Origin of the sequence: Bradyrhizobium sp. NAS80.1, assembly GCF_001908205.1 — a bacterium.
In the GTDB taxonomy this organism is placed as follows: Bacteria; Pseudomonadota; Alphaproteobacteria; order Rhizobiales; family Xanthobacteraceae; genus Bradyrhizobium.
The window spans coordinates 1-40,652 of sequence record NZ_LGHL01000136.1; the positions used below are offsets into that span (position 1 = coordinate 1).

Sequence of the window (40,652 nt, forward strand, 5' to 3'; positions counted from 1 at the left end):
GGGTGGTCGACGCGAACCCGAGCCTCCAAGTCTACATAACTGAAAAGCGAGCCGGACCGTTCGTCACTCCCACGCATCGCGCCCCCTAGTTAAATCCTGATCCTAGAGAATCACGACACGAAACGCTTCGCTACCGACTTCTTCAACAGCCTGCTAGAGCATGATCCGGAAAAGTGTGCAGCGGTTTTCCGAAAAGATCATGCTCAAACTTTCTTGCTGCCGGGCAGCGTGCCCATCATCTTGCACAGCACCGTCAGCATGACCTCGTCGGCGCCACCGCCGATCGAGGTCAGGCGGCTGTCGCGATAGGCGCGGCTGACCGGCGTCTCGTTGGTAAAGCCCATTCCGCCCCAATATTGCAAGCAGGCGTCGGTCAGCTCGCGGCCGAGCCGGCCGGCCTTCAGCTTGGCCATGGTCGCGAGCCTCGTCACGTCCTCGCCCGCCACCAGCGCCTCTGCGGCGCGATAGATCAGCGCGCGCAGCAGCTCGACCTCGGTCTGCATCTCCGCGAGCTTGAAGTGCACGACCTGGTTGTCGAGGATGCTCTGGCCGAAGGCCTTTCGGTTGCGCGTGTATTCGATGGTCTCGTTGATGATGTATTCATGCGCCTTGAGGCAGGCGGCCGCGCCCCAGAGCCGCTCCTCCTGGAACTGGATCATCTGGTAGGTGAAGCCCTTGCCCTCATCCCCGATCCGGTTGCGCTTGGGCACGCGAACATTGTCAAAGAAGATCTGCGCGGTGTCCGAGGAACGCATACCCAGCTTGTCGAGCTTGCGGGCGACGGTGACGCCCTTGCTTTTCATGGGCACGCAGATCAGCGATTTGTTGCGATGAACCTGCCCCTCGCCGGTGTTGGCGAGCAGGCAGATCCAGTCGGCCTGGGTACCGTTGGTGATCCACATCTTGCCGCCATTGATGACGTAATCGTCGCCGTCCGAGCACGCACTGGTCTTGATCGAAGCGACGTCCGATCCGGCGCCGGGTTCCGAGACGCCGATGCAGGCGACGTAATCGCCCGCGATCGAGGGGGCCAGAAACTCGCGCCGCACGTCGTCCGAGCCGAATCGCGCCAGCGCCGGCGTCGCCATGTCGGTCTGCACCCCGATCGCCATCGGCACGCCGCCGCAGGTGATGGCCCCGAGCTCTTCCGCCATCATCAACGCGTACGAGTAGTCGAGGCCCGAGCCGCCGAACTCGACCGGCTTGTTCAGGCCGAGAAAGCCGAGACTGCCCATCTTCTTGAACAGCTCATGTGCCGGGAAGATGTCGGCCTTCTCCCATTCATCGACATGAGGATTAATCTCGTTGGCGATGAATTTCTGTAAGGAGCGTCGGATCTCGTCGTGGTCGGCCGTAAACAGCATGTATCTCTCAGCCTCGTAATTCCGGGACGCGCCTCTTGGCGCGGGCCCGGAATCCATAACCACGATCGTGAGTATGGATTCCGGGCTCGCTCCGCTTCGCTCGCGCCCCGGAATGACGCAAGGAGAGAGCCGTCACAACCCCATCTGCCGGCTGGCCAGATCCTTCATGATCTCCTCGGTGCCTCCGCCGATGGCGTTGACCTTGACCTCGCGGTAGATGCGTTCGGCCTTGATGCCGCGCATGAAGCCGGCGCCGCCGAAGATCTGCACGGCTTCGGAGGCGCAGAATGCCATGGTCTGCGTCGCCTGGTTCTTCATCATGCAGATTTCGGCGACCGGGCTCTCGCCCTGCTCCAGCCGCCAGGCCAGCATCTCCAGCATCGCTTGCGACGCGGCGACTTTCTGCGCCATGTCGACGATCTTGTGGCGGATGACCTGGTGCTGGGCCAGCGGCTTGCCGAACGTCTTGCGCTCCTTGGCATAGGCGACCGCCTCGTCGAGACAGACCCGGGCGAAGGCCGTGCAGCCTGCGGCCATGCCCATGCGCTCGCTGTTGAAGTTTTGCATGATGATCTTGAAGCCCTGACCCTCCTCACCGATCAGGTTCTCGACCGGCACGCGGCAATCGTCGAAATGCAGCGTCGCGGTGTCGGAAGCCCACCAGCCCATCTTTTTGAGCTTCGTCCGGGACAGGCCGGGCGTATCCCCCTCGATCAAGAGCAGGCTGACGCCGCCGGCGCCCTCGCCGCCGGTGCGCACCGCAACGGTCAGATAATCGGCGCGCACGCCCGAGGTGATGAAGGTCTTCTCGCCGCTCACGACGTAGTGATCCCCGTCACGCCGCGCCCTGGTTCGGAGGCTCGCGACGTCCGACCCTCCGCCCGGCTCGGTGATCGCCAGTGCGGAGATCTTCTCCCCTGACAGCACTTGCGGCAGCACCCGAGCCTTGACCTCGGGGCGTGCCGCCCGCGCGATCGGCGGCGAGCCGATGGTGTGGCTCATCAGGCTTGCGCTGACGCCGCCGGCGCCGGCCCGCGCCAGCTCCTGGCTCGCCACGATCTTCATGAACTGGTCGGCGGCGATCCCACCATATTCCTCGGGGAATCCCAGGCCCAACAGACCGATCTCGGCCGCCTTGCGATAGAGCGCGCGGGGGAATTCGCCGGCCTCATCCCATTCATGGGCGAAAGGGGCGATCTCCTTCTCGACGAAGCGGCGCATCACGTCGCGGAAGGCATCGTGCTCGGCGGTATAGAACGGGCTCTTCATCGCACTCTCGCCTCACAGACGGATTCGTCTCGTCCACCATGGCCGGAACATGAGCGGCTCACTTGCGCGGAGTGGCTGGCTGGGGGAACGGCTCCGCCGTAGGCCACGGCCTAGCAACTCAACGCAAGACGATTTTCGCCCCTCGCGGGCCAACTCCGAAACAAAAAAAAACGTCGATGCACAAAACTCCGGCTGGCCTCACGGGGCCACGCCGGGCATGGTGCACGGCAATAAACTGCAGGCGGCACAAGACCGCCGAGGGAGGGATTTTTGGCCGTTCGTTACTACGACTGGATCGCTCATCATGCCCGACGCACGCCCGGCAAGGTCGCGGTCATCGACCTCGCGAGCGAGCGCCGCTTCACGTATTTGCAGCTCGACGCCCGCGTCTCGCGCCTTGCCTCCTTCCTGCGCCACTCGCTGAAAGTCTCGCGCGGCGACCGCGTCGCGGTGCTGGCTCTGAACACGACCGATACGCTGGAGGTGCAGTTCGCCTGCGGGCGGCTCGGTGCCATTTTCGTGCCGCTGAACACCCGCCTCACCGTCCCCGAGCTCCAGTTCATCACCGGCGACTGCGCGCCGAAGGTGATGATCCACGACGCCGATCTCGCCGAGACGGCGCTTAGCGTCGCAAAGCTCTGCGGCGTCGCAACCAGCTTGCTGCTCGGCTCCGGCGGCGCCTATGAGGCCGGCATCGCCGCTGCCAAGCCGCTCGAGGCCATCGAGGAAGTCACGCTCGATGACGTCTCGACCATCATGTACACCTCTGGCACCACGGGCCATCCAAAGGGCGCGACCATCACGCACGGAATGACCTTCTGGAATTGCGTCAATCTCGGCGGCCCGGCCTGCATCGGGCCGTCCTCGGTGCTGCTCACGGTGCTGCCGCTTTTCCACACCGGCGGGCTGAATTGCTACACCAATCCGGTGCTGCATGCCGGCGGCACCGTGATGATCATGCGCGCCTTCGATCCCGGCACGGCACTCGGCCTGATCAACGATCCCGCACAGGGCATCAACGTGTTCTTCGGCGTGCCCGCGATCTATCAGTTCATGGCGCAACATCCGGCCTTCTCGACCACCGATTTGGCCCGGCTGATCGTCGGCGGCGTCGGCGGCGCACCGATGCCGGTGCCGCTGCTCAAGGTGTGGGAAGCGCGCGGCGTCGCGCTCCAGCAGGGCTACGGCATGACCGAGACTTCGCCGGCCGTGCTGGTGCTCGACCGCGAAGACGCAGCGCGCAAAGCGGGCTCCGCCGGCAAGCCGGTGCTCCACACCGATGTCCGCATCGTGCGGCCCGACGGCAGCGATGCCGATGTCGGCGAGCTTGGTGAGCTCTGGGTGAAGGGACCGAATATCACGCCCGGCTATTGGAACAGGCCGGAGGCGAACAAATCCTCCTTCACCGACGGCTGGCTGCACACGGGCGACGCAACGCGCGTCGACGAGGAAGGCTTCTACTACATCGTCGACCGCTGGAAGGACATGTACATCTCCGGCGGTGAGAACGTCTATCCGGCCGAGGTCGAGAATGTCCTGCACCAGCTCACGGCGATCGCAGAGGCCGCGGTGATCGGCATTCCCGACGCGCAATGGGGCGAGGTGGGCCTCGCCATCGTCGCGGTGAAGCCGGGTCAAAGGCTGACCGAGGCCGATGTCTTCGCACATTGCGCGGCCAACCTCGCGCGCTTCAAATGCCCGCGCCAGGTCCGCTTCGTCGATGCGCTGCCGCGCAATGCCACCGGCAAGATCCACAAGCCGACCCTGCGCAAGGACTTCTCGGTGGCTTCCGAAGTCGACACGAAAGTCGCCAACGCCTGATCAAAGCGCCCCTCTCGCGGGCGCTTTTCTTTTTCGACGTGCCTGCTCCAACCCAGAAGAACCCCAAGGAATTTTCATGAACAGGAAACTCTCCCTGCTTGCCGCAGCAACAGCATTGACATTGTTCACGGCCCAGGGCGCCTATGCGCAGAAGAAATACGACACCGGCGCCAGCGACACCGAGATCAAGATCGGCAATGTCGAGGCCTATTCCGGTCCGGCCTCCGCCTACGGCATCATCGGCAAGACCGAGGACGCCTATTTCAAGATGATCAACGAGCAGGGCGGCATCAACGGCCGCAAGATCAACTTCATTTCCTATGACGACGGGTATTCCCCGCCGAAGACCGTCGAGCAGGTCCGCAAGCTGATCGAGAGCGACGAGGTGTTCCTGGTGTTCAACGCGCTGGGCACGCCGACCCAGACCGCCGTGCAGAAATATCACAACGCGAAGAAGGTGCCGCAGCTCTTCCTCGCCACCGGTGCCAGCAAGTGGAACGATCCGAAAGGTTTTCCCTGGACCATGGGCTTCCAGCCCAGCTACCGGGTCGAGGCGCGGATTTTCGCGAAATACATCATGAAGGCGAAGCCCGACGCCAAGGTCGCGATCTTCTATGCCAATGATGATTTCGGCAAGGACTACGTTGCCGGCATCAAGGAGATCTTCGGCGACAAGGCGTCTTCGCTCATCGTCGCTGAAGAGAGCTACGAGACCACCGAGCCTTCGATCGATTCCCACATCGTCAAGCTGAAAGGCACCGGCGCCAATGTCTTCGTCAACATCGCGACGCCCAAGTTCGCGGCGCAGGCGATCAAGAAGATCGCCGAGCTCGAATGGAAACCGATGCAGGTGATGACCGACGTGTCGATCTCGATCGGCGCGGTGATGCAGCCGGCCGGCCTGCAGGCGTCCGAAGGCGTGCTCTCCGCGGGCTATCTGAAGGACGCTGCCGACCCGCAGTGGAAGGACGACGAGGGGATGAAGAAGTTCATGGCCTTCGTGAACAAATACATGCCCGGCGCCGATGTGACCGATACCAATCTCGTCTATGGCTATGCCGCGGCCCAGACCCTGGTTCAGACTCTCAAGCAGTGCGGCGACGAACTGACCCGGGAAAACGTGATAAAACAGGCCGCAAACCTGAAGGGCTTCGCGCCCGACACGCTGATTCCCGGAATTACGATCAATACCGGGCCCAATGACTTCGCCCCGATCGAGCAGCTCAAGATGATGCAGTTCAAGGGCGGCAAATGGGACCTGTTCGGCGACATCATTAGCGCCGAAGCGGGCGGCTAGCCCGCGACGACTGCGCTAACCTCGACGAAATAGCGGCCGACTGGCCGCTATTTTTTTTTGCACGCTTGCCGCCGAGACAAACTATCCCGGCAGGAACAACGCGAACGACTCGTCGACCGTGCGGCGCAGATGACTGCGATAGAGTGCATGGTTGGCATCGCCGGGCGCGATCCGCCCCAAAGACGGTTGCGGAATGTTGCTCAGCGGCACATAGGCGATCGGCGCGGCGATCGGCGTCAACTGCGAACCTGCGCCGGCGCGGAGCGTCGAGATGATGCCGTACATCTCACCGGCGACCGTCGGCCGCGACACCGTGATCACGCGATGCTGGCCGTGCTTGATGATGACGAGGTAGATGAAGCCGGACTGATGCGGGACCGCGACTTCGCCGGTGTGCTCATAGGCGGCATCGGTCCGCTCGCCCTCACGGAAAACCAGTGAAGAGACCTTCGGCTCCCAGACGATCTCGGTGCGATAGGCGAAGATCGCGTCCTTATCGCCGAAAGACGGCCGCAGCGTGATGTAGACGTCTTCCAGCCAGGTCACCGCCCGATGCGAGTAGGAACCGAGGCTGTCGGGCGCGACATCGCTTGCTGCCGGAGGCGCCACTGCAACGGAGTTCTTGCGCAGCGACACGCCCAGCGCCTGCTCCAGCCGCACGGTTGTCGCGAGTGTGAACGGCCGGCGGCCACCGAGCACCTTCTCCAGCGTGGACAGACTGAGCTTGGCCTGCTCGGCCAGCGCCTGCCGCGAGATCCGGCGCCTGGCCAGCTCCTCGCGAATGGTCTCTGCGATTTCTCGGCTCTGCTCGTCCGAAAGCTGCTTGTCGGTGAGTTTATCCTGCGTCTGCATCGTCAACCCTGCTCCAGAGCGGTCATTCTAGCAGGGCGGACAAGTCAGCACAAAACCGCACATGGCAGCCTCGGCGACGGCCACCCCGGACGGCCACGGCGGAACATTGCTGATCATTCTGCTCGCGAAATCAGCCTCGCCCGGCCGATGCTCCAGGCCGTGAAACATCCTTCGGGAGCAGGCCAAATGGACACCTACGACGCAGCCGACAGTGACGAACACCCCATGCTGGGCCGACTGATCAAGCTCGGACTGTTTCTTCTCGTTCAAGGCATCGCAGTGATGCTCGTCGCCTTCGTGACCTTGCTGGTGAGCTTCACGCCGGGCTGGTCGGCGACATCAGAGCAGACCAGCCTGCTCCAGCCCGGCGATGCCCGGTCCGGCACACTCCTTCTGAAAGAGGACGGAGCCTACACGGAGGCGATCCGCCTCGGCATCGATGTCGACGTCACGGTATCAGGCCCGACGCTGCGCGCCAGGGTCACGCAGGTCTTCCGCAACCCGACCAAGGACTGGGTCGAGGCGACCTATGTGTATCCGCTCCCCACTGGCGGCGCCGTCGATACGCTGAAGATGGTGGTCGGCGGCCGAGTCATCGTCGGCGACATCAAGGAGCGGCAGCAGGCGCGTGTGATCTACGAAGAGGCGCGCCGCGCCGGCCAGAAGGCCGCGCTCACCGAGCAGGAGCGGCCGAACATCTTCACCAACTCGGTCGCCAATATCGGCCCCGGCGAAACCGTGCTGGTGCAGATCGAGTACCAAGAGCCGGTGCACCAATCCGGAAATGAATATTCGCTGCGCCTGCCGCTGGTGGTCGGCCCGCGCTACAATCCGGCGCCGATCGTCCAGAGCGTCGACTTCCGCAAGGACGGCTCCGGTTGGGGTGCGACGACGTCGGACCCGGTACCGGACCGCGACCGCATCTCGCCGCCGGTAGCGGAACCCGCCAAGAACGCGCCGGTCAACCCAACCAGCATCACGGTGCGCCTGAAGGCTGGCTTTGCGCTCGGCGAGGTCAAGAGCCATCACCATAACGTCAGGATCGAGAGCCCGGACAACGCGACGCGCGTGGTCACGCTCGCCGATGGCGCCGTGCCCGCCGACCGCGATTTCGAGCTGACCTGGAAGCCGATAGCGGAGAAGGCACCGTCAGTCGGCCTGTTCCGCGAGCATGTCGGCGATGCCGATTATCTGCTCGCCTTCGTCACACCGCCCACCGCCGAGCAGGCGACGCAGAAGCCGCTGCCGCGCGAGGTCGTGTTCGTGATCGACAATTCCGGTTCGATGGGCGGCACCTCGATCGTCCAGGCCAAAGCCAGCCTGACCTACGCGCTCGGCCGCCTCCAGCCCAGTGACCGCTTCAACGTCATCCGTTTCGACGACACCATGGACGTGCTTTTTCCGACCTCCGTCCCGGCGGACGCAGCGCATGTCGGTGAAGCCACCCCGTTCGTCAGCGCCTTGCAGGCGCGCGGCGGCACCGAGATGGTGCCGGCGATGCGCGCCGCGCTGACCGACAAGCTCGGCGATACGAACATGGTTCGCCAGGTCGTGTTCCTGACCGACGGCGCGATCGGCAACGAGCAGCAATTGTTCGAGACGATCACGGCAATGCGCGGGCGTTCGCGCGTGTTCATGGTCGGCATCGGATCCGCGCCCAACACCTATCTGATGACGCGCGCTGCCGAGCTGGGCCGCGGCGCCTTCACCCATATCGGCTCCGTCGAGCAGGTCGAGGAGCGCATGCGCGGCCTGTTCGCCAAGCTGGAGAACCCGGCGGTGACCGGCCTCAGCGCGAAGTTCTCCGCAGCGAAGGCCGACGTCACCCCGGCGATCATTCCCGATGTCTATCGCGACGAGCCGCTGGTGCTGGCGGCGAGGCTCGACAAGCTCGCGGGCTCGCTCGAGATCAAGGGACGCGTCGGCGACCGCCCGTGGTCGGTGACGCTGCCGCTGCAAAACGCGGCCGAAGGCAAGGGCCTGTCGAAACTCTGGGCCCAGCGCAAGATCGGCGATGCAGAGGTGGCGCGCACCATGCGCGAGCTGACGCCGGAAGAGGCCGACAAGGCGATCCTGGCGCTGGCGCTCGACCATCAGATCGTCACGCGCTTGACCAGCCTTGTCGCCGTCGACAAGACGCCGAGCCGCCCCGAAGGCGAGCCGCTCAAGCTCAGCGAATTGCCGATCAACCTGCCGGCCGGCTGGGATTTCGAGAAGGTGTTCGGCGAACGGCCGCAGCTGCCTGCGCAATTGCGCGAACGCCATGCCGATGCGCGCGACCCGCGGGCCGCGAGGAGGCCGACGCCCGCGGCACCCGATGCGATCCGTCTGCCCAAGACCGCAACCTCGGCTGAGCTGAAAATGATCGCGGGGCTGATCCTGATCGTGCTCGCCCTGATCCTGTTCGTGTTCAACCGACGTCAACCCTTGCTCACTGATGTCGCTTGAGAGAGGAGCCCCCCGAGCTCCTCTACTTCAGCGCGCGCGGCTGCCCGTCCCACACCAACAGCCGCGCGCGCCTTTTTCTTGCCGTCATTGCGAGCGCAGCGAAGCAATCCAGACTGCCTCCGCGGAAAGACTCTGGATTGCTTCGCTTCGCTCGCAATGACGATGGTGGAACCAATGCCCCGCTTCATCTCCCCCCTGGTTCTGGCGCTCGTCGGCGTCATCCTGCTCGGCGATGGCGCCTACATCCACGCCAAGGCGTGGCTGGCGCAGGTATTGCTGGAGCGCGCGTTCGACAGAAGCGTTGCGACGGGCGAGCTGGTGAAGCCATGGTCATGGGCCGACACCTGGCCGGTCGCACGGATCGAGGTGAAGCGGATCGGCGCCAGTGCCATCGTGCTGGCCGGCTCAAGCGGCCAGGCGCTCGCCTTCGGCCCCGGCCATGTCGAACGAACAGCCGATGCCGGCGAACGCGGCGTTGCCGTCTATGCCGCGCATCGCGACACGCATTTCCGCTTCCTGCCGAATGTTGCGATCGGCGACGTGATCGAGATCACGCGCAGCGACGGAAAACACTTTCGCTATCGCGCGGACTCGTCGGCCGTGGTCCGTTTCGACGCCTCGGGCATCGATCCGGCAACACAGGATTTCGAACTGGTGCTCACCACCTGCTGGCCGTTCGACGCTGTCTCGTCCGGTCCGGAGCGCTACATCCTGCATGCCACATTGATCGGGGCCGACGGATAGGTTTGTCATCCCTTCCGTCCCGTGGGATGCTGCCCGTCGAAATCGTCTGCGATCGGATCCAACCATGAATGGCGACGTTCAGTACCTTCCGATCACGCCGGGATTGTTCTCCGTCCTGGTGCTATTGTTCGCCGGGCTGATCATCCTGATCCAGCTCCGTATCCTGCGCTACGCCTATATGCGGCTAGGCGTCGGTCCAGGCATGGCGCTGCTCCTGCTGTTCGGCTCGCTGGTCGGCAGCTATTTCAACATTCCGATCACGGTTCTTCCGGCCAAGGTGGTACGCTCGGGCGAGATCGTCGATTTCTTCGGCATGCGCTATGTGGTGCCACTGGTGACGCAATGGCCGGGCACGGTGCTCGCGGTCAATGTCGGCGGCGCGGTCATCCCGGCGATCATGTCGACCTATCTGGTGCTGAGGTATCAGCTCTGGGTGAAGGCAGCGATCGCAGTGATTGCAATCGCATTCATCATTCACGTGATGGCAACGCCCGTGCAGGGGGTTGGCATCGCGGTGCCCGTATTTGTGCCTGTCGTCGCCACCGCGATCCTGGCATTCCTGCTGTCGCGCGAGTATGCCGCGCCGCTCGCCTATATCGGCGGCTCCATAGGGACTTTGATCGGGGCCGATCTCCTCAACCTCGACAAGATCGGCGGTCTCGGCGCGCCCGTCGCTTCGATCGGCGGCGCTGGGACCTTCGACGGCATTTTCCTCACGGGAATTCTCGCCGTGCTGCTCGCCGGCATCGCCTCGCCGCCACGGCCGCGTGAGGTGTGGTAGCGGACCGAACAATTCGACACCGCGTGAGAACAGCGATTGCTGGAGCACGACGATCGTTGCCACGCTGCCGGATCGTTCGCACTTTCGCCAAAAGTCCGGTGATGCTAGCCTTCTCGCATGAAGTCCCGCCCATTCCGTCTGGCGGCATTGCGCTTGTCGCGATGGCCTCGCCGGAACTCTCCAAAGAACAGAACAACGCGCTGCAACAAAAACAATAGGTGAGGTCACGCCATGGAAGCCCACGTGTCTGCTGCGTCCGTTTCTCCGCGCCCATGGTCTCCACCGCCTGACGCCAGCGACATCGTTAAAGGCATCCACGCCATGCTGCACCCGCACAACATCGTGCTGGTGGGCGCGACCGACAAGCCCGGCAACTATGCCGAGCGGATCTGGAACAATCTGGTCAAGTACGGCTACGAGGGGGGGCTCTATCCTGTCAACGCCAAGCGCGAGACCATCTGGGGTGTCCCCTGCTACAAAGACTTTGCGAGCCTCCCCGAAAAGCCTGACCACGTGCTGGTGCTTGTGCCTGCACGCTTTGCCGTGCAGGTGATCCGCGACGCTGCCGCAGCCGGCGCGCGTTCGGCCACCATCGTCACCTCGGGCTTCAGCGAGTTGCAGGATGACGAGAGCCAGAAGCTCGCTGCTGAATTGCAGGCGGCCGTGCGCGAGACCGGCCTTGCCGTCACCGGTCCGAACTGTCTCGGCAATTTGAGCGCCGGCGAAAGGCTCTTCACCAACATCGACGACCGCATCGTCACCATGGACCAGGGCGCGGTGGCGATCGCCGGGCAATCCGGCGCCATCGTCATGGCGATCCGCCAGGCGCTGGAGGATCGCGGTGTCGGGGTCGGCTACATGGTGACGACCGGCAACGAGGCCGGACTCGAGACGCCGGACCTGATGCGCTATTTCGCCGAGGATCCGAGCATCAAAGTGATCGTCGTCTATCTCGAAGGCGTGCGTAACACCAAGGCCTTTCGCGACGCCTGCAAGGCGGCGCGCGCCGCGAGCAAGCCCGTGATCGCGCTCAAGCTCGGGGCATCCGAGGGTGGCCGCGCGGCGGCGATGGCGCATACCGGCGCGCTCGCAGGCTCGATCGAGACCTTCGACGCCATTGCAACGCGCGAAGGCGTCATCCGGGTCGGCGGACTCGACGAACTGATCGAGACCACGGAATGTTTTGTTCACTCTGAGGTACCGAAAGGCGACCGGCTCGCCGCGGTCACGCTGTCCGGCGGCAAGCGCGGCATGCTGATCGACGCCTTCTATGCGGAGGGCCTGAACTTCGCGCCGCTCAGCCCGCATGTCAGCGGCGAGCTGGCAAAGATGCTCGGGCCGGGATCGATCGTCGGCAATCCGCTCGACGCGGGCTTTGCTGCGGTGGTCGACCCATCCGTCTACATGAAGTCGATCAAGCTGATGATCGACGATCCCGATATCGACATCGTCATCGTCGATTCCGAGCTGCCCAAGGCCCCGCACGAGCAGCGCGAGCGGAACTTGCGCATCGTCAACGAGATGGCAAGCCGGGCCTCGAAGCCCGTGATCTACATCAGCGCGATGTCGATCGGCTTTACCGAGTTCACCAAGACCTTGCGCAAATCGCTGCCGCATCTTGCGGTCATGCAGGGCATGGACCGCGCTGTGACCGCGATCAAGTCGCTGCTCGACTACGCGAAGCTGCGCAAGGAAGTGCCCGACATCGTGTCGAGCTCGAAGCCGGCCGCGCGCGCCGTGCTGGAAAAAACGCTGAAATCGGCAAGCGGCGCCGCACTCGACGAGGTCGCCTCGAAAAAACTTCTGAAAGCCTATGGCATTCCGATCTCGAAGGAGGCGATTGCACAGACGGCGCCGGAAGCAGTGAAGATCGCCAAGCAAATCGGCTTTCCGGTCGTGGCTAAGGTCGTCAGCGCCGAGATCCTGCACAAGTCAGACATCGGCGGCGTGGTGCTGAACCTCAACAATGCCACTGACGTGAAAAAGGCATTCGCCGACATCACCGCGCGGGTGAAGAAGCTGAAGGGCAAGCCGAAGCTCGACGGCATCCTGATCGCGCAACAGGTCAAGGCCGATCTCGAGCTCGTGGTCGGCGCGTCCCTCGACGCCGAGATGGGCCCCGTCGTGCTGTTCGGCACCGGCGGCATCGACATCGAGCTGATGAAGGACGTCGCGCTCGCCGGCGCGCCGCTGGACGAGGCCGAGGCGCGGATTTTGGTCGGCCGCACCAAGGCGGGCATCAAGATGTGCGGCTATCGCGGCAAGCCGGCCTTGCATGAGGCCTCCGCGGTGAAGGCGCTGGTCGGTCTGTCCAACCTGATCGCGGATGCCGGCGACCGGATCGCCTCGATCGACATCAACCCGTTCCTGATCAACACCAAAACGGGCGTGGCCGTCGATGCCCTGATCGTTCTGAATAATGCTGCGGCAAAACGCGCGGCCGGACATTGATGTCGCGTAGGGCGGATTAGCATCGCGCAATCCGCCAATTCGCCGTCACACACAGGAGAGACAGCGGTGGGTTACGCTTCGCTAACCCGCCCTGCTTAAACATCGCGACCGAAGCATCATCCTTCCAACTTCCCCGCTTTGGCCGTAGAATCGCCCCGCATGGCACGCGCGAGCAATCTGGTGATCGGAACGGCGACGCTGGCGGTGATCGCCTTGGCGTTCGGCGGCCTGCTCGGCGTGCAGAAATGGCGGGCCATTCAGAGCCGCAGCCAGTTGCGCGTGGTGTTCGAAGGCGGTTCCGCCAGCGGGCTGCGCCGCGGTGGCCCGGTCAATTTCGACGGCGTGCCGGCCGGCCAGATCCTGTCGATCAAGCTGGACAATCCGCGCAAGATCGTCGCGCTGGTGATGCTCGACAACACCGCGCCGATCCGCAAGGACACCGTGGCGGGAATCGAGTTCCAGGGCCTCACCGGCGTTGCCGCGATCTCGCTGGTCGGCGGCGCCCCCTCCGCGCCGCCGGTGCCCCTGGATTCCGACGGCATCCCGGTGCTGACCGCCGATCTCAGCGACGCCGAATCCATTGTCGAGACCCTGCACAGTGTTGACCGCGCGATCGTAAGCAACGCCCCCCGCGATCAAGGAGGGTCTGCGCACATTCGAGGGCTACACCGCCGATTTCAAGGCCAAGGGCGACGAGATCGATTCCGTCATGGCCAAGGTCGACAGCGCCTTTGCCGGCTTCGACAAGGCGGTCACCAAGATCGAGGGCGTAGTACCCGGCTTCGTCGACGGCAAAGCCGACGAACTGTTCGAGAATATCAAGGGGTTGCGCGAGCTCGCCAACACCATGAAGAAGAAATCGGCGAGCTACATCGAGGACATCCGTCGCTCACTGCTCGACGTCAGCGAAGCCGCCAACAAGATGGCCGGTACGCCCGCGGTCGCCCCCCCCGCCGCGCCCGCCTCGCAAGCCCACACAGCAAAGGCAGTGACCTCTTCCTTATCCTCCCCTCCAGGGGAGGATAGCAGTCCCACGCTGGTCCATAGGCTATGCCCTACCACGCGTAGCGCACGACGCCCTTGCCGGCGTAGGAGCGGGTAACGTTCGAGAACTCGCCTTCGAAGGTTGCCGACGCAGACCAGCCGTTCATCCAGTTCATCTGCACCGATGCCGTTGTCAGCGCGGAATCACGCGCCAGCGCGGCGCCGTTGACGACGAAGGCCGCGCCCGGCAACGTCTGGAATACCGCACCGACAGTGCGGTCCGGATTGTAGTCATGCGCCCAGGCGACGCGGCCGCGCAGGGTCATCAGGCCGCCGGCCGCTGCAAACGATCTGTCCGCGCGCAGGCCGAGCTCGGTGCGGGTGCTGGTCACGTCCTTGGCGGCATAGTTGAGCGCAAAGGCATTGCTGCCGACCACAGCGAACTCCGAATAGTTCGGCAGGCTGAACTTGGTGGCCTGAAGCGCCGCATACGGCGTCAGGCCGATCCACTGCGTGGCATGACGGTAGCCGCCTTCGACGCGGCCGGAGAACGCGTTGGCGTTGAACTGCGCGCGCAACTGATCGACGCCGGCAGCCGTGACGATGCGGTTGGTGGTGACATCCTGCCAGCCATAGGCGAGCGCCGCCGTGATGTAGGCAGGTCCCGCCGTGTGACGAACGAAGGCGCCGGCCTGGAACAGATCCGAACGGCCCCAGCCGAGCCCGTTGACGCTGAAGCCGGTGCCGCCGCCGGCAAGTGCAAAGCCGGCGATCGTCGACGGCGAAAAGCGATAGTCGAGACCGACGGCAGTGCCATAAACACTGCTGCTGGTGTTGTTGGAGCCGAGCGCAGCATTACCGTCAGTGGTCTGCGAGCCGCCGTAGCCGGCCGCCCACACATCCCAACGCTGTTCGAACGTCGCAGCGGGCGCCTTGCGGTAGATCGAAGCGAAGGCATCGCGCGCAGCCTTGTCACGCGCGCCTCTGCCGGTCGCAGCATAGGCGTTTGCATCGTCGGCGAATGGCGTCGCACCCGGCGTGCCGCTGCGCCCCGAGCCAAACACGTCGGTCAACAGGCCAAGGAACAGGTTCATCGCATCGAACGTCGTCTGCTGTGATCCCGTCGCCGGCTCGCCGGAGGCCTGCGTCAGGCCGGCCGGCGAGAGGTTCGCGAGCACGACGGGAAGGCTGCCGGTGCTGTTGAAAACATTCGTCAGCGCGTTGGCGACGTTCTGCTGGTTGACGTTAAGGCCCGAACCGTAGCTCAGCGCGAGATCCAGGAAGACGTTGTTCGGGTCGTAGCTCAGACTGGCCTTCAGGTTCGGCGAGAGCCCGCTAACGACCGGATTGAACGTATCGGGGAGCGTCGCCGCGTTCAGGATCGTGTAGTGCTTCGCGACCGAGCCGTTCGGAACGACTACGACCGTAGCGCCGCCGAGCGTTGCCGTTCCCGTGATGACCGTGAGGCCGCTGCTGGCGCCCGTGACCTGCACCATGTAGCTCGACGCGCTCGTGAACGAGAGGTCGCCGGACACGGTGAGCGTTCCAGTCGGATTGCCCGGCGCCAGCGTACCGCCGTTGACGGTGGTTGTGCCGACCGTGCCAACGCCGCCGAAGGTACCGCCGGCGGCGACGGTCACGGTGCCGTTGATGGTGCCTGCAAGCATGAGCGTGCCGCCGAGCACGTTCCAGTCCTGATTGCCGGTCCCGGTGACGGTCCAGGTCGAGTTGTCGACCTTGTTGAAGGTCGTGAAGCCATCATACTGGAGACCGGAACCGATCAGGCTGAGATCGAATGTGCCCTTGCCGGTGCCGCCGAGCTGGAAGGTGTCGGCGCCGGCGCCAAGCACGAAGCCGTTGATGACGCTGCCGGGGCCGAGCGTCAGTGTGTTCGGGCCGCAACTGCAGAACTCGATCGCAGCGAAGCCGGTCGCGGCGTTGATGGTTCCCGAGTTGAAGACGCTCGCCCCGCCACTCACGCTGATGCCGACACCATTGGCCCCGACGGTGATGGTACCGGTATTGACGACCTGATTGGTCGCGGTGAACGCGGTCACGTCCATGCCGATGCCAGCAGCGCCGACAGTGATCGTGCCGTTGTTGGTGACGATGTTTGAATCACCGAACACCACCATGCCTCCGGCAAAATCGGCACCCGTGATCCGTCCGCTGTTGGTGATCGTGCCGGACGAGCCGCCATAGGCAATCCCCGCCCCGCCCAAGCCGACGTTGATCGTGCCGCTTTGGCTGATCGTGGCCCGATCACCTTGCACCGAAATGCCTGCCGAGCCGCTATCACCGGCCGTGATCGTACCACCATTGGTGACCTTGGCATCGTCGCCGATCACGGCAATGCCGACGCCAAAGTCGCCGGCCGTGATCGCGCCGAAATTGCTGGCGGTCTCAAAGGCGCCTTGCATGAAGATACCGGCGGCGTTCTGGCCAACCGAAATCGTGCCGGTAGCTGTGTTGGTGACCGTATTGCCAGCGTTGATCGCCAGAATGCCGCCGGAGAACCCGGGGGAATCGCCAACCGTGATCGCGCCTGCATTGGTCACGGTCCCGCCGGCAAAGACGAAGATTCCGGTCGAACCGTTGCCCCCGGTGATCGTGCCCGTCGCGGCATTGGTAATCGTGTTGGTCTGGCCCGAGAAGATACCTGTCCCCGATGCCCCAACCGACAGACCGCCGCTGTTGGTGACGGTGTTGTTGTCGCCGACCGAGATCGCGGCACCGCCGTCACCCGATGTGATCGTTCCAGCATTGGTGATGACGTTGTGATCGATCGCCTGGATGCCGAGACCGTTATCAAGCACCGTGATGATGCCGTTGTTCGTCACGGTGTTGAAATTGCCGACGCCGATGCCTGTCAGGCCCGAACCTGCCGACAGCCTCCCGCTGTTGGTGACGGTGTTGGAATCGTTGACGCCGATCGAGACCGTGCCGTTGTCATTCACAGTCGCGGTGGACAGCACATTGACGTTGAGACTGTCGACCCCGGCTCCGGCCTGAAAGCCGTCCACGTCGGTACCGCTACAGGTCACGGTCTGGCCGCTCGAGGCCGGATCAGGCGCGCAGAGCGCGTTGGCCGGCGCCGTCCAAAGGCTGAAGCCGACGAAAAGCGCGGATGCGCTGACGAGCGATGCAGCGCTGTATCGGCGCAGTCGATCCTGCCGCCTCCTTGGGCCCTCGCCCCTCACGTCGTGCCCCCATTCCCGGCAATCCGCTGGTGAACTTAAGCCATCAGGAGGCTCCGCAGAACTACGGCGCCACCCGAATTCGTCCGTTTGGCGCACAACCGGGGCAGAATCCCGCTGCGATGTTGCAACCGCGCCACGGTTTGCTGCGCCCGGCTCCCATTCCGCGCACGCGCGTCAGAATGCCCGGCCATATGTACGATCATTCACATCAATGGCTGATCATCCAGGGCCGTGCGGTCGGGAAACCTTTGGCGCCCCTCACCCGTACACGAACGCCTTGTCGTCCAGATCCGTCTTCGGAATCTCGTCCTTTTCGGTCCAGTAGTCCTGGCTGTGCTGCCATTCCGGCTTGTCGCCGCGCTTGGGCAACAGGTCCATGTTGCGCATCATGTAGCCGGGGTTGAAGTTCTCCGGATCGATCCAGGGCAGGATCGGCATGTTGTGGTCCTCGGCGCGCAGCTTGACCTCGACCTTCTTCGTGCCCTTGGCCTTCATGTGTCCGAGCAGGCGGCAGACGAAATCGGCGACAAGATCGACGCGCAGCGTCCAGCTCGCGCGGAAATAGCCGAACACCCAGACCATGTTCGGCACACCCGTGAACATCATGCCGCGATAGGTGACGGTGTCGCCGAAGGCGAGCGGCCTGCCGTCGATCTCGAAGGCGATATCGCCGAGGGCGGCGAGGTTGAAACCAGTCGCGGTGACGATGACGTCGGCTTCGAGCAGCTTGCCCGACTTGAGCTGAATGCCGTTCTCGACGAAGCATTCAATCTCGTCGGTGACGACGGAGGCCTTGCCGCTGGCGATGCCCTTGAACAGATCGGCGTCCGGCACGAACGCAATACGCTGCCGCCACGGCCGGTACGTCGGCGTGAAGTGCGTCTCGACGTCGTAATCCGGCCCGAGGACCGCGCTGATCTGGCCGATCAGCTCCTTCTTGACTTGCTCGGGCTTGGACACGCAGAGCTTGGTGAAGGCGTCCTGCTCGAACAGGATCTTGCGCCGCACGATCTCGTGGATCCACTCCTCATCGACCTGGAGCCGGCGCAATTCCTCCGCGATCTCGATGGCGTTGCGGCCGAGACGGAAATAGGTCGGCGAGCGCTGCAGCATGGTGACATGCGCGCACTTGTCCGCGATGTTCGGCACCAGCGTTGCCGCTGTCGCGCCCGAGCCGATCACGACCACCTTCTTGCCCGTGAGGTCGATATCATCCGGCCAGGTCTGCGGATGGACGATCCGGCCCTTGAAGCGGTCCATGCCCTTCCATTCCGGCATGTAGCCTTCCGAATGGCGATAATAGCCCTGGCACATCCAGAGGAAATTGGCGGTGAAGGTTCTTGGCTCGCCCGTGTCGGTCGTCACCGCCTCGATGGTCCAGAGATTTTGCTCGCTCGACCAGCTCGCCGAGTTGATCCTGTGCTTGTAGCGGATGTGACGTGCGATATCGTTGTCCTCGATCACCTCGTTCATGTAGGCGAGGATCTCTTCGGCGGTCGCGATCGGGGGGCCGACCCAGGGCTTGAAGCGATAGCCGAAGGTGTGGAGATCGCTGTCGGAACGGATGCCGGGATAACGATGCGTGGTCCAGGTGCCGCCGAACGTCTCCTGCGTTTCCAGAATCACGTAGCTCGTGCCCGGAAGCTGATTGGTCAGGTGATAGGCGCTGCCGATGCCGGAGATGCCGGCGCCGACGATCAGCACGTCGAAATGTTCAGAAGCCTGTTTGGCCGTGGCGTGACTGCGAACAGCGACATTCATTGTTGCTTCTATGCCTTGCTTGTTTTTGTGGCCGCCCTTCACCGGACGGCGCGTTTCCTCCGCGACGGGCATGGTCGCCCATCGCGCTTCCACTGCAAAATGACATAGATCAACTCGCGGTCAAATCACAGCGCCGCACCCCAGCTCCGCGCGGTCTGCAAGATCCAGTCGCGATAGAGCGTGAGCGGTGTGACCCCGGTCAATCCGCCGCAGCCGGCGGCGCCGTTCGGCCCGGTGGACCAGCTGATGACGCCGACGAGCACCGGGCCATTGGGCTTGTCCTCGAACACGGGGCCGCCGGAATCGCCTGTACAAGCGCCGATTCCGTCGCGAACACCGTTGGTTACGGGATCGACCAGCCGGATCTGCAGCGTGCCGGGCTGACCGGTGGCAATGAGCGCCGCAACGCGCGTCGCGCCGCCGCTCTTGCCGTCACCGCGCGCGGTGACACCAATGCCGGCGATCACGAAGCGGCTGCCGACCTGGATCGGAATATTCGGCATGCCGACCGGCACCGTCGATTTTCCCTTGAGTGGAATTTCGAGTTGCAGCAATGCAACGTCTGCGGTGGCGCGATGCGCCTGCATCGCCTGCATGTTGAAGTTCGGATGGATCGCGACGGTGCGAACGTTCAGCAATTGCGCCTGACCGTCGGCGCCGCGATCGACGATCTTGTAGTCCGCGCCGGGCTGCACGCAGTGGGCAACCGTGAGCACGAGCTTCGGCGCGATCAGGCTGCCGGTGCAGAAATTGCCGCGCGAGCCGACAATGGTGACGACGGAGCGCGCGACGCCATCGGCCTGCGGCGTGCCACCGCCGACGATCGCATGGGCGGGGGGCACGAGCAGCAGCGCGGTAATAATGAAAGTAACAAGCTTCTTCATGGGAACACGCTTTGGCGTCGGCATCGGTGAGGTCGGGGGATTGCTTCGGACTGGTCCTTGCCGATATCGCATGCTAGCCCTCTTGGAAAGCAATTGACGAGGGCAGGCCATTGGCAATCGAGGCTGTGATCTTTGATTTTGGCGGCGTATTGACGAGCTCGCCGTTCGAGGCGTTTGCGCGGTTCGAGACGGAGCGAGGGCTGCCCGTCGACATCATCCGGCGCACCAATGCTGCCAACCATCTGGAAAATGCCTGGGCCAAGTTCGAGCGTGCCGAGGTCGACATCGAAACCTTCGACAGGCTGTTCGCCGAGGAATCACGCGCACTCGGCGCGGAGGTGCGCGGCCGCGACGTGCTGCCGCTGCTTCAGGGCGATCTTCGCCCTGAAATGGTCGAGGCGTTGAAACGCATCAAGGCGAGTTTCAAGACAGGCTGCATCACCAACAACCTCCCTGCCAACGCCATCGGCAGCATGACCGGGCGCTCACTCTACGTCGCCGAGGTGATGGTGCTGTTCGACCACGTCATCGAGTCCGCCAAGATCGGCCTGCGCAAGCCAGATCCGCGCATCTACAAAATGATGGTCGAGACGCTGAAGGTCGATCCGAACAATTGCGTCTATCTCGACGACCTCGGCGTCAATCTGAAACCCGCGCGCGAGATGGGCATGACCACGATCAAGGTCGCCAGCGGCGCCCAGGCAATCGCCGAGCTCGAGGCGGCGACCGGGCTGAAGCTCGGTTAGTTGCGCTGCCAATCCCTCATCCTGAGGAGCGCGCTTTAGCGCGCGTCTCGAAGGATGAAGGCCCCGCTTGTGCCCCTCGCCCTTCGAGACGCCGCTTCGCGGCTCCTCAGGGTGAGGGAGATAGAGGATCACGTGACGCATCAACGAATTCGTCATTGCGAGCGCAGCGAAGCAATCCAGAGTCTGTCCGCGGTGGAATTCTGGATTGCTTCGCTGAGCCTGTCATCGGGCCGCGCTTCGCGCGGACCCGTCGCCTCGCAATGACAACTGTGGCCAGATATCGCCTACAAAATTTACTTCGCCGCGGCGGCTATGCGCTCCGGAAAAGCGGCAGCGAGTGAATCTCGATCCGGCTTCAGCACGCCGCGCTCCGTGATGAGGCCGGTGACGAGGCGCGCCGGGGTCACGTCAAAAGCATAGTTCGCGACCGGCGATCCCTCCGGCACGATGCGCACCGTCTCGAGCCGTCCGTCTGCGGTACGGCCGGTCATGTCAGAAACTTCAATGCCGCTGCGCTGCTCGATCGGAATATCGCGAATGCCGTCATCGACCGCAAAATCGATCGTCGGCGATGGCAGCGCCACGTAGAACGGCACGTCGTTGTCGTGGGCGGCGAGTGCCTTCAGATAGGTGCCGATCTTGTTGCAGACGTCGCCATTGGCCGCGACGCGGTCGGTGCCGACGATGGCAAGATCGACCATGCCGTGCTGCATCAGGTGCCCGCCGGTGTTGTCGGCGATCACCGTGTGCGGCACGCCGTGATGACCGAGTTCCCAGGCGGTGAGCGAGGCGCCCTGATTGCGCGGGCGGGTCTCGTCGACCCAGACATGAACCTTGATGCCGCGCTCGTGTGCGAGATAGATCGGTGCCGTCGCCGTGCCCCAGTCAACGGTCGCAAGCCAGCCGGCATTGCAATGGGTCAGCACGTTGATCGTGTCGCCTTGCTTCTTCTTTGCCGCAATTGCCTCGATCAGCTTCAGGCCGTTGCCGGCGATGCCGCGGTTGATCTCGACGTCCTGCTCGACGATCTCGTCGGCGCGCGCATACGCAGCCTCCGCCCGCTCTAGCGGATCGATCGGCGCGAGCGTCGTACGCATCTCGTCCAGCGCCCATTTCAGATTGATCGCGGTCGGGCGCGCCACGACGAGCGTCTCGTAGGCGCGCTTCAGGCCGGCGTCGGAGGCGTCCTCGCGCATCGCAAGCGCCATGCCGTAGGCCGCGGTGGCGCCGATCAGCGGCGCACCGCGCACCAGCATGTCGCGGATGGCGACCGCGGCGTCCTCGCACGAGGTCAGCTTCGCAACGACGAACTCATGCGGCAGCCTGCGCTGGTCGATCGCGCCGACCGACCAGCCGTCACGCTCGCGCCAGATGCTGCGAAAATGTTTGCCGTCGACCTTCATGGCGTTCTGCCTTTCGTCTCAAGCCCGCAGGATGCGCCCCGCCACCGCATCGAGCTTCTTCAGAAGCTCGGGATCGCGCGCCTCGGGCGCCGTGATCAGCGCGGTATCGAGTGCGCGGTCCGAGCCGATTGGGCACGGCTCGTGCTCGCGCGGGAAATCCTTTGCCAGCCGCGCCACCAGCGCCTTGGCCTTGTCGGCGTTCGAGGTCAGCACGCGGATGATGTCCTGGACGGTGACGGCATCGTGATCGGGATGCCAGCAGTCGAAATCCGTCACCATCGCCACGGAGGCGTAACAGATCTCGGCCTCACGGGCGAGCTTCGCTTCGGGCATGTTGGTCATTCCGATCACGGAACAGCCCAGCGTCTTGTACGTCATGCTTTCCGCATAGGTGGAAAATTGCGGTCCCTCCATGCAGACATAGGTGCCGCCCCGCGCAATTGCGATCCCCTCGGCGTCAGCGGCGGCCGCGAGATGGATCCGCAACCGCGGCGAGACCGGATGCGCCATCGACACATGCGCGACGCAGCCCCTGCCGAAGAACGAACTCTCGCGCTTGTGGGTGCGGTCGACGAACTGATCAACGAGAACGAAGGTGCCGGGCGGCAGTTCCTCTTTGAAGGAGCCGCAGGCCGAGAGCGAGATCAGGTCGGTGACGCCGGCCCGCTTCAGGACGTCGATATTGGCGCGGTAGTTGATGTCGGAGGGCGACAGCCGGTGGCCCTTGTCGTGCCGCGGCAGGAACACGATCGGCAGGCCGGAGATGGTGCCGCGCCGCAGGGGGGCAGAAGGCTCGCCCCAGGGGCTCTCGATCACCTCTTCGCGAGCGTCTTGCAGTCCCGGCAGGTCGTAGATGCCGGAACCGCCGATGATGCCCAATACCGCCTGCGTCATGCCTGTTCCACCCTATCAGCGCTACGCGATTACGTGGAGAAGCTATGCCAGTTTTACGATGGTTTTGGAACGGGGTGATGCGGCGATGCAGGAGCTGTGAGGAGCGTAAAGGCGCTGGCCTCACACTCAGTGTCGTCCCCGCGAACGCGGGGACCCATAACCACAGGCGGCGGTTTGGCGAAGACTCGTAGTTCGGTACTGCGACCTCAAACGACCGATAGATTCCGCGGTATGGGTCCCTGCGTTCGCAGGGACGACACCGAGGAGGGAGTAGCGCCCTCGATTAAGCCGCGGTCGCCGGCTGCAACTGGGTCGCGACCATCCGCTCCAGCGTCTCGACGGACTGGAAATTCTCCGGCGTGATCTCGGACTGCGGGATGGTGAAGTCGAACTCGGCCTCCACGCCCAGCATCAAATTGACCATGTCCATCGAGGTCAGGCCGACATCGACGAGCCTGGCCGACGGCGTGATGTCCGCGGTGAGCGAGTTCTGTTCGAGGATGCCCTTCACCAGCTTGATGATGCGATCGCGCACGTCGGTATCGAAGGCCTGCATCGGCAAATTCCCATTTATCTATCGGGGTCGGACCGGGCTGACCGCTAGGATGTGCGCGGGCAGCCGGTCCCACAATGGGCGCGAGGATTACTTCGCCTTTCTTAGTAAACGATGACTCAGATTGACTAAAATTCAGGCCTCTTCCAGATCACCTAACGCGATCATGGAAATTCGGGCGCTGCAAACAATTGGGCCTTAACCGTTCGTCCGGAATTGGGCTTTGTTTACCCTCTATTTCATCGACGAATTTGAATTAAATCCCTAGCCTCGTCTCACAAGCAAAGATGGTCGGAGGATCGCTTACGCGGCATCGCGAATAATGCCGGCGATCCTGAACGACGAACCGGAGGCGGACGAGTATGAACGTGCGTGAAGCAGTCCTCACTGTCGACGAAACGCAGGCGAGCTTCCTCGAGCAGGGTCCCTCCTTGATCGAACGCGCGGCCCGGACCGCCGCGGCGGCGGCTGCCGACGCAGACGCGGTTGATCGTGACGCCCGCTTCCCGCACAAGGCTTTCGAGGTCGCACGCGAGCAGAAGCTGCTCGGTGTTATGATCCCGGTTGAGTACGGCGGCTTCGGTGCCTCGATCTACGACGTCACCGACATCTGCTACACGCTCGGGCGTGCCTGCGCCTCGACCGCGATGATCTACGCGATGCACCAGACCAAGGTCGCCTGCGTCGTCAGACATGGCCACGGGATTCCCTGGATGGAAACCATGATGCGCCGGGTCGCCCGCGACCAGTGGCTGCTCGCCTCCTCCACCACCGAAGGCCAGAACGGCGGCAACATCCGCGCCAGCGCGGCGGCCATCGATCACGACGGCGACACCGTCTCGCTCGTGCGCGACGCCACAGTGATCTCCTACGGCGCCGAGGCGGATGGCCTCGTCACCATCGCCCGCCGCGCCACCGAAGCTGCAGCCTCCGATCAGGTGCTGCTGGCGCTCGCCAAGGACGATTATTCGCTGAAGCAGACGCTGGGCTGGGAAACGCTGGGCATGCGCGGCACCTGCTCGACAGGTTTCGAGCTGAAAGTCGATTGCCCCGCCGACCGCGTCTTCCCGGAATCCTACGACAAGATCCACGCCCAGACCATGACGCCGTTCGCGCATCTGTGCTGGTCGTCAGCTTGGGCCGGCATCGCCGCCGCAGCCGTGACCCGCGCGCAGGCCTTCATCCGCAAGGCGGCGCGCAGCTCCGGCGGCCAGATGCCGCCGGCCGCGGCGCACTTCACGGCCGCGAAGATGTCACTGGCCAAATTGCGCGCGCTGATCGCGGCCAATCTCGACGTCTTCGCCCGCGCCGAGCATGACGAGCGCGCGCTCAGCTCGCTCGACTTCCAGTCCTCGATCACGCTTCTTAAGGTGCAGGCCTCCGAGCTTGCGGTCGAAACCGTGATGCATGCGATGCGCACCGCGGGCCTATCCGGCTACCGCAACGACGGCGAATTCACCATGGGCCGCCACCTGCGCGACGTGTTGTCGTCGCCGATTATGATCAACAACGACCGCATCCTGGCCAACGCAGCCACCTCGACACTGATGAGCAGCGTGCCAATGAGCCTCCGCGACTAAACCAACAAGAACAAATTTGAGATAGCCGGACATCCCATGAATATTGCCGTCCTCCCCGATTCGCCTGAGACCGCTCCGCAAATCGCAGATCCACTCGATCATCTCGCCGACAAGCTGTTCCACCACATGGGCTCGGACGGCGTCTACGCCCGTACCGCGCTCTATGAGGGCATCGTCGAGCGGCTCGCCGCGCTGATCACGAACCATCGCGAAGCCGGCACCGAGGTGATGCGCTTCCCGCCGGTGATGAGCCGCGCGCAGCTTGAGAAGTCCGGCTATCTCAAGAGCTTTCCGAACCTGCTCGGCTGCGTCTGCGGCCTGCACGGCACCGAACGCGAGATCAACGCCGCCGTGAGCCGCTTCGATGCCGGCGGTGACTGGACCACCTCGCTCTCGCCTGCCGATCTCGTGCTGTCGCCGGCGGCCTGCTATCCCGTCTACCCGATCGCGGCGAGCCGCGGGCAATTGCCGAAGGGTGGCTTGCGCTTCGACGTCGCCGCCGACTGCTTCCGCCGCGAGCCGTCGAAGCATCTCGACCGGCTGCAATCGTTCCGGATGCGCGAATATGTCTGCATCGGCGCACCCGAGGACGTCGCCGACTTCCGCGAGCGCTGGATGGTGCGCGCGCAGGCGATCGCCCGCGATCTCGGCCTGACCTTCCGTGTCGATTATGCCAGCGATCCCTTCTTCGGCCGCGTCGGCCAGATGAAGGCGGTAAGCCAGAAACAGCAGCAGCTCAAGTTCGAGCTCCTCATTCCGCTGCGCTCGGAAGAGCAGCCGACCGCCTGCATGAGCTTCAACTATCACCGCGAGCATTTCGGCATGACCTGGGGCATCCAGGACGCCAATGGCGAGCCGGCGCACACCGGCTGCGTTGCTTTCGGCATGGACCGGCTCGCCGTCGCCATGTTCCACACCCACGGCACCGATCTTTCCGCCTGGCCCGCCAAGGTGCGGGACATCCTGGGCATGCAGCCGCAGTTCGCGGCCGATGCCCATGGCGAAGGCTGGCGCTAAGCGAACGAGGCCTACCATTTCCACGGGCAAGACAAGCGTGATCCACACCAAGGTCCGATGCCGCGAAATCACCGAGTCCGACGTCGAAGCGATCGCGGACTTGCTGACGCGCGGCTTCGTCGGCCGTTCGCGCAACTACTGGATCCAAGGCCTGCGCCGACAGGCCTTCCGGCCCGTGCCGGAGGGCTATCCGCGCTTCGGCTACATGGTCGACAATGACGGCACGCCTGTCGGCGTGCTGCTGCTAATCTACACGGCGCGGAAGGACGGCGAAGAGACCGCCATCCAGTGCAACCTGTCGAGCTGGTACGTCGATCCGGCGTACCGCAACTACGCTCCGCTGCTGACCAAGATCGCGCAGCGGCACAAGGAGGTCACCTATCTCAACATCAGCCCGGCGCCGTGGACCTGGCCGATCATCGAGACGCAGGGCTTTCGCGCCTATTGCCGCGGAATATTCTTCTCGGTGCCGGCGCTGTCGCGCGCCCCGCGCTGGAGCAAGATCGAGGTGATCTCGCAGCACGCCAAAACGATCGAGGGGCTTTCCGACGATGAGACCGAGCTGCTGACGCGGCATGCGCGCTACAATTGTCTCAGCCTCGTCTGCCGCACGCAGGAGGGAACGTTCCCCTTCATCCTGCAACCGGTGCGCATCCGCCGCGGCTTCATCGCGCCGCCTGCGATGAAGCTGATCTACTGCCGCAGCGCCGCCGAATACGCCGCCTGCGCCGGCCGCATCGGCCGGCTGCTGCTGCGGCTCGGCAAGATCTCGGTGGCCGTCGATTGCAATGGTCCGATTCCGGGCCTCGTCGGTATGTACAACGAGCAGCGCGGCCGCAAATACTTCAAGGGCCCCCATCAGCCCCAGCTCGGCGACCTCACCGACACGGAGCTCGTGCTGTACGGGCCTTGAGCAGGCCCGCGGGCCGCGCTCTAGCTCTGTCATCCTGAGGCGCTCGCCGTGCGCAGCGCGGCGAGCCTCGAAGGATGAACGGCAGGGATACAGCCGGGCCGTCGTCCTTCGAGGCCTCCGCTTCGCTCCGGCACCTCAGGATGACGGTACAAAGCAAACCTGCGTTTCGCGCGTTGCGTCGTGCGGGCAACGCGTCTCTCCATCACCAGTCACCCTCCGTAAACTACTGCGCTTAAGGGAATTTTCCCGGGTCATCGCTACCCTCGGCACCGGAATCACGCTGCGTTAAGTCTATTGCCCGCCGAGACCCCGTCGATCCCATGACGTCGACCCGCGACAACGAGCTTGGTGCACGCCGCGAGCAAGGCCCGGACGCCCTGCTTGCGCTGAGCCAACTCGCGCTCGACCATATGGAGCAGGGCGTGTGCGTCTATGACGCCGACAACCGGATCGTTCTGGTCAACCAGCGCTATCTCACGATGTTCAACATGTCGGCCGAGATCGTGCGGCTCGGCACCAGCTATCGCGACGTGCTCGCCCACAGCGCCTCGCTCGGCAATTTTTCAGTGAGTGAGCTGGATGCGCTCTATGCCAAGCGCGTAAAGTTGATCGAGGCGGGCAAGCCGTTCCGGACCGAGCAGCGGCTGCCGAACGATCTCGTGCTGTCCCTCGAGATGAAGCCGCTGCCCGGGGGCGGCTGGATGACGATCTGCGACGATGTCACGCGCCGGGCCCGGCTCGAAGCGGAACTGCAGCTTCAAACCGAACGCAGCCAACATGCGCTCGCCCACATGTCGCACGGCCTCATCATGTATAATGCCGACAGCCGTGTCGTCGTCTGCAACGAGAGATTCCTGCAATTCTACGACCTCGACCCCGAGATGGTGAAACCGGGCGTCACGCATCGCGACGTCGTCGAGCACTGGGCGTCCCGCGGCAATCTGCCCGGCATGTCGAAGGACGAATTCCAGGCGCTCCGAAACGACGATGTGCGCACCCGGAACCCGAGGCCGATCCTGGTGACGCGCTTCGACGGCCGAAAGGTCCAGGCGACCTCCCGGTTCATGCCCGACGGCGGCTGGGTGACGGTGCATGAAGACGTCACCGAACGGCTGCAATATGAAGAGGCGCTGAAGCAGCAGAACATCATGCTGGACGCCGCGCTCGAGAACATGGCGCACGGCCTTGCATTCTACGACAGCGATATGCGCCTGCGCGTCTGCAACACCACCTACCGGACGATCTACCATCTGTCACCCGAGGAGGCCGCACCCGGCACGCATATCTCGAAGCTGATCGAGCGATCGATGACGAACGGCGCCTTCGCGACCGAATACAGCCCCGCGCAGATTCTGGAGACCGCCCGTGCGCGGATCGACGGCAACGATACCTCGCCGATACGGCGGCACATGTCGAACGACACCGTGGTCTCGGTGCGCTACTGCGCGCTGGCCGAAGGCGGCTTCGTCGCCACCTATGAGGACATTACCGAGCGCGAGCGCGCGGTCGAGGAATTGAGCGAGCAGTATCGCCGGTTCGACGCGGCGCTGAACAACATGAGCCAGGGGCTGTGCATGCTCGATTCGAGCCTGCGCGTGATCGTCTGCAACCGCCGCTACATCGAGATGTATGGACTGTCGCCTGACGTCGTGAAGCCGGGCGTCTCGATGCGCGAGATCATGGAGCACAGCTGCGAGCTGGGCAACCATCCGAACACCACGGGTGCGCGGCTCTATGCGGACTATGTCGAGAGGCTGCGCGAGGGTGAGCATACACTGCATCGCCATCTGAGCGATGGCCGCATCATCAAGCTCAATCACAAGCGGATGGAGCTTGGCGGCTGGGTCGTCACCTATGAGGACGTCACCGAGCGCCACAAGGCGCAGGCCCGCGTGGCGCACATGGCGCGGCACGATTCGCTGACCGACCTGCCCAATCGCACGCAGTTCCGCGAGAAGATGAGCGAGGGGCTGAACCAGGTCGCGATCGCCGGTGGCGAGATGGCCGTGCTGTACTTCGACCTCGACAATTTCAAGACCGTCAACGACCGTCTCGGCCACGCTGCAGGCGATCGGCTGTTGCGCTGGGTGGCGGCGTGCCTGAAAGAGAATGTCGGTGAGCACGACACGATCGCCCGACTCGGCGGCGACGAGTTCGCCGTTCTCCAGCGCGCACCGCAGCCGCAATCGGCCGAAATGCTCGCCCGCCGCCTCGTCGAGATCATCGGTCACCCGCCGCCGCTGGAGAGCCAGTCGATCCATGTCGGCGTCTCCGTCGGCATCGCGATCGCGCCCGAGCACGGGCTCGATGCCGACGAGCTGATGAAGTGCGCCGACCTCGCGCTGTACCAGGCCAAGGCGAAGGGACGCGGCGCCTATCAGCTGTTCGAGCCCGAGATGGAGGAAGAGGCGCGCAGCCGCCACGCGCTGGAGCACGATTTGCGCACCGCGCTGGAGCGGCGCGAATTCCACCTGGTGTTCCAGCCGCAGGTGCGGCTCGATTCGTCCGAGCTCACCGGCTTCGAGGCGCTGCTGCGCTGGAAGCATCCTTCGCGCGGCTTCGTCTCGCCAGCCGAATTCATTCCGATCGCGGAAGAGAACGGGCTGATCGTTCCGATCGGCGAATGGGTGCTGCGCACCGCCTGCGCGACCGCCGTGTCGTGGCCCGATGTCACCGTCGCGGTGAACCTGTCCCCGGTGCAGTTTCGCTCGCGCGGGCTGGTGGCGATGGTCACGAGCGCGCTTGCAGAGGCCGGCCTGCCGCCACGGCGACTCGAACTCGAGGTCACCGAGACGGCCCTGCTCGACGACAGCGAGGCGACCATCGAGATCCTGCACCAGCTCCGCGCGCTCGGCGTGCGCGTCAGCCTCGACGATTTCGGCGTCGGCTACTCCTCGCTGAGCTATTTGCGCAAGTTTCCGTTCGACCGCATCAAGATCGACCGCTCCTTCGTCGGCACGCTCGGCGAAAGCCCGGAAAGCGTCGCCATCGTCCACACCATCGCAAGCCTCGGCTCCGTGCTCGGCGTCGAGACCACGGCGGAGGGCGTCGAGACGATCGAGCAACTCGACTTCGTCCGCGAATGCGGCTGCACCGCGGTGCAGGGATACTATTTCGGCAAGCCGTGCCCGGCAGCCGAGGTCGGACGAACCATCGAAACGCTGAACGCCGTCCGCCGCGTGGCGTAAGGCTTCGGCCGCCTCAAATTCCGCCGCTCGGCACACCTTCGAACGACCAATTGTCGCACGTGCCGATTCCTCCGGGATTGCCGCATCCACCGACAGGCGTGGTCCGCGCAATGCGCTTTTCTTCTTTCGTGATTTCGGGAACAATCGCCTCACAAGAATGCGAAACGGCGGTCCCAAAGAGGCCGCTGTGAGGGAGGAGTTTCGATGTCGCGATACGGGCTGAAGACGATGGCCTCTGCCGCCATATACGCTGTTGTGGCCGCGTTGCTCGCGACCGCCGCCGGTGCGCAGGACTATCCCACCAAACCCATCACGCTGATCGTGCCGTGGCCGGCCGGCGGTTCGACCGACATCTCGATGCGCGCGATCGCCGACAGCGCCTCGAAGGTGCTGGGGCAGCCAATCGTGATCGACAACAAGGCCGGCGGCGGCGGCACGGTCGGACCTGCGACCATGGCCGCGGCCGCGAAGCCGGACGGCTACACCATCGCGCAGATTCCGATCACGGTGTTCCGCCTGCCCCTGATGCAGGAAGTGTCGTGGGATCCGGCGAAGGACTTCACCTATATCATTCACCTCACGGGCTATACGTTCGGCGTGACCACGAGCGCAGAGTCGCAGTTCAAGTCCTGGAAGGACGTGGTCGACTTCGCGAAGGCAAATCCGGGCAAGGTGACCTATGCCACACCGGGCACCGGCACCTCGCTGCATATCGGCATGGAGCAGATCGCGGCGATGGCCGGAATCAAGCTCACGCAGGTACCGTTCAAGGGCGGCGCGGAGACCAACGCTGCGGTGCTCGGGCAGCACACCATGCTGCAAGCCGATTCCACGGGATGGCGGCCGCTGGTCGACGCCGGCAAGCTGCGGCTGCTGATGGTTTGGACTGGCGCGCGATCGCCGAACTATCCTGATGTGCCGACACTGAAGGAGCTCGGCTATCCCATGGTCTACGATTCCCCGTTCGGCATCGCCGGCCCGAAGGGCATGGACCCCAAGATCGTCGCCAAGCTGCACGACGCCTTCAAGAAGGCGGTCGAGGACCCCGCAGTGATCGCCACGCTCGCCAAATATGACATGGTGCCGAACTACAAGAACACCGAGGACTACAAGAAATTCGTCGTCGAGGTCACGGAGTCCGAGCGCAAGATCATCGACACGCTCGGACTTGCGAAGAAGTAGGATTGCGGCCACTTTCGTGTCCCGGACGCGGTGCAACGCTTCTCCAGCGGTGCACCGCAGAGCCGGGACCCACCTTTGCCACGAACCTATGGGCCCCGGCTCTGCAGCGCACCACTTCGTGCTGCGCAGCGTCCGGGGAACGGCCGAGAGGGCGTCGATGAACGATCAAACCAACGTCAAATTCCGCCTCAATAACTCCGAACTCTGGGGCGGGTTGATCGGGCTCGGGCTCGGCGGCTTCGTGATCTGGTCGGGGCTGAAGCTCAAGCTCGGCACCATCAACGATCCCGGCTCGGGCTACGTGCTGTTCTACACGGGCATCCTGATGTGCGTGTTCGCAGGCTCCATTATCATCTCGGCCATCACCGAGGGCGGACCCACGCTAGCCTCACGCTGGGAGAATGTGCGCTGGAGCAAACCGCTTCTCATCATCGCCTGCCTCACCGCGTTCTCCTTCGCCCTGGAGCCACTGGGATTCCTGCTGTCGTCGATCCCGCTGATGCTGCTGCTGTTGCGGCTGATCGACCCCGTGCGCTGGACGCTGGCGATCCCGATCGCCGTGCTGGTGCCGCTCGGCATGTGGTGGGTGCTCCAGCGCCTCCTCTTGATCCAGTTGCCTTCGGGCCTGTTCGGGATCGGGTGACCTTATGGATACGCTTGCCAATGTCGCGCATGGATTCGGCGTCGCGCTGACCGGGATCAACCTGCTCTACTGTTTCATCGGCGTCTTCATCGGCACGCTGGTCGGCGTGCTCCCGGGCATCGGGCCGATCTCGGCGATGTCGCTGCTGCTGCCCGTGACGCTGTCGGGCACGCCGGAATCCGGCATCATCATGATGGCCGGCATTTACTACGGCTCGATGTATGGCGGCTCGACCACCTCGATCCTGGTCAATATCCCCGGCGAGGCGGCTTCCGTCGTCACCTGCATCGATGGCCACCAGATGGCGAAGCAGGGCCGTGCCGGCCCTGCGCTCGGCATCTCCGCCTTCGGCTCCTTCATCGCCGGCACATTCGCGCTGGTGGCGCTGATGCTGGTGGCGCCGAGACTTGCCAGCATCGCGATCGCGTTCGGCCCGGCTGAGTATTTCAGCCTGATGGTGCTCGGCCTCGTGGTGCTCACCTTCCTCACCCAGGGATCGATGCCGAAAGCGCTGCTGATGGCGTGCATCGGCGTCGTGCTTGGACTGATCGGGCTCGACAGCATCACGGCGCAGCCACGTCTGACATTCGGCCGCATGGAGCTGATCGATGGTATCGGTCTCGTGCCTGTCGTGATGGGTCTGTTTGGCGTTGCCGAGGTGCTGCTCAACACCGAGCAGGCCATCAAGCGCGACATCATCAACGGCAAGATCACCCAGCTCTTGCCTAACAAGGCCGATTGGCAGGCGAGCGCCGGCCCGGTGACGCGCGGTACCCTGCTCGGCTTCCTGCTCGGCATCCTGCCGGGCGGCGGCGCCGTGGTGGCCTCGTTTGCATCCTATGCGTTGGAGAAGCGGCTGTCGAAAACGCCGGAGCGGTTTGGTCACGGCGCGATCGAGGGCGTCGCCGGCCCGGAGTCCGCCAACAATGCGGCGGCCGGCGGCGCGTTCATTCCGCTGATGACACTGGGCATCCCGCCGAACGTGGTGATGGCGCTGCTGCTCGGCGCATTCGTCATTCACGGCCTGCAGCCGGGACCGCTTTTGATCGCGCAAAACCCCGGCCTGTTCTGGGGCATCGTCGCCAGCATGTATATCGGCAATGTCATGCTGCTGATCCTCAATTTGCCGATGATCGGCATGTGGGTGCAGCTCCTGAAGCTGCCCTACAACATCCTCTTCCCGCTGATTATCCTGTTCACGATCCTGGGCGTCTACTGCTCGAGCAACAACGTGTTCGATGTCTACGTCATGATCGCGTTCGGAATCATCGGCTATCTCATGCGCAAGCTCGGCTACGAGCCGGCACCGCTGGTGCTCGCCTTCGTGCTCGGACCGATGCTGGAGAACAATCTGCGCAAGTCGCTGATCCTGTCGCAAGGCGATCTCTGGACCTTTGTGCAGCGGCCGATCTCAGCGGCCTGCCTTACGCTTGCGCTGGTGCTCCTCATCGCTCCGCTGTTGCCCACGCTGCGCAAGAAGCGCGAGCTGGTGGCGTTGGACGAGGGCGCGTGAGGAGATTTGGAATCGACGCGTGGCGTAAGGCGCCACTCAATCAGCCCTCGCCGGCTCCCTCGAGCCGATCACGCAGCGCGCCAATTACGCGATGGGCCGTCTCGATCTCCTTCACTGACAAATCATCCGCCAGACCGTTGACCCACGGGACCTGCGAGCGGCCGGCGGCATCGTAGACCTGCCTGCCCATGCCGGTGAGCACCACGAGTTGCGCGCGGCGGTGATGCGGGTTGGTCTCGAACGCGACGAGGCCATCCCGCTCGAGGTCGTTGACGATACGCTGTACGTTCTGGCGGTTGGCGCCGAGATTGCGCGCCAGCCAGGCAACCGGTTCCGGTCGCTCGGCAGCGACGATCGCCCCCAGGATCTGCCAGCGCGCGCTGGTAAGGCCGAGCGACGCGACCAGCCGGTCACCGGCGGTCAGGAGCAGTCCGTTGACCCGGAACAGGTCGAGGATGAAGCCGGTCAGCGCCTCGCCCGCCGGGGTCCGTTTGGACTTGTTCATTTGCAGCGATCACCCCTTATTGACATCATGATGTCAAATTTCCATGCAATATATTGTCGAATTGACACTATGATACCAAATCACACGGAGTGATGCCATGCCCCAGATGCGCCCGCTCGACCCGACCTTCCCGATCGACCGCCAGATTGCGCTCGACGCCAGCCCCGTGGTGTTGGTCAACCTATTCACGCTCGATGCCGCGGACGAACAGAGTTTCCTGAAGAGCTGGCAGGACGATGCCGCTTTCATGAAGCGGCAACCGGGCTTCATCTCCACCCAGCTCCACCGCGCCGTCGGCGACAATCCGACATATCTCAACTACGCAGTCTGGGAATCCAATGCGCATTTCCGCGCGGCGTTCACCCACCCGGAATTCCGCGCGAAGATCGCGGACTACCCCGCATCCGCCGTCGCCAGCCCGCATCTGTTCCAGAAGGTCGCGGTGCCGGGCATTTGCGTAGCGTAGCTGCCGCCGATCGTCGAAAGGGTCAGCCCGCCGCGGGCAGCGCGTTGTTCGGCGATGTGCCCCACGGGCGCTCCGCTGAGGCGAGCCCGATCAGGCGGCCCTGGATGTAATCGCAGCCCCAATCCAGCAGCATGCTTGCGGCCTCTTCGTCCTGCACCCATTCGGCGACCGTCTTGATGTCGAGGCGGCGGGCAAGGTCGATCAGGGTCTGCACGAAGGCGCGGTCGTCGGCGGAGCGGGTGATGTTCTGCACGAAGGCGCCGTCGATCTTGACGATGTCGACGCCAAGACTGCGCAAGTTGCGGAACGAGGTGTAGCCGGCGCCGAAATCATCGATGGCGATGCGGCTGCCGAAATGCTTGAGACGGCCGACGAAGGCGCGGACGTCGTCGATGTCCTGGATCGCGACCGTCTCGGTGATCTCGACGATCAGCCGCTCGGCGACGCCGGGATGGGCATGCATGAGCGACTCGATGCTGGCCCACCAGTCCGGATCCATCGTCGTGTCGGGCGAGATATTGAGGCTGAGGTGGGCGTCGGGCGCGGCCGCCAGTTCCGCGACCACAAGCTCGAGCACGCGGTGATCGACCAGGCGGATCAACCCGAGCCGTTCGGCGACCGGCACGATGTCGGGTGCGAGCAGCACCTGGCCGTTGCCCTGGTCCATCCGCACCAGGCACTCGTGGAACGCACGTTCCCGCGAAGCGGCCGCAACCACCGGCTCATAGGCGAGCTTGATGCGGCGCTCGTTCAGCGCGGTGACGATCTCGTCGGTAACGCGGATGTTGACGCGGCGTTGCGCATCGCGCGCGGCATCCGGACGCCACGCCGCGAACGAGCCGGCGCGGCGTTGTTTTGCAGCGTCCAGCGTCTCATGGGCGCGATTGACGGCTTCGTCGGTGTTGCGGGCATAGCGCGGCACGCTGACCGCGCCGATCGAGGCGGTGACCGAAACCGGCCCGGATTTGGTCGGTACGACTTCGTCGCGGATGCCGGCGAGGAAACGCTCGGCGGCGACGTTCATGTCGTCGACGGTGCAGTTCTTCAGGATCAGGCCGAACTTGTTGCCGGAGAAACGACCGAGCACATCGCCGCCGCGCAGCCGCGCACGGATGCGCTTGGCGACATCGAGGATCACCGCGTCCGCAACGTCGAAGCCAAAGGCGTCGTTGACGCGGGCGAGATGATCGATGCCGACCAGCATGAAGGCCGCAGTCGAGCGGAAGCGGGTCGTCTCCTCGATCGCCTCGGCCAGGGCCGCGATCAAGTGGGAGCGATTGAGCTCGCCGGTCAGTGGATCGAGCCGTGCGAGCCTTGTCAGCTCCTCATCGCGGGCACGCCGCTCATTGTTGATTCGGACGGAGCCGAACGCGCGCACCGGACGGCCGTCGGGGCCGGCGAACCAGCGGCCCGTCTCCTCGATCCAGATCACGGGATCGGCGGCACTCATGCGCACGCCGTACTCGACCCGGTAGGGTGTGCCGTCGGCGCCATGCACGGCCGAGGTCTGCGTTAGCACGGCAGTCCGCAGCGACTGCGCGGGCTCGATGAGCTTGGCGAATTCGGCGCCGGTTGCGAGCCGATCCGGCGGGATACCGGGGAAGACGGCGCTGACCTGCTCACCCCAGACAATGACGTCGCTGGCGATGTCCCAGGCGAAAACGGCCTGGCCGAGCGCGGCCAGGATGTCGGAGGCTTGCGGCAATGCAGGGGTCAAAATCGCCTCGTTTCGGGACAGCGGAGAGTCCTGAGTCGGCACAGAATACGGCCAGATTTGCCTTCGACCCTAGGCCAAGTTCATAAACAATTTGGAAACCACGTTCTCCGGCTGGCCGGAACCAAACCGGCCCGGCCGGCATAGACCTTGCGAGTACATGACACGCTCCGGCACCCGCGTCCCGAAACGCGACAGGCTTCGCCGGATGAATGGTGATAGCGATGTTGGGTACTGATCGATCGGATGAGGCGGACAACGGCACGGGCACGGCTCTGGTGGCGCTGACACCGATGTTGCAGTGGGTCCGCAAAGCGCCGCTGCCGCGCCCCGATTCGAACTTCGTCACCCAGCTCATTGCCAATGCCGAACATCTGCCCCAGACGAGCCGGCTCCGACGTGCCTCTTCCGACGATGCGCGGATGGCCTATGGCAGCAAGCACCCGCTGCCGAGCGTCAACGCGCGCACGCGGCAGGTGGCTTGAGATCGTTCTCCCTAACCTCGCCCCGCTTGCGGGGAGAGGGAGCGCACCACCGCAGCGGCGGCAGACTTAACCTCGAGAGATCAGCGCGGCTCTTCAGGCGAGGGCGGCGTGCCGCTGCCCGGCTGCAGTTGCGGCGAGGGGATTTCCGGCGAGGGCGTGATGGTCGGCGCGGGCTTGGGCGCAGGATGATCCATCAGTATGGACTCGGCGACGGATTGCGCCGTGGGCGCGGGTGGCACGACCGGAGCGGGCTGCGGCGCCGGCACCGGCTCGAACTTGGGCTCGGCCAGTGCATCGTCCACCGGGGCTTCGGCCCGGCGCTTGGCCTTGCGCGGCGCCGGCACTGTCGTCTCGGCGACATAGGTGACGCGGCGGCGCGTGCGCTGGGCAATGCCACCGAGGAAATCGGCCATCGCGAGCAGCACCAGCAGGAAATAGGTCGAGTTGCCGAATTTGGGCCACATCACAAATTCGGCGGCGGCGGCGCCGAACACGATCAGCGACAGCAAGTGATCCAACAGGAATTTCGAGCCGGGCCGCGCGCCTTTGACCACCTCGAGCAGCAGCAGCACGATACCGAGCGCGAGCAGCAGGTCGGCGAGCGTGACTGGCCAGGTCTCGCCCGTGATCATCGGCACCTTGAACAGCACGTCCGTAAAGGACACGCTCGGCATCAGGAAGGCGACGATGTTGTAGACCGCGAGCGGAATGAGAAGCAGCGGGAAACCGACCATCGGCGAAATGCCTTCTCGATCAAGATATCCGGACAGGACAATGCGGCGGCGAAGCATTTGCTCCGCCGCCGTCACCGTCATATCTCATGGGTTGGCCGAAACCAGGCAGGTCAAACCATCCTGCCCAAAGAAAGGTCCTGAGTTCAGGACTCTTTCTTCTTCAGGACCTGCCGGCCCTTGTACATGCCAGTCTTGAGGTCGAGATGATGCGGACGACGGAGCTCGCCGGAGTCCTTGTCTTCCACATAGGTCGGCTTCTTGATGGCGTCTGCCGAGCGGCGCATGCCACGGCGCGACGGCGAGGTTTTTCTTCTCGGAACGGCCATTTCAATATCCTCTAGGGATTGGTGTTATCAGGGCATCGTCCGCGAGGGGACGGCTCAGCACCCGCAATCCGAGGCGAGCTGAATGCCGATCAAGGCCGGGCTTATAGAGGAAGGCTGGCCGTAAAGCTAGGCTCTTGGGCCGGAAAATACGCTCGAAAAGGACCCGGAATCAGCGATTTTCCCGCCAACAGGTCGAAAGCGAGCTGGCCCGCGCCCTTGTCACATAGGTCACGGCCAGCCGCCGCACGCCCGGTCCGGGGATCCTGGCGCTGCGTTTGACCGGATTCGGCAGGATCGAGGCCAGCAGGGCCGCCTCCCGGGGAGAGAGGTCAGCCGCCGACTTGCCGAAGGCATAGGCGCTGCCCGCCTCCACCCCGAACTGGCCCTGCGGGCCGAACTCGGCGATGTTGAGGTAAATCTCCAGAATCCGCGCCTTGGGCAGGACGAAGTCGATCCACAACGCCAGCGGGAATTCGAGCACCTTGCGGACGAAATCCCGCCCCTGCCAGAGGAACAGGTTTTTTGCCACCTGCTGGGTGATGGTGGAGGCGCCGCGAAACGGCGTACCGTCCTCCTGGGCATCATCGATCGCCTCGCGCAGCGCACCCCAGTCGATGCCGTGATGCTTGCAGAAATGGGCGTCCTCGGCCGCCACGACCGACCGTGGCAGATAGGGCGACATCGCCGCCAGATCAATCCACTCCCGATGCATCGGCGCGCCCCGCAGCGAGCGCCAGGCCATCAGCGTCGAAACCGGGTGGCCGGCGCGATAGAACGGCGCGATGGCGTAGGGCGCGAGAGCTACGACCGCGAGCACCACCAGCAGGATTCTGACGACGCGCAAATCAACCTTTCCGGCGAAAAATGAAACGTGGTCACGGGCTCAGTCATTAAGTCTGTGATAATTCGGGCCTTTTCCAGCACTTTTTACGCCTTCCAAGCGATTGACTGGGGCGGGCGCATAAAGGATTGTCCGGCCGAATTTTAGTTCTGGAGCCCTTCTTGATGACCGGCACGTCCCCGTCCGATTTCGCCAAGCGTCTGGACAAGACCGCTGATGACACCGAAGCCCTGCTCGGGCGCTTGTTGTCGGACGACATCCTGCCCGATGAAATCGTCCGCCCCAAGCGACTGATGGACGCAATGCGCTATTCGAGCCTGAATGGCGGCAAGCGCCTGCGGCCGTTCCTGGTGGTCGAGAGCGCTGCCGTGTTCGGCGTGCCGCGCGAGGCCGCGCTGCTCGCAGGTGCCGCGCTCGAATGCATCCACTGCTATTCGCTGATCCATGACGATCTGCCGGCGATGGACAATTCGGACCTGCGCCGCGGCCGTCCCACCCTGCACAAGAAGACCGATGACGCGACCGCGATCCTTGCCGGCGACGGCCTGCTGACGCTCGCCTTCGACATCATCACCCGCGACGAGATCCATCGCGACGCCAATGTGCGGCTTTTGCTGACGCGCGCGCTGGCGCGCTGCTCCGGCATCGGCGGCATGGTCGGCGGTCAGATGCTCGATCTCGCCGGCGAAGGTCGCTTTGGCGACCGCGAGCCGGTCGATGTGGCGCGTCTCCAGCAGATGAAGACCGGTGCGCTGCTTCGCTTTGGCTGCATCGCAGGCGCGATCCTCGGCCAGGCCTCGCAAAAGGAATACCAGGCCCTCGACGATTACGGCCACGCGCTCGGCGAAGCCTTCCAGATCGCCGACGATCTGCTTGACGTCGAAGGCGATGCGGCGGCGCTCGGCAAGCCTTCGGGTCAGGACGCAGCGCTCGGCAAGACCACCTTCGTCACCCAACTCGGCCTCGAAGGCGCCAAGCAGCGCGTGCGCGACCTGCTCGCGCGTGCCGACAGCGCGGTATCGATCTTCGGCGATCGCGCCGCCGTGCTGCAAGCCGCGGCGCGGTTTGTCGCCGAGCGGAAGAGCTGACGCATCGCACGATCTTCACCTCGCCCCGCTTGCGGGGAGAGGGAGCAGAGCGCCGCTGCGGCGCGAATGCGAGTTGACCGAGAGGGCCGCCACCATCATGGCCACTGACAAGGAAGATCCCGTCCTCCTCCGCTTCCGCCAGATGTCGCGGCCGATTCGGCTGGTTTATGCGCGGCGGCGGACGTTCATCTCGCTCGGCGTCGGCATCCTCGTCTGCCTGCTGATCCCTGGTGCGCACCGGCTGGTGACGCGGCTGCTGTTCGGCTGGGATGCGTTGATCGCAGTCTATCTGGTGCTGGTCTACGCCATGATGCTTTGCAACGATCACCAGCACATCCGCCGTGCCGCCGTGATGCAGGACGACGGCCGCTTTGTGATCCTTTTGGTGACGGCGACCGGCGCCTTCGCCAGCATCGCCGCGATCGTCTCGGAACTCGGCACACCGCATCGGGGAGTGTCGGAGCTGACCGTCGCGATTGCGACCATCGCACTGTCATGGGCCGCCGTGCACACAACCTTCGCGCTGCATTACGCGCATGCTTATTATCGGCACACCAAGCCGGGCGGCCTTCAGTTCCCGAGCGGCGACAAGGAAGACCACGCCGATTATTGGGACTTCGTCTATTTCTCATTCGTGATCGGCATGACCGCGCAGGTCTCCGATGTCGGCATCACCGACAAGACCATCCGGCGCACCGCCACCGCGCACGGCATCGTCTCGTTCATCTACAACACGGCGTTGTTGGCGTTGACGGTGAACATCGCAGCAAGCGCGATTGCGCCATAGTCTCTCAAGCGATCGTCCCGGCGAACGCCAGGACGACATCGGGAACCTAATTGCACACCTCGGCATTGGCGTCGTTGCCGGGGCCGCCGCCGCCGCGATATTCGAGATGGCAGCCGCGCGAGACCGGACGGCAGCCGCCGCTATTGCAATAAATCTGCCCGCCACCCGCGGCGCGGCCGACGCGCGCGGCACCAGCAATGCCAGCAGCGGCACCATAG

General features: G+C 64.2%; 32 protein-coding genes and 1 pseudogene. 19 read left to right on the forward strand and 14 right to left on the reverse strand.

All coding sequences use genetic code 11. The annotated features are described in order from the left end of the window. Nucleotides 1-203 precede the first annotated feature (203 nt). Together AC629_RS28835 and AC629_RS28840 are read right to left on the reverse strand one after the other, a co-directional pair. Nucleotides 204-1,364 (reverse strand): acyl-CoA dehydrogenase family protein, encoded by a 1,161-nt coding sequence (locus AC629_RS28835; RefSeq protein WP_084808254.1) that lies wholly within the window; start codon nucleotides 1,362-1,364, stop codon nucleotides 204-206. A 132-nt stretch (nucleotides 1,365-1,496) separates the two neighbouring features. Further along, nucleotides 1,497-2,633, reverse strand: a complete 1,137-nt coding sequence (locus AC629_RS28840) for an acyl-CoA dehydrogenase family protein (RefSeq protein ID WP_084808255.1) — start codon at nucleotides 2,631-2,633, stop codon at nucleotides 1,497-1,499. 270 nt (nucleotides 2,634-2,903) lie between these two features. On the opposite strand from AC629_RS28840, the gene AC629_RS28845 reads away from it, so the two are divergent. Beyond that, nucleotides 2,904-4,454 carry an acyl-CoA synthetase gene (locus AC629_RS28845; protein ID WP_084808256.1) on the forward strand — a complete coding sequence of 517 codons (1,551 nt, stop codon included), beginning with the start codon at nucleotides 2,904-2,906 and terminating at the stop codon, nucleotides 4,452-4,454. 76 nt (nucleotides 4,455-4,530) lie between these two features. Then, complete coding sequence (locus AC629_RS28850) at nucleotides 4,531-5,751, forward strand: ABC transporter substrate-binding protein (protein WP_084808257.1); 1,221 nt, start codon at nucleotides 4,531-4,533, stop codon at nucleotides 5,749-5,751. An 81-nt stretch (nucleotides 5,752-5,832) separates the two neighbouring features. On the opposite strand, the gene AC629_RS28855 is transcribed toward AC629_RS28850, so the two are convergent. Further along, a complete protein-coding gene (locus tag AC629_RS28855) occupies nucleotides 5,833-6,603 on the reverse strand; it encodes a helix-turn-helix transcriptional regulator (protein ID WP_084808258.1) in 771 nt (256 codons plus the stop codon). 186 nt (nucleotides 6,604-6,789) lie between these two features. Between AC629_RS28855 and AC629_RS28860 the strand changes: the two genes are divergently transcribed. The 5 genes and pseudogenes from AC629_RS28860 (at nucleotide 6,790) to AC629_RS28880 (ending at nucleotide 14,019) form a co-directional block, all read left to right on the forward strand. Next, on the forward strand, nucleotides 6,790-9,051 hold the full coding sequence (locus AC629_RS28860) for a marine proteobacterial sortase target protein (RefSeq protein ID WP_084808259.1): 2,262 nt from the start codon (nucleotides 6,790-6,792) through the stop codon (nucleotides 9,049-9,051). A gap of 174 nt (nucleotides 9,052-9,225) precedes the next feature. Continuing rightward, the gene (locus tag AC629_RS28865; RefSeq protein WP_084808279.1) at nucleotides 9,226-9,795 is read left to right on the forward strand and encodes a class GN sortase; all 570 of its coding nucleotides are present in this window, start codon (nucleotides 9,226-9,228) and stop codon (nucleotides 9,793-9,795) included. Between the two features lie 64 nt (nucleotides 9,796-9,859). Further along, nucleotides 9,860-10,576 (forward strand): DUF1614 domain-containing protein, encoded by a 717-nt coding sequence (locus tag AC629_RS28870; RefSeq protein WP_084808260.1) that lies wholly within the window; start codon nucleotides 9,860-9,862, stop codon nucleotides 10,574-10,576. Nucleotides 10,577-10,807: 231 nt separating this feature from the next. Continuing rightward, entirely contained in the window at nucleotides 10,808-13,027 is a 2,220-nt protein-coding gene (locus tag AC629_RS28875; RefSeq protein ID WP_084808261.1) for an acetate--CoA ligase family protein, read from the forward strand. Nucleotides 13,028-13,186: 159 nt separating this feature from the next. Next, nucleotides 13,187-14,019 (forward strand): annotated as a pseudogene (locus AC629_RS28880) (MlaD family protein). Nucleotides 14,020-14,082: 63 nt separating this feature from the next. Here the strand turns inward: AC629_RS28880 and AC629_RS28885 are convergent. The 3 genes from AC629_RS28885 to AC629_RS28895 form a co-directional block, all read right to left on the reverse strand. Further along, nucleotides 14,083-17,211 (reverse strand): autotransporter outer membrane beta-barrel domain-containing protein, encoded by a 3,129-nt coding sequence (locus AC629_RS28885; protein WP_084808262.1) that lies wholly within the window; start codon nucleotides 17,209-17,211, stop codon nucleotides 14,083-14,085. 258 nt (nucleotides 17,212-17,469) lie between these two features. Next, nucleotides 17,470-18,972, reverse strand: a complete 1,503-nt coding sequence (locus AC629_RS28890; protein WP_084808280.1) for a flavin-containing monooxygenase — start codon at nucleotides 18,970-18,972, stop codon at nucleotides 17,470-17,472. A 125-nt stretch (nucleotides 18,973-19,097) separates the two neighbouring features. Next, nucleotides 19,098-19,856, reverse strand: a complete 759-nt coding sequence (locus AC629_RS28895) for a S1 family peptidase (protein WP_084808281.1) — start codon at nucleotides 19,854-19,856, stop codon at nucleotides 19,098-19,100. A gap of 110 nt (nucleotides 19,857-19,966) precedes the next feature. On the opposite strand from AC629_RS28895, the gene AC629_RS28900 reads away from it, so the two are divergent. Continuing rightward, entirely contained in the window at nucleotides 19,967-20,602 is a 636-nt protein-coding gene (locus AC629_RS28900; RefSeq protein WP_084808263.1) for an HAD-IA family hydrolase, read from the forward strand. Between the two features lie 293 nt (nucleotides 20,603-20,895). Here AC629_RS28900 and mtnA read toward each other — a convergent pair whose 3' ends face one another. From mtnA to AC629_RS28915, 3 genes are all read right to left on the reverse strand, one after another. Continuing rightward, complete coding sequence (gene mtnA / locus AC629_RS28905; protein WP_084808264.1) at nucleotides 20,896-22,005, reverse strand: S-methyl-5-thioribose-1-phosphate isomerase; 1,110 nt, start codon at nucleotides 22,003-22,005, stop codon at nucleotides 20,896-20,898. Between the two features lie 18 nt (nucleotides 22,006-22,023). After that, on the reverse strand, nucleotides 22,024-22,899 hold the full coding sequence (locus AC629_RS28910; protein ID WP_084808265.1) for an S-methyl-5'-thioadenosine phosphorylase: 876 nt from the start codon (nucleotides 22,897-22,899) through the stop codon (nucleotides 22,024-22,026). 283 nt (nucleotides 22,900-23,182) lie between these two features. After that, the gene (locus AC629_RS28915) at nucleotides 23,183-23,455 is read right to left on the reverse strand and encodes a phosphopantetheine-binding protein (RefSeq protein WP_084808266.1); all 273 of its coding nucleotides are present in this window, start codon (nucleotides 23,453-23,455) and stop codon (nucleotides 23,183-23,185) included. Between the two features lie 359 nt (nucleotides 23,456-23,814). On the opposite strand from AC629_RS28915, the gene AC629_RS28920 reads away from it, so the two are divergent. The 7 genes from AC629_RS28920 to AC629_RS28950 all read left to right on the forward strand — a co-directional run bounded on the left by AC629_RS28920 (nucleotide 23,815) and on the right by AC629_RS28950 (nucleotide 33,488). Then, nucleotides 23,815-25,032 carry an acyl-CoA dehydrogenase family protein gene (locus AC629_RS28920; protein WP_084808267.1) on the forward strand — a complete coding sequence of 406 codons (1,218 nt, stop codon included), beginning with the start codon at nucleotides 23,815-23,817 and terminating at the stop codon, nucleotides 25,030-25,032. A 36-nt stretch (nucleotides 25,033-25,068) separates the two neighbouring features. Then, a complete protein-coding gene (locus tag AC629_RS28925; protein ID WP_084808268.1) occupies nucleotides 25,069-26,049 on the forward strand; it encodes an amino acid--[acyl-carrier-protein] ligase in 981 nt (326 codons plus the stop codon). 37 nt (nucleotides 26,050-26,086) lie between these two features. Then, a complete protein-coding gene (locus tag AC629_RS28930; RefSeq protein ID WP_084808282.1) occupies nucleotides 26,087-26,962 on the forward strand; it encodes a GNAT family N-acetyltransferase in 876 nt (291 codons plus the stop codon). 320 nt (nucleotides 26,963-27,282) lie between these two features. Beyond that, nucleotides 27,283-30,150 carry a PAS-domain containing protein gene (locus AC629_RS28935; RefSeq protein ID WP_084808269.1) on the forward strand — a complete coding sequence of 956 codons (2,868 nt, stop codon included), beginning with the start codon at nucleotides 27,283-27,285 and terminating at the stop codon, nucleotides 30,148-30,150. A 204-nt stretch (nucleotides 30,151-30,354) separates the two neighbouring features. Further along, nucleotides 30,355-31,332 carry a tripartite tricarboxylate transporter substrate binding protein gene (locus AC629_RS28940; RefSeq protein WP_084808270.1) on the forward strand — a complete coding sequence of 326 codons (978 nt, stop codon included), beginning with the start codon at nucleotides 30,355-30,357 and terminating at the stop codon, nucleotides 31,330-31,332. Nucleotides 31,333-31,489: 157 nt separating this feature from the next. Beyond that, nucleotides 31,490-31,975: a tripartite tricarboxylate transporter TctB family protein gene (locus tag AC629_RS28945; RefSeq protein ID WP_084808283.1), complete on the forward strand. Its 486-nt coding sequence runs from the start codon at nucleotides 31,490-31,492 to the stop codon at nucleotides 31,973-31,975. Nucleotides 31,976-31,979: 4 nt separating this feature from the next. Further along, nucleotides 31,980-33,488 carry a tripartite tricarboxylate transporter permease gene (locus tag AC629_RS28950; RefSeq protein ID WP_084808271.1) on the forward strand — a complete coding sequence of 503 codons (1,509 nt, stop codon included), beginning with the start codon at nucleotides 31,980-31,982 and terminating at the stop codon, nucleotides 33,486-33,488. 40 nt (nucleotides 33,489-33,528) lie between these two features. Here the strand turns inward: AC629_RS28950 and AC629_RS28955 are convergent, their stop codons facing one another. Further along, the gene (locus AC629_RS28955; protein WP_084808272.1) at nucleotides 33,529-33,993 is read right to left on the reverse strand and encodes a MarR family winged helix-turn-helix transcriptional regulator; all 465 of its coding nucleotides are present in this window, start codon (nucleotides 33,991-33,993) and stop codon (nucleotides 33,529-33,531) included. Between the two features lie 97 nt (nucleotides 33,994-34,090). Between AC629_RS28955 and AC629_RS28960 the strand changes: the two genes are divergently transcribed. Further along, the gene (locus AC629_RS28960) at nucleotides 34,091-34,459 is read left to right on the forward strand and encodes an antibiotic biosynthesis monooxygenase family protein (RefSeq protein WP_084808273.1); all 369 of its coding nucleotides are present in this window, start codon (nucleotides 34,091-34,093) and stop codon (nucleotides 34,457-34,459) included. Between the two features lie 22 nt (nucleotides 34,460-34,481). On the opposite strand, the gene AC629_RS28965 is transcribed toward AC629_RS28960, so the two are convergent. Beyond that, nucleotides 34,482-36,176, reverse strand: coding sequence for a bifunctional diguanylate cyclase/phosphodiesterase (locus tag AC629_RS28965; protein ID WP_084808274.1), 1,695 nt, complete (start codon nucleotides 36,174-36,176; stop codon nucleotides 34,482-34,484). A gap of 221 nt (nucleotides 36,177-36,397) precedes the next feature. Here AC629_RS28965 and AC629_RS28970 point away from each other — a divergent pair, with 221 nt between their 5' ends. Continuing rightward, the gene (locus AC629_RS28970) at nucleotides 36,398-36,658 is read left to right on the forward strand and encodes a hypothetical protein (protein ID WP_084808275.1); all 261 of its coding nucleotides are present in this window, start codon (nucleotides 36,398-36,400) and stop codon (nucleotides 36,656-36,658) included. Between the two features lie 80 nt (nucleotides 36,659-36,738). Here the strand turns inward: AC629_RS28970 and AC629_RS28975 are convergent, their stop codons facing one another. The 3 genes from AC629_RS28975 to mtgA form a co-directional block, all read right to left on the reverse strand. Then, nucleotides 36,739-37,392, reverse strand: a complete 654-nt coding sequence (locus AC629_RS28975; protein ID WP_084808284.1) for a hypothetical protein — start codon at nucleotides 37,390-37,392, stop codon at nucleotides 36,739-36,741. A gap of 143 nt (nucleotides 37,393-37,535) precedes the next feature. Next, entirely contained in the window at nucleotides 37,536-37,718 is a 183-nt protein-coding gene (gene rpmF / locus AC629_RS28980) for a 50S ribosomal protein L32 (protein WP_007598106.1), read from the reverse strand. A 169-nt stretch (nucleotides 37,719-37,887) separates the two neighbouring features. Next, nucleotides 37,888-38,562, reverse strand: coding sequence for a monofunctional biosynthetic peptidoglycan transglycosylase (mtgA, locus tag AC629_RS28985; RefSeq protein ID WP_084808276.1), 675 nt, complete (start codon nucleotides 38,560-38,562; stop codon nucleotides 37,888-37,890). A 161-nt stretch (nucleotides 38,563-38,723) separates the two neighbouring features. Between mtgA and AC629_RS28990 the strand changes: the two genes are divergently transcribed. Both AC629_RS28990 and AC629_RS28995 read left to right on the forward strand, forming a co-directional pair. Continuing rightward, nucleotides 38,724-39,647 (forward strand): polyprenyl synthetase family protein, encoded by a 924-nt coding sequence (locus AC629_RS28990; RefSeq protein ID WP_084808277.1) that lies wholly within the window; start codon nucleotides 38,724-38,726, stop codon nucleotides 39,645-39,647. A gap of 97 nt (nucleotides 39,648-39,744) precedes the next feature. Beyond that, nucleotides 39,745-40,434 carry a DUF1345 domain-containing protein gene (locus AC629_RS28995; protein WP_084808278.1) on the forward strand — a complete coding sequence of 230 codons (690 nt, stop codon included), beginning with the start codon at nucleotides 39,745-39,747 and terminating at the stop codon, nucleotides 40,432-40,434. Nucleotides 40,435-40,652: the final 218 nt, after the last annotated feature.

Bases quoted from the DNA above. Each gene is read 5' to 3' on its own strand.
- AC629_RS28835 (WP_084808254.1), bottom strand. From the start codon at position 1,364: ATGCTGTTTACGGCCGACCACGACGAGATCCGACGCTCCTTACAGAAA.
- AC629_RS28840 (WP_084808255.1), bottom strand. From the start codon at position 2,633: ATGAAGAGCCCGTTCTATACCGCCGAGCACGATGCCTTCCGCGACGTG.
- AC629_RS28850 (WP_084808257.1), top strand. From the start codon at position 4,531: ATGAACAGGAAACTCTCCCTGCTTGCCGCAGCAACAGCATTGACATTG.
- AC629_RS28855 (WP_084808258.1), bottom strand. From the start codon at position 6,603: ATGCAGACGCAGGATAAACTCACCGACAAGCAGCTTTCGGACGAGCAG.
- AC629_RS28860 (WP_084808259.1), top strand. From the start codon at position 6,790: ATGGACACCTACGACGCAGCCGACAGTGACGAACACCCCATGCTGGGC.
- AC629_RS28865 (WP_084808279.1), top strand. From the start codon at position 9,226: ATGCCCCGCTTCATCTCCCCCCTGGTTCTGGCGCTCGTCGGCGTCATC.
- AC629_RS28870 (WP_084808260.1), top strand. From the start codon at position 9,860: ATGAATGGCGACGTTCAGTACCTTCCGATCACGCCGGGATTGTTCTCC.
- AC629_RS28875 (WP_084808261.1), top strand. From the start codon at position 10,808: ATGGAAGCCCACGTGTCTGCTGCGTCCGTTTCTCCGCGCCCATGGTCT.
- AC629_RS28890 (WP_084808280.1), bottom strand. From the start codon at position 18,972: ATGAATGTCGCTGTTCGCAGTCACGCCACGGCCAAACAGGCTTCTGAA.
- AC629_RS28895 (WP_084808281.1), bottom strand. From the start codon at position 19,856: ATGAAGAAGCTTGTTACTTTCATTATTACCGCGCTGCTGCTCGTGCCC.
- mtnA (WP_084808264.1), bottom strand. From the start codon at position 22,005: ATGAAGGTCGACGGCAAACATTTTCGCAGCATCTGGCGCGAGCGTGAC.
- AC629_RS28910 (WP_084808265.1), bottom strand. From the start codon at position 22,899: ATGACGCAGGCGGTATTGGGCATCATCGGCGGTTCCGGCATCTACGAC.
- AC629_RS28915 (WP_084808266.1), bottom strand. From the start codon at position 23,455: ATGCAGGCCTTCGATACCGACGTGCGCGATCGCATCATCAAGCTGGTG.
- AC629_RS28920 (WP_084808267.1), top strand. From the start codon at position 23,815: ATGAACGTGCGTGAAGCAGTCCTCACTGTCGACGAAACGCAGGCGAGC.
- AC629_RS28925 (WP_084808268.1), top strand. From the start codon at position 25,069: ATGAATATTGCCGTCCTCCCCGATTCGCCTGAGACCGCTCCGCAAATC.
- AC629_RS28935 (WP_084808269.1), top strand. From the start codon at position 27,283: ATGACGTCGACCCGCGACAACGAGCTTGGTGCACGCCGCGAGCAAGGC.
- AC629_RS28940 (WP_084808270.1), top strand. From the start codon at position 30,355: ATGTCGCGATACGGGCTGAAGACGATGGCCTCTGCCGCCATATACGCT.
- AC629_RS28945 (WP_084808283.1), top strand. From the start codon at position 31,490: ATGAACGATCAAACCAACGTCAAATTCCGCCTCAATAACTCCGAACTC.
- AC629_RS28950 (WP_084808271.1), top strand. From the start codon at position 31,980: ATGGATACGCTTGCCAATGTCGCGCATGGATTCGGCGTCGCGCTGACC.
- AC629_RS28955 (WP_084808272.1), bottom strand. From the start codon at position 33,993: ATGAACAAGTCCAAACGGACCCCGGCGGGCGAGGCGCTGACCGGCTTC.
- AC629_RS28960 (WP_084808273.1), top strand. From the start codon at position 34,091: ATGCCCCAGATGCGCCCGCTCGACCCGACCTTCCCGATCGACCGCCAG.
- AC629_RS28970 (WP_084808275.1), top strand. From the start codon at position 36,398: ATGTTGGGTACTGATCGATCGGATGAGGCGGACAACGGCACGGGCACG.
- AC629_RS28975 (WP_084808284.1), bottom strand. From the start codon at position 37,392: ATGGTCGGTTTCCCGCTGCTTCTCATTCCGCTCGCGGTCTACAACATC.
- rpmF (WP_007598106.1), bottom strand. From the start codon at position 37,718: ATGGCCGTTCCGAGAAGAAAAACCTCGCCGTCGCGCCGTGGCATGCGC.
- AC629_RS28990 (WP_084808277.1), top strand. From the start codon at position 38,724: ATGACCGGCACGTCCCCGTCCGATTTCGCCAAGCGTCTGGACAAGACC.
- AC629_RS28995 (WP_084808278.1), top strand. From the start codon at position 39,745: ATGGCCACTGACAAGGAAGATCCCGTCCTCCTCCGCTTCCGCCAGATG.